The sequence below is a fragment of the Amycolatopsis sp. NPDC051372 genome, from assembly GCF_040682095.1.
In the GTDB taxonomy this organism is placed as follows: domain Bacteria; phylum Actinomycetota; class Actinomycetes; order Mycobacteriales; family Pseudonocardiaceae; genus Amycolatopsis.
On sequence record NZ_JBFBAF010000026.1, the window covers coordinates 1 to 56218 of the forward strand.

At 66.4% G+C, this 56218-nt stretch carries 53 protein-coding genes, 1 tRNA gene and 2 pseudogenes (1 of these 56 cut by a window edge); 36 read left to right on the top strand and 20 right to left on the bottom strand.

Annotation, left to right across the window (positions count from 1 at the left end):
- Nucleotides 1-208: 208 nt before the first annotated feature.
- From AB0M56_RS33490 to AB0M56_RS33545, 12 genes and pseudogenes are all read left to right on the top strand, one after another.
- A pseudogene (locus AB0M56_RS33490) lies at nt 209-698 on the top strand (transposase family protein); the annotation flags it as partial.
- A 278-nt stretch (nt 699-976) separates the two neighbouring features.
- Nucleotides 977-1213 carry a hypothetical protein gene (locus AB0M56_RS33495; RefSeq protein WP_364183555.1) on the top strand — a complete coding sequence of 79 codons (237 nt, stop codon included), beginning with the start codon at nt 977-979 and terminating at the stop codon, nt 1211-1213.
- A gap of 115 nt (nt 1214-1328) precedes the next feature.
- Nucleotides 1329-1619 carry a hypothetical protein gene (locus tag AB0M56_RS33500; RefSeq protein WP_364183558.1) on the top strand — a complete coding sequence of 97 codons (291 nt, stop codon included), beginning with the start codon at nt 1329-1331 and terminating at the stop codon, nt 1617-1619.
- A 989-nt stretch (nt 1620-2608) separates the two neighbouring features.
- Nucleotides 2609-4243 (top strand): restriction endonuclease, encoded by a 1635-nt coding sequence (locus tag AB0M56_RS33505; protein WP_364183560.1) that lies wholly within the window; start codon nt 2609-2611, stop codon nt 4241-4243.
- A gap of 56 nt (nt 4244-4299) precedes the next feature.
- Nucleotides 4300-5079: a transposase family protein gene (locus AB0M56_RS33510; RefSeq protein ID WP_364183563.1), complete on the top strand. Its 780-nt coding sequence runs from the start codon at nt 4300-4302 to the stop codon at nt 5077-5079.
- A 202-nt stretch (nt 5080-5281) separates the two neighbouring features.
- Nucleotides 5282-5482, top strand: a complete 201-nt coding sequence (locus AB0M56_RS33515; protein WP_364183934.1) for a hypothetical protein — start codon at nt 5282-5284, stop codon at nt 5480-5482.
- A 159-nt stretch (nt 5483-5641) separates the two neighbouring features.
- A complete protein-coding gene (locus AB0M56_RS33520; protein ID WP_364183566.1) occupies nt 5642-6367 on the top strand; it encodes an NUDIX hydrolase in 726 nt (241 codons plus the stop codon).
- 17 nt (nt 6368-6384) lie between these two features.
- Nucleotides 6385-6657 (top strand): annotated as a pseudogene (locus tag AB0M56_RS33525) (purine phosphorylase); the annotation flags it as partial.
- A gap of 199 nt (nt 6658-6856) precedes the next feature.
- Nucleotides 6857-7498: a hypothetical protein gene (locus tag AB0M56_RS33530; protein ID WP_364183937.1), complete on the top strand. Its 642-nt coding sequence runs from the start codon at nt 6857-6859 to the stop codon at nt 7496-7498.
- Complete coding sequence (locus AB0M56_RS33535; protein WP_220239936.1) at nt 7495-9486, top strand: hypothetical protein; 1992 nt, start codon at nt 7495-7497, stop codon at nt 9484-9486. The genes AB0M56_RS33530 and AB0M56_RS33535 overlap by 4 nt, the downstream gene beginning before the upstream one ends.
- A gap of 382 nt (nt 9487-9868) precedes the next feature.
- Nucleotides 9869-11689: a recombinase family protein gene (locus AB0M56_RS33540; RefSeq protein ID WP_364183569.1), complete on the top strand. Its 1821-nt coding sequence runs from the start codon at nt 9869-9871 to the stop codon at nt 11687-11689.
- A gap of 312 nt (nt 11690-12001) precedes the next feature.
- Nucleotides 12002-13372 (top strand): Shedu anti-phage system protein SduA domain-containing protein, encoded by a 1371-nt coding sequence (locus tag AB0M56_RS33545; protein WP_364183572.1) that lies wholly within the window; start codon nt 12002-12004, stop codon nt 13370-13372.
- Here the strand turns inward: AB0M56_RS33545 and AB0M56_RS33550 are convergent.
- Nucleotides 13347-14581, bottom strand: a protein-coding gene (locus AB0M56_RS33550) for an IS3 family transposase (protein WP_364183575.1) whose coding sequence is annotated in 2 segments (ribosomal slippage) — nt 13347-14302 and nt 14302-14581 — 1236 coding nt in all. Because the reading frame shifts where the segments join, the coding sequence is not laid out codon by codon here. The two genes, AB0M56_RS33545 and AB0M56_RS33550, sit on opposite strands and share 26 nt — an antisense overlap.
- A 191-nt stretch (nt 14582-14772) precedes the next feature.
- Here AB0M56_RS33550 and AB0M56_RS33555 point away from each other — a divergent pair.
- Entirely contained in the window at nt 14773-15786 is a 1014-nt protein-coding gene (locus AB0M56_RS33555; protein ID WP_364183578.1) for a DUF3800 domain-containing protein, read from the top strand.
- Between the two features lie 237 nt (nt 15787-16023).
- Here AB0M56_RS33555 and AB0M56_RS33560 read toward each other — a convergent pair whose 3' ends face one another.
- Genes AB0M56_RS33560 through AB0M56_RS33570 form a run of 3 tightly spaced genes read right to left on the bottom strand, consistent with a single transcriptional unit; the run spans nt 16024 to nt 22144 of the window.
- Nucleotides 16024-19449: a DEAD/DEAH box helicase family protein gene (locus AB0M56_RS33560; RefSeq protein ID WP_364183581.1), complete on the bottom strand. Its 3426-nt coding sequence runs from the start codon at nt 19447-19449 to the stop codon at nt 16024-16026.
- A gap of 56 nt (nt 19450-19505) precedes the next feature.
- Nucleotides 19506-20627, bottom strand: a complete 1122-nt coding sequence (locus tag AB0M56_RS33565) for a restriction endonuclease subunit S (protein ID WP_364183583.1) — start codon at nt 20625-20627, stop codon at nt 19506-19508.
- Complete coding sequence (locus AB0M56_RS33570) at nt 20624-22144, bottom strand: class I SAM-dependent DNA methyltransferase (protein WP_364183586.1); 1521 nt, start codon at nt 22142-22144, stop codon at nt 20624-20626. The genes AB0M56_RS33565 and AB0M56_RS33570 overlap by 4 nt, the downstream gene beginning before the upstream one ends.
- A 284-nt stretch (nt 22145-22428) precedes the next feature.
- On the opposite strand from AB0M56_RS33570, the gene AB0M56_RS33575 reads away from it, so the two are divergent.
- Genes AB0M56_RS33575 through AB0M56_RS33590 form a run of 4 tightly spaced genes read left to right on the top strand, consistent with a single transcriptional unit; the run spans nt 22429 to nt 25678 of the window.
- On the top strand, nt 22429-22914 hold the full coding sequence (locus AB0M56_RS33575) for a hypothetical protein (protein WP_364183588.1): 486 nt from the start codon (nt 22429-22431) through the stop codon (nt 22912-22914).
- A complete protein-coding gene (locus AB0M56_RS33580; protein WP_364183590.1) occupies nt 22911-23543 on the top strand; it encodes a DUF3558 domain-containing protein in 633 nt (210 codons plus the stop codon). The genes AB0M56_RS33575 and AB0M56_RS33580 overlap by 4 nt, the downstream gene beginning before the upstream one ends.
- Nucleotides 23543-24904, top strand: coding sequence for a hypothetical protein (locus AB0M56_RS33585; RefSeq protein ID WP_364183592.1), 1362 nt, complete (start codon nt 23543-23545; stop codon nt 24902-24904). Before AB0M56_RS33580 ends, AB0M56_RS33585 begins: the two co-directional genes overlap by 1 nt.
- A gap of 9 nt (nt 24905-24913) precedes the next feature.
- Nucleotides 24914-25678, top strand: coding sequence for an ESX secretion-associated protein EspG (locus tag AB0M56_RS33590; RefSeq protein ID WP_364183595.1), 765 nt, complete (start codon nt 24914-24916; stop codon nt 25676-25678).
- A gap of 277 nt (nt 25679-25955) precedes the next feature.
- Here the strand turns inward: AB0M56_RS33590 and AB0M56_RS33595 are convergent, their stop codons facing one another.
- Nucleotides 25956-26354: a helix-turn-helix transcriptional regulator gene (locus AB0M56_RS33595; RefSeq protein ID WP_364183597.1), complete on the bottom strand. Its 399-nt coding sequence runs from the start codon at nt 26352-26354 to the stop codon at nt 25956-25958.
- 232 nt (nt 26355-26586) lie between these two features.
- Entirely contained in the window at nt 26587-27033 is a 447-nt protein-coding gene (locus AB0M56_RS33600; RefSeq protein WP_360595219.1) for a hypothetical protein, read from the bottom strand.
- A gap of 161 nt (nt 27034-27194) precedes the next feature.
- On the opposite strand from AB0M56_RS33600, the gene AB0M56_RS33605 reads away from it, so the two are divergent.
- Nucleotides 27195-28664 carry a helix-turn-helix transcriptional regulator gene (locus tag AB0M56_RS33605; RefSeq protein WP_364183600.1) on the top strand — a complete coding sequence of 490 codons (1470 nt, stop codon included), beginning with the start codon at nt 27195-27197 and terminating at the stop codon, nt 28662-28664.
- Here AB0M56_RS33605 and AB0M56_RS33610 read toward each other — a convergent pair.
- The 3 genes from AB0M56_RS33610 to AB0M56_RS33620 form a co-directional block, all read right to left on the bottom strand.
- Nucleotides 28653-29003, bottom strand: coding sequence for a cupin domain-containing protein (locus AB0M56_RS33610; RefSeq protein ID WP_364183603.1), 351 nt, complete (start codon nt 29001-29003; stop codon nt 28653-28655). The two genes, AB0M56_RS33605 and AB0M56_RS33610, sit on opposite strands and share 12 nt — an antisense overlap.
- The gene (locus tag AB0M56_RS33615) at nt 29000-30559 is read right to left on the bottom strand and encodes a transcriptional regulator (RefSeq protein WP_364183606.1); all 1560 of its coding nucleotides are present in this window, start codon (nt 30557-30559) and stop codon (nt 29000-29002) included. Before AB0M56_RS33615 ends, AB0M56_RS33610 begins: the two co-directional genes overlap by 4 nt.
- 111 nt (nt 30560-30670) lie before the next feature.
- Nucleotides 30671-31051 (bottom strand): helix-turn-helix transcriptional regulator, encoded by a 381-nt coding sequence (locus AB0M56_RS33620; RefSeq protein ID WP_364183608.1) that lies wholly within the window; start codon nt 31049-31051, stop codon nt 30671-30673.
- A gap of 155 nt (nt 31052-31206) precedes the next feature.
- Here AB0M56_RS33620 and AB0M56_RS33625 point away from each other — a divergent pair, with 155 nt between their 5' ends.
- The 6 genes from AB0M56_RS33625 (at nt 31207) to AB0M56_RS33650 (ending at nt 36748) form a co-directional block, all read left to right on the top strand.
- A complete protein-coding gene (locus AB0M56_RS33625; RefSeq protein WP_204089415.1) occupies nt 31207-31401 on the top strand; it encodes a helix-turn-helix domain-containing protein in 195 nt (64 codons plus the stop codon).
- Nucleotides 31383-31709, top strand: a complete 327-nt coding sequence (locus AB0M56_RS33630) for a WhiB family transcriptional regulator (protein ID WP_364183611.1) — start codon at nt 31383-31385, stop codon at nt 31707-31709. The genes AB0M56_RS33625 and AB0M56_RS33630 overlap by 19 nt, the downstream gene beginning before the upstream one ends.
- On the top strand, nt 31706-32035 hold the full coding sequence (locus tag AB0M56_RS33635; protein WP_364183613.1) for a hypothetical protein: 330 nt from the start codon (nt 31706-31708) through the stop codon (nt 32033-32035). The genes AB0M56_RS33630 and AB0M56_RS33635 overlap by 4 nt, the downstream gene beginning before the upstream one ends.
- A complete protein-coding gene (locus tag AB0M56_RS33640) occupies nt 32032-32730 on the top strand; it encodes a hypothetical protein (protein ID WP_364183615.1) in 699 nt (232 codons plus the stop codon). Before AB0M56_RS33635 ends, AB0M56_RS33640 begins: the two co-directional genes overlap by 4 nt.
- Nucleotides 32723-34846 carry a cell division protein FtsK gene (locus AB0M56_RS33645; protein ID WP_364183618.1) on the top strand — a complete coding sequence of 708 codons (2124 nt, stop codon included), beginning with the start codon at nt 32723-32725 and terminating at the stop codon, nt 34844-34846. Before AB0M56_RS33640 ends, AB0M56_RS33645 begins: the two co-directional genes overlap by 8 nt.
- Nucleotides 34847-34996: 150 nt before the next feature.
- Entirely contained in the window at nt 34997-36748 is a 1752-nt protein-coding gene (locus tag AB0M56_RS33650; protein WP_364183620.1) for a recombinase family protein, read from the top strand.
- Here the strand turns inward: AB0M56_RS33650 and AB0M56_RS33655 are convergent.
- A tRNA-Leu gene (locus AB0M56_RS33655) sits at nt 36730-36813 on the bottom strand. The genes AB0M56_RS33650 and AB0M56_RS33655 overlap by 19 nt on opposite strands.
- Before the next feature lie 1558 nt (nt 36814-38371).
- On the opposite strand from AB0M56_RS33655, the gene AB0M56_RS33660 reads away from it, so the two are divergent.
- On the top strand, nt 38372-38746 hold the full coding sequence (locus tag AB0M56_RS33660) for a hypothetical protein (protein WP_364183623.1): 375 nt from the start codon (nt 38372-38374) through the stop codon (nt 38744-38746).
- A 71-nt stretch (nt 38747-38817) separates the two neighbouring features.
- On the opposite strand, the gene AB0M56_RS33665 is transcribed toward AB0M56_RS33660, so the two are convergent.
- Complete coding sequence (locus AB0M56_RS33665; RefSeq protein WP_364183626.1) at nt 38818-40065, bottom strand: hypothetical protein; 1248 nt, start codon at nt 40063-40065, stop codon at nt 38818-38820.
- A gap of 163 nt (nt 40066-40228) precedes the next feature.
- On the opposite strand from AB0M56_RS33665, the gene AB0M56_RS33670 reads away from it, so the two are divergent.
- Both AB0M56_RS33670 and AB0M56_RS33675 read left to right on the top strand, forming a co-directional pair.
- Nucleotides 40229-40531, top strand: coding sequence for a hypothetical protein (locus AB0M56_RS33670; RefSeq protein ID WP_364183628.1), 303 nt, complete (start codon nt 40229-40231; stop codon nt 40529-40531).
- A complete protein-coding gene (locus AB0M56_RS33675; RefSeq protein WP_364183631.1) occupies nt 40506-40958 on the top strand; it encodes a MarR family transcriptional regulator in 453 nt (150 codons plus the stop codon). Before AB0M56_RS33670 ends, AB0M56_RS33675 begins: the two co-directional genes overlap by 26 nt.
- A gap of 61 nt (nt 40959-41019) precedes the next feature.
- On the opposite strand, the gene AB0M56_RS33680 is transcribed toward AB0M56_RS33675, so the two are convergent.
- Nucleotides 41020-41865, bottom strand: coding sequence for an LLM class F420-dependent oxidoreductase (locus AB0M56_RS33680; protein WP_364183940.1), 846 nt, complete (start codon nt 41863-41865; stop codon nt 41020-41022).
- 34 nt (nt 41866-41899) lie between these two features.
- Nucleotides 41900-42319 (bottom strand): RidA family protein, encoded by a 420-nt coding sequence (locus tag AB0M56_RS33685; RefSeq protein ID WP_364183634.1) that lies wholly within the window; start codon nt 42317-42319, stop codon nt 41900-41902.
- Between the two features lie 409 nt (nt 42320-42728).
- Here AB0M56_RS33685 and AB0M56_RS33690 point away from each other — a divergent pair, with 409 nt between their 5' ends.
- The 3 genes from AB0M56_RS33690 (at nt 42729) to AB0M56_RS33700 (ending at nt 45827) form a co-directional block, all read left to right on the top strand.
- A complete protein-coding gene (locus AB0M56_RS33690) occupies nt 42729-43376 on the top strand; it encodes a hypothetical protein (protein ID WP_364183637.1) in 648 nt (215 codons plus the stop codon).
- Between the two features lie 213 nt (nt 43377-43589).
- On the top strand, nt 43590-45545 hold the full coding sequence (locus tag AB0M56_RS33695) for a potassium transporter Kup (RefSeq protein ID WP_364183640.1): 1956 nt from the start codon (nt 43590-43592) through the stop codon (nt 45543-45545).
- Between the two features lie 21 nt (nt 45546-45566).
- Nucleotides 45567-45827, top strand: a complete 261-nt coding sequence (locus tag AB0M56_RS33700) for a hypothetical protein (protein ID WP_364183642.1) — start codon at nt 45567-45569, stop codon at nt 45825-45827.
- 10 nt (nt 45828-45837) lie between these two features.
- On the opposite strand, the gene AB0M56_RS33705 is transcribed toward AB0M56_RS33700, so the two are convergent.
- From AB0M56_RS33705 to AB0M56_RS33715, 3 genes are all read right to left on the bottom strand, one after another.
- Nucleotides 45838-45972, bottom strand: coding sequence for a hypothetical protein (locus AB0M56_RS33705; RefSeq protein WP_255637990.1), 135 nt, complete (start codon nt 45970-45972; stop codon nt 45838-45840).
- 302 nt (nt 45973-46274) lie between these two features.
- Nucleotides 46275-46835, bottom strand: coding sequence for a carboxymuconolactone decarboxylase family protein (locus AB0M56_RS33710; protein ID WP_364183645.1), 561 nt, complete (start codon nt 46833-46835; stop codon nt 46275-46277).
- 50 nt (nt 46836-46885) lie between these two features.
- Nucleotides 46886-47428: a GFA family protein gene (locus AB0M56_RS33715; protein WP_364183647.1), complete on the bottom strand. Its 543-nt coding sequence runs from the start codon at nt 47426-47428 to the stop codon at nt 46886-46888.
- 87 nt (nt 47429-47515) lie between these two features.
- On the opposite strand from AB0M56_RS33715, the gene AB0M56_RS33720 reads away from it, so the two are divergent.
- Together AB0M56_RS33720 and AB0M56_RS33725 are read left to right on the top strand one after the other, a co-directional pair.
- Nucleotides 47516-48397: a patatin-like phospholipase family protein gene (locus AB0M56_RS33720; RefSeq protein ID WP_364183649.1), complete on the top strand. Its 882-nt coding sequence runs from the start codon at nt 47516-47518 to the stop codon at nt 48395-48397.
- A gap of 61 nt (nt 48398-48458) precedes the next feature.
- On the top strand, nt 48459-49019 hold the full coding sequence (locus tag AB0M56_RS33725; RefSeq protein ID WP_364183652.1) for a TetR family transcriptional regulator: 561 nt from the start codon (nt 48459-48461) through the stop codon (nt 49017-49019).
- A 35-nt stretch (nt 49020-49054) separates the two neighbouring features.
- On the opposite strand, the gene AB0M56_RS33730 is transcribed toward AB0M56_RS33725, so the two are convergent.
- The gene (locus AB0M56_RS33730; protein ID WP_364183654.1) at nt 49055-49432 is read right to left on the bottom strand and encodes a hypothetical protein; all 378 of its coding nucleotides are present in this window, start codon (nt 49430-49432) and stop codon (nt 49055-49057) included.
- 90 nt (nt 49433-49522) lie between these two features.
- Here AB0M56_RS33730 and nadE point away from each other — a divergent pair, with 90 nt between their 5' ends.
- Entirely contained in the window at nt 49523-50365 is an 843-nt protein-coding gene (gene nadE, locus AB0M56_RS33735; RefSeq protein ID WP_364183657.1) for an ammonia-dependent NAD(+) synthetase, read from the top strand.
- Between the two features lie 45 nt (nt 50366-50410).
- On the opposite strand, the gene AB0M56_RS33740 is transcribed toward nadE, so the two are convergent.
- Together AB0M56_RS33740 and AB0M56_RS33745 are read right to left on the bottom strand one after the other, a co-directional pair.
- A complete protein-coding gene (locus AB0M56_RS33740) occupies nt 50411-51265 on the bottom strand; it encodes a transporter substrate-binding domain-containing protein (RefSeq protein WP_364183660.1) in 855 nt (284 codons plus the stop codon).
- 8 nt (nt 51266-51273) lie between these two features.
- Nucleotides 51274-52110, bottom strand: a complete 837-nt coding sequence (locus AB0M56_RS33745; protein WP_364183663.1) for a transporter substrate-binding domain-containing protein — start codon at nt 52108-52110, stop codon at nt 51274-51276.
- A 116-nt stretch (nt 52111-52226) separates the two neighbouring features.
- Between AB0M56_RS33745 and AB0M56_RS33750 the strand changes: the two genes are divergently transcribed.
- Nucleotides 52227-52964, top strand: a complete 738-nt coding sequence (locus tag AB0M56_RS33750; RefSeq protein ID WP_364183666.1) for an SDR family oxidoreductase — start codon at nt 52227-52229, stop codon at nt 52962-52964.
- Between the two features lie 51 nt (nt 52965-53015).
- Here the strand turns inward: AB0M56_RS33750 and AB0M56_RS33755 are convergent, their stop codons facing one another.
- On the bottom strand, nt 53016-54017 hold the full coding sequence (locus AB0M56_RS33755) for a LacI family DNA-binding transcriptional regulator (protein ID WP_364183943.1): 1002 nt from the start codon (nt 54015-54017) through the stop codon (nt 53016-53018).
- A gap of 222 nt (nt 54018-54239) precedes the next feature.
- Between AB0M56_RS33755 and AB0M56_RS33760 the strand changes: the two genes are divergently transcribed.
- Both AB0M56_RS33760 and AB0M56_RS33765 read left to right on the top strand, forming a co-directional pair.
- Nucleotides 54240-55757, top strand: coding sequence for a sugar ABC transporter ATP-binding protein (locus AB0M56_RS33760; RefSeq protein WP_364183669.1), 1518 nt, complete (start codon nt 54240-54242; stop codon nt 55755-55757).
- A gap of 55 nt (nt 55758-55812) precedes the next feature.
- Nucleotides 55813-56218: the start of an ABC transporter permease gene (locus AB0M56_RS33765; protein WP_364183671.1), read on the top strand. Its footprint extends 638 nt past the window's final position; only the first 406 of its 1044 coding nucleotides appear in the window; its start codon is at nt 55813-55815; its stop codon lies off the right edge, out of view.

The following is a 56218-nucleotide window of genomic DNA, read 5'->3' on the forward strand; positions in this document are numbered from 1 at the left end:
CCGTGCCGCGAACCGTCCCGTGAACGCCGCGAAACCAGCCGACCAGTCCGTCACCATCTCCAACACGCAAGATCAACTACACGACCGTCGAAACGAACCATAACCGACACGCCCAGTCGGCACATCACGATCTGTCGTTGCAGTACTAAGGGATGTCTCGTAACCCGGTGTCGGGCTGGCTGGGTCGGTAGTTGATCCTGTCGGTGTGGTGCAGGTGATCACAGCGTCGCGGCCGGAGTGGATTGCCCCGTTCACCGGGCGGGAACCGGGTCAGCTCCGCAAGCCGATACGGCTGGTTGCCAAGCGGGGGAAACAAGACCGTGGACGGACGGCCGGGCCGGCAGTGGGCATTGCCCCTGGCAGACCGGGTTCTACTGGTCGCGACCTAGTGGCGGAAGAACCTGAAATGCGCCAGATCGGCCCGCTGTTCGGGGCATCGCACTCCGCCGCGCACCGGGGGAAGCGACACGATCGGCCCGCTGCTGGCGCTGGCCCCGGTCCGCAAACGCCGGATCGATGCAGTCGCGATCGTGGACAGCACTCTGGTCCCGACCCGGGATCACCGGCTGACCACCCCGTCGAAGAACTACCGCTACTCGAGCAATGTGCAGGTCGCCATCGACGCCGAGACCAGATTGGTGATCGCCACCGGCAATCCGCAACCGGGCAGCCGCAACGACTGCACCGCCTACCACGACCGACGTCGGCTGGGAACAGATCAAGAACACCACCGTCGCCTGGGGCCAGCCGTGCGCGGGACGTGGCTGCTGATCACCCGCCCCGGCGTCACCGCCGCCGACGAGCAACCGCTGCCGCGCACCTTCCGCCGCCGGGCCGAGGGCGAGGGCTACAACCCCCACGCCGTGCGCGTCGTGCGGATCCACGATCGCGCCGACACCCCACAGCACGAGCAGCACGCCGAACGCAGCTACCAGGTCCCGGTGGACCGTTCGCGGGCATTGGCGCAAACCCGCACGTGAAGGGCCCAGCGGAGGCCCCGCTGCGCACCGGCGAGACCGTGTACCTCCTGGGCGGCGCGGGCTCCGCTGCACCCGAACATCCGCCGACGGGGGACGTGATGTTCTCGGCCTGGCCGAGAACGCGCCCAAGAACCTCGATCTCCACCCCGATTCCCGCGTTCGCCCGGATCGCCGGCCAGCTCGTGCTCATCGGCTGGGCCTTCTGGCACGCCGTTCCGCTGCTGTGGCCCTGACCTCGACGATCTGCGTGCAACTGCCCCTTGCGGGGTGATTGCTGGAGAAAGTTCGGCGGGGCGAGTAGAGGTCCCAACAAACCGAGGTTGGCGCGTCGGTCGGGGCGGCGAGCCCATGCTCGCCGTCGTTCCCGGCCCCGCATCCGATGACAACGACTGCCCAGCTACGAGCAATGCGTCGTTGATCGACCAGATGGTCCGCGAGGGGCGCACGCCGACTGTTGGCCGAGAAGCACTCCAGGCAGAGGTTGGCGCCGCCATCGCCGCGTTCGCCGACAAACGCGACGAGCACGGCCATCGCTTGTTCGTGCGTAACGGCTGCCACCGGCCCCGCGAGGTACTGACCCGCGCCGGCTCGGTGGCGGTGACCGCCCCCGCGAGTCACCGACAGGCGCGACGGCCCTGAAACGAGCAGACGCCAGCGGTTCGCCTCGGCGACCTGCCGTGCCGAGGCCGACAGTCGGCGAAGGCAAGATGGCGTTCTACGATAATTCGGCCGAGCCCTGGATCCATCTCCCCACCGCCATCCCGATCGAGCTGGCCTTCACCACGGTGCGGCCCGCACGACGTCACCAAGGGCCCGGCTTCATGGGCTGCAGGATTGGCTGATCGCGTTCAACCTCATCGAGTCTGCCCAGGTCCGCTGGCAGGCGGTCGCGCATTTCTCACCCGAGGTTGACGGCTCCGGCTATGTGACTAATGCGCGCGTCCGCAAGGGTCTTGAACCCCCGCACCGCTGAGCAGCGCATCTTCTCACCATAAGCTACGGCTTGCAGATAAAACTCCTGGTCAGGGAACTACCTAAGTGTCCGAGGACGATCTTGCACGCTAACCACACGCCTCCAGCTCTCTGATTGAGCCATCGCAACTCTCGGGCGGTGTCGGTGGTGCCCGGCCTAACGGTGAGGGGTCGACGGAGTGGCCGACGGAGTAGCTGCGCCCGGATCGACTGGCAGGGCGATCACCCACTGACGCCGCTCGACTCGCCGGCAGCGGCCTGGCCGGCCTGCGCGTTCCGCATGAGCATCAACGGGTTTTCGCAGGTCAACAGCTTCCCGAAGACGGACCGGACCAGGACCTAAGATCGCCCGATGAAGTACGGCAGAATTTCCGAGACACTGTCGCTCCATTGCCGAATATGCCCTCTCCCGGATCGCGTGACGGCGGCCCTCGGCGAGATGACCCGCTTCCACAACGAGTCGGGCTTGCTCTTCGATCATCGCGCGACCCGCCCGCCTTCGGTGCCAAGCGTCATGACCAGCCCACAGCACCAGGATCGCTACCTTCGAAGCCCGACGAGCCCGCATGCACCTGCTGGAGGGTCACGATGGATCTCGCTTTAGGATGACTCAGCGATGGACCGAGTAGCAGCATGCTGGTAGCCGAGGAGGACCCGTGTCAGAGTTCGAAGTCGAGGTCAGCGTCGAACATGCTCATCTCAGCGAACTCTGCTCTATGTACTGGGCCACCAACGAGGACGGTTCCTTCACCCACACCGTGAAGACAGTAGGAGAACGATTCGGCCAACCCGCACACAAAGTAAGCAAGATTGTTTCCGAAGCTTGCTTTGCTCGCTCGAATAATCAACGCTGCGGGACGTGCGACGAAGGATTCATCTATCGGTCACGATCAGACTGGGCTTCCAGAGGGCGTTTCATCTCTAATCGATGTGGAACATGCATCGACGCAGAGAGGCGTCGAAAAGAAGAAGAACGCGAGCAGGCGAACTTCGCCATGAGAGAAGCTGTCCTCGCCAACTATAAGGTGGAAGACGCAGGCTCCCTGCCTCGCGCCGAGGATCTTGACTTACCCGTAGCTTTAGCCTTGGCGGCTCTACTTGAAGACGCCGAGGAGGTCTCCGATGGAACCACCACCCCCGCCATAGATCGCACTGATCGACTAACTCCGACACCGGACTATGACTTCAAATTGCTAGAAATGTTAGTCAATCAACGCCTTCTGCGGGTGCACCCATCTTCGCCACTAGACTCTTTTGCCTGGAACGACGATGGTACTTTAAAAAATGCACACTATCCGACGTTGGTATCTTACTACCTGCCGGGCATTGGCACTCTCAAAGAGCGCGCGGAAGCATACCTGAGAAACTTTTCTTCAGTAGTTTCTCGCGAAAACTGGCCCGACCTGTGGGTTGATCAATTTTCTGAGTTTTGGTTCGATGTCGCCGTGTCAGAATGTAAATCCTACTTGGTGCACATGCTTCAGCTACATGGACTCGACTTCACGCCAGGCCAAAAAACAGATGACGTGTTCCGCCGTGCCCTGAAATGGTATTCAATCGGCCAAGTTTACTACTTCATCTGGCGAGCGGCAAGAGACAGCGTCGCCTATCGAGCAAGGGATAAGGTCCCAGCTAAACAAGCTGCCAATAGCGCGATAACCAGGATTTCAGGAGATGTTGACCGCGCATATGCTCAGGGTTGGCAAGTAAGCGTCTATCGACGAGACTCCCGTCTTCCAATGTCTATGTTGTCTCATATTCTTTTTTCCCGCGCACTCAAGCTCGACGACCCCATGACATACTCGCCCGTAGACCTACCCGTTAGAAGGGCTGGCTTTGAACTCTCTTGGCAGAATATCGCATCGGATACGTTTGAACGCCTCATCTTCCAACTGGTAGTCGAGACTGAGGGTTACGAAAATGTCGACTGGCTTATGCACACAAATGCGCCTGATCACGGTCGAGATATAAGTGCAACGCGACTACGCCGTGACCCACTGAGTGGCCACAGCTCACAAAGAGTGGCAATCCAGTGCAAACATTGGCTCAGTCGAGCAGTTCGTGATTTTGACGTAAATCAAGCCATAGTCAGTATTAGCCACTGGGAAGACCCTCCTTTCGATGTTGTTGTTATTGCGACAAGCGGGCGCTTCACATCCGACGCCGTCGCCTGGATTGAACGTCACAACTCTCGCGGCGAAAGACCGAGCATCGAGGTGTGGAACGACGCACGATTAGAATTCCTACTAAACGAACGCCCGCATCTCATTCGGAGTTACGAGTTGCGCTAAGGGATGTCTCGTAACCCGGTGTGGGTCGGTTGGGGGTGTTGGTTGATCATGGTGTGGTGCAGGTGATCTCGGCGTCGCGGTCGGAGTGGATTGCCCCGTTCACGGGGTTGGAGCCGGGGCAGTTCCGGAAGCTGGTGCGGGTCGTGGCGAACCGTGGCGGTGCCGAGATCGCGGATGGTCGACCTGGTCGTCAGTGGCGTCTGGACCTGGCCGATCGTGTGCTGCTGGTCGCGACGTACTGGCGGACGAACCTGACGATGCGCCAGATCGGGCCGCTGTTCGGGGTGTCGCATTCGGCGGCGCATCGAGTGATCGACACGATCGGGCCACTGCTGGCGCTGGCCCCGGTGCGCAGGCGGCGGATCGACGCGGTCGCGATCGTGGACGGCACCCTGGTGCCGACACGGGATCATCGGCTGGCGGCCCCGTCGAAAAACTACCGGTATTCGGCGAATGTGCAGGTCGCCATCGACGCGGACACCCGGTTGGTGATCGCCACCGGCGACGCGCATCCAGGCAACCGCAACGACTGCACCGTCTACCGCGACTCCGGAATCGAGCAGGAACTGGCGGGACGTCCGGTGATGGCCGACGGCGGCTACCAAGGCAACTCCGAGGTGATCATGCCCTACCGCAAACCTCGCAACGGCAGCGATCTGCCGGACTGGAAGGAAGACCTCAACGCCGGCCACCGCAAGATCCGTGCCCGCGTCGAGCACGCCCTGGCACGGATGAAGTGCTGGAAAATCCTGCGCGACTACCGCCGCGCCGCCAGCACGCTCAACGACACCGTCTCCGGCATCGCCCACCTCCACAACATCCTCCTCACCGACTGATCCACAACACCAGCCCCACCAACCACAACGCCAGTTACGAGACATCCCTTAGCGTCGGCGAGGACGTTGCCAAATTACAATTCGACTCGGCGGACCGAGCCGCAGGGGGCACACATGTAGGTCTCCTGCGGTAGCCCTTCATCGGCGAGATCAGAATCGGCATCGGCTTGCCGACGGCTGGCAAGGCAGCTCGGTACGAGCGATCTTGGACAACCCGCGATACACCGGCTATGCCATCTTCGGGCGCTGGACGAAACACGAGACGTTGCTTGACCCGGAGGACGTTGCCGCGGGCCACGTGGTGGGTTCAAGCGCGCTGCGGCAGACCGGATTGAAATGGCTTCTGAGCTGTGGGCTTCACTGTGGTGGGGATCGTCAGCTGTCGCCGGGTACGTCGGGGTGAGTCGACGTGACGGCGGAGTTGGCGCGGGAGCGCACTGGCTTCCGCTCGAACGGCGGAACGCTTGGGCAGCGCGTGGTACTCGGCGTACTCGCTCACGGTATAGGAGTACCTCGAGTGACGCCTTTACTGTCATATAGACAGTAATCTACTATGGTTGCCATGGCTGATGATCACTGGACTCCGCCGCCGGTCTTGCTCGCAGTCGACTTGGTGATCTTCACCCTGCGCGAGTCGGCGCTGCAGGTGCTACTTGTGGAACGCGGCATCGAGCCGTTCAAGGGCGCGTTCGCACTGCCTGGCGGGTTTCTCGCCGACGAGAACGAGGACGTCGTCGCCGCGGCGGGCCGGGAGTTGTACGAGGAAGCCGCTCTCGATGCGGCCGAGTTACATCTGGAACAGCTGGGCGCATACGGCACGCCGGGCCGGGACCCGCGAGGACGAGTCATTTCGGTGGCCTACCTCGCGATCGCGCCGCGCCTCCCGGAGCCGCAGGCAGGTACCGACGCCGCGCGCGCGGTCTGGGTGCCGATGCCGGAAATCCTCGACCGGAGGATCCGGCTCGCGTTCGACCACGAGCAGATCCTGAAAGAAGGCCTGGAACGAGCACGGGCGAAACTCGAGAGCACGTCACTGGCCACCGCGTTCTGCACGAGTCCGTTCACTATCAGTGACCTGCAGCAGGTGTACGAGGCTGTGTGGGGTGCCGAGCTGGATCCGCGGAACTTCTACCGCAAAGTGCAGGCCATCGACGGCTTTCTCGTGCCGGTCGGCGAGGAGCGGCGAGCCGGCCGCGGACGCCCAGCGAGGCTGTTCCACGTCGGCGAACGAGTGACTCTGTGGCCGCCGCTCGTGCGGCCCGCAATAGCCGCGGAAAGGGAGCAATGAGCGACGATCTGATCGTGATGCTGACCGCCTTCAACACGGAATATGAAGCGGTCCTGTCCAGGCTGAACGGCGTCGAGCAGCATTGGCACGACAAAGGCACGCTTTTCGAGATTGGCGCGGTCAAAGGTACTTCCTGTCGGATCGCGCTGGGCCTGGCGGGCAAAGGAAATCAGGCCGCTGCGACGCTGGCTGAACGTGCCATCGAGCACTTTTCCCCGGCAGCATTGCTCTTCGTCGGCGTGGCCGGCGCGTTGTGGGACACGCCGCTCGGGGACGTCGTGGTAGCCACACACCGTACAGGCGTATCACGGCGGTACAATCGAAGACGACGGGCTGAAGGCCCGCCCACGGGTATGGGAGATCGCGCACGACGTCAGCCAGGTCTCCCAGTACGTCGCCCGGACTCGCGAGTGGGAGCGCGATGTCGCGCCCGGGACGCAAGTGCATTTCGGTGTCATCGCTGCCGGCGAGGTCGTCCACAACTCTCGGTTGTCCGAGGAAGCGCGCTGGATCCGCCAGCACTACAACGACGCCATGGCGATCGAAATGGAGGCGGCCGGCGTCGCGCAGGCCGGCCACCTCAGTGGCTGCCCCATCGCGATCGTCCGGGGAATCAGCGACCTGGCCGACGGGGCCAAGAATTCGACTGCGGACTGGAATTGGCAGCCGGTGGCTGCCTCACACGCGGCGGCCTTTGCCGTGTGTCTTGCCGAGCAACTGATCCGAAAAGGGGAGTACCGGACCATGAACGAACGTACGACCGGGCATCGCGGCTCAGTGCACAACTACGCGGCCGGGCAGGTTGGTATCCAAGCGGTAAACGCCATCGGCAACACGGTGCATCAGAATTCCTCCGGGCCGATCGGCGGCACCCGGGATCTGGCGGCCGAACTGGTGGTCGTGCGAGCCGACCTCGACAGGGAGCGGGCTCGCGGACAGGTCGACGACGCGACTTACGGCGCGGCGTGCGCAGAACTCGACCAGGCCGACGTGGCGCTCGGGACGGACGGCCCGGAGCGCAAGGACAAAGTGGTGCTGGCGCTCAAACGCCTGGGCGGGCTGGTGTCCGATCTCGCCGAGCTGACTGCGAAGGTCACCGCCCTGATCGCCGCGGCCAAGGGGCTGGCATGACCGGAACTCCACCGGAGGGCACTCCCGAACCCGGCCACAACACCGGGATCAGAGGGCACAACGTCGTCAATTCAGTCGTCTACCAAGATTCCATCCACTACGACGTGTCGCCGGATTCGCCTCCATCGAAGAAGTACGAGGTCGGAGTCTCCTATCTCCGGGAGGGGTGCCCGTCGCTCGCCAGGAAGCTCATCGCCGATGCCAGGGCGAACGGCTACGACGGCGGGCAGGTCCGGTTTCACATGATGCTCGCCTTGCTCAGCAAACGGTCATACCGCGACCTCGACGACGAAGAACGGCAACAGCTGGCCGCCTTGCCGCAGGCCACCCATAAACTGCCCGCCGACGAATGGACCCGTGCACTGGTCGCGGTGTCCGCAGTGCTGGCGTGCTATGAAGACCCCAGTCTCGACCCGGTCTCAGCGCGGCGGAAGCTGCACGGGGTCGCCGCGGAACAGCGCCAGGAGATCACCAAGCATCTCGACCTCGTGCTCACCGCGAGCCTCCGCGAAAGCCTGTGGGCCGAGACTCGGCAGAACGCCGAGGTCAGCCGGCTCGCCGGCGGACGGCTGGACCGGGTCTGGGCATACTTCCATCCCATCCCGGCCAAACCGAGAGCGCGGCTGGTGTCGCCGTCGACAGTCAGCGCACGCGACCGCGTCCGAGCAGCGCTCGGCACCCTCGTCGCGGTCGGCATGCTGGGTTATCTGGGGCGGACCATCCTGTCGAGCGGGCAAGCGCTGCCGATTCTCGCCTACGTGCTGCTCGTTGCGCTCGGGGTCGTCGCCGCGCGCACCGGGCTGGAGTGGCGGCATCTCGCGGGACGGCTGGCTGCGAAGCAACGGGCCTTTTCTCGCTTTGGTGCCCGCGCGTATTACGACGAGCCGGGGTTTGCTCGGAGCGTCGACCACGAGGTCAGGTATTACTTCGGGAAGTTCGTGCCGCACGGCATCGAGCGGGAAGCATGGCTGCGGGAGAGCGCGGGATTCCAAGCGGCGCTGCGCAATGAACTTGTCGACATCTACCGGGAAACCAGGACAGAGGCCAGCCGGGTGCACTGGCTGATCCGCTTCCACGCGCGGGACGCACGAAAGCGCTGGAAGCACGGCACCTTGTTCGACTACCGCGAGCAGTACCGCGTTCGGCCGGTTACGCAGATGTCCTGTGTGTTGTCATGCGTTGCCGTGCTTGCTGGTAGCTTGTACGTCGGGTCGGTCGCTGTCCGAATCGAGATCTTACCCAACGCCGCAGCGGCGGTGCTGGCTTTCGCCGGGGCCTGGGCGGCCGTTTCGGGCTGGGGACACATCTTGTGCGAGCGCCGCCGGATCAGCGACCAGGAAAGGGAACGGGAGCGGATATTTGCGGCCAGGAAGGATGAATACCGTCGGTGGTCTCAAAAGCTGGATAATACCCGGCCCAGTGAAGAGGAGATGGAGGACTGGCTCAGTTATGATCGCATCATGGTCCTCGACAAGGCCCTGTCGCACTACAAGCTGGCCTGGCGAGACGTGCTCGCATATGCGTTCCTGCAGACCCCCGGAGACCACTCCAAACGAGCACGGGTGCGCAACGGGCCCTGGCGGTATTCGAAATACGACCTCCGGCTTTTTCTGATCACTGTCGACGGAGTGCGGGAATGCATGGCCGAACTCGACTTCGAACGGGTCCGATTCGGCGACGAAGCGCGCACCAACTATCGCTTCGACGCGGTGTCGTCGGTGCACGTCGAAATCACCGACGAGCTGCGGCACGCCCTGGAACTTACCTTGATGAACGGACAGCCGCGCCAGATCCGAGTGATCGATGACCAAGTGGGCGTCGGAGAGGGCGAGGATCCCAAGAAGATGGCCGACCTGAACCTCGATAACGCGGGCTTCAAGCACACGCTGCACATCCTGGAAGGAATTGCCGCGGAAGGAAAAGGCTGGATCGACCGGGATCCGGACATCAGGGCGCAGCGCCGCGCCGGCGTGCCCGGCGGAGCCTGAGCTGGCCCGGCATGGTCCGGTTGAAAGGGCAACCGCGAAGCACCAGTAACCGCAATCAGCACTCGTTCTGGAGACGCGCGTAGACGGCGCAGGCAAGGTGGTGGGGAGCGGATCACGCTGGCGGGTTCCTCGCGTGGCCGAGCACGCTGCGCTCGGCCACGCCTCGACCGTCCAGAGCGACCGGGGCCTCGCCGCATACACGAGGCACTTCGGCGCCGGGCAGCCATCGTCGACCAGGTACCACTTCAGTGCCTGCGCGGTGATGACGATTTCGTCGCGCGGCAGGCGCAGGGCTCCGTGAACTCCCGACCGGGCGTGGGTGGTAGCGGCAGCCGCCGTCGCGCGGGACCGCACCTGCCTAGATGTAGCCCCTCACCAGCGGATGGTGTCGGGGCGATGCGATAGTCGCATATCAGCACCATGTCCACCTGGCTCCGACAGCGGGCCACGGACAGCGGCGGTCAACGGCTCGCTGAGATCCCCACCCACGCAGAACGCCGTCCCGGTGGCGCGCACCACCGCCTTTGGACAGCGCGTCGGTCGTCGAAGGATCGCGCGATCGTTGCTCTGTTCGGGCGGTGGTCGCTCGTCTGTCGTCATCGGTCAGTCCCTGCGCGGTTTCGGTTTCGGACCGACGGAGGGAGCTGCGGTGGGCGGATTGACTGGTGCGGGGTTTGCCGGGGCTGTGGCTGCTCGGCGTGGTGTGGCGCGTGCGTCTGACCGGGCGCCAGAAGGTGCGCGGTTTGCGTTTTACGGGCGGATGTCGACCAGTGAGTTCCAAGACCCGCGGACGTCTCGTGCCTGGCAGCGCGCGGTCGCGGATGAGCTGGTCGAGGGTGTCGGCGAGGTCGTAGTCGAGTTCTTCGATGAGGGCCGGTCGCGGCGGTGGTCGTGGCCGGAGCGTCCGGCGGCGTCTGAGTTGTTGGCCGCTGCGGAGAGCCCGGATCGTGCGTTTGATGCCGTGGTGGTGGGTGAGTACGAGCGGGCTTTCCACGGTAACGAGTTCCGAGAGGTGGTCGCTCGGCTAAATGCGGTGGGTGTGCGGGTGTGGTTGCCTGAGGCTGGCGGCCCGGTGGAGTTGGACAGTCCTGTTCATCGGGCGTTGATGACGCTGCTGGGCGCGCAGGCACAGCGTGAGGTTGTGCGGACTCGGCACCGGGTCATGGCAGCGATGCGTGCGCAGACACGGTTGCAGGGGCGTTTTCTTGGCGGTCGTCCTCCTTACGGGTATCGGTTGGCAGACGGTGGGCCTCATCCGAACGTGACCCACGCACGATGGGGTCGGCGTTTGCACAGGCTCGAGCCGGACCCGGCGACCTCGCGATGGGTGCGATGGATGTTCGCCGAGCGTGCCAGCGGCCGGTCGATCGCGTCGTTGGCGCGGGAGTTGAATGAGCGTGGTATTCCGTGCCCGTCGAGCGCGGATCCGGCGAGGAACTCGCATCGGTCGGGGGCGCGGTGGATTGCCCGCACCGTCGGGATGATCTTGGAGAACCCGAGGTACACCGGCCGGCAGGTCTGGAACCGTCAGACCACCCAAGGCCACGGCGCCGGTGGACGTCCGAGTGGTCGTGGCTCGGGCGCTGTGCGCTGGAATCTTGCGGGGGCGTGGGAGGTGTCCGAGCGTCTGGCTCATGCCCCGTTGGTCGACGAGGACACGTTCATCGCTGTCCAGCGGGTTCGCTCCGGGCGGCACACCAAGGATGGCGACACGCGCGAGTACGAGTTGTCCGGGTTGGTCGTTTGCGGGGTGTGCGGTCGTCGGCTGGAGGCGCACTGGGTTCATGGCCGCCCGGGGTATCGCTGCCGTCACGGCTACAGCACGGCCGCACCTCGGCCGGCTCATGGGCCACGCAATGTCTATGTGCGGGAGGATCACCTTCTGTTGACGTTGGCGGGCCTGCTTCACGAAAACGGACAGGCCGACGACCGCAGCCCGCGCGAGATGCGTGAGGACCTTCGTACCCGCGGGCTGGAGATCCTGTGCGGTCACGAGACTCGCGAACTTCGGCCGGCCGTCGCGCGGCAGGTCACCTACCCGCCACGACAACCGGATCAGCTGCCCCTCGAATTGGACTGCAGTCACCACACGGGCACGGCACCGGAGCACCGGACGGTGGCCGCTGACGGGCATCGCCGCGCATTCCCTGCAATCGGCGAGCGACCGATACCATCAGGCGGTGTTAGCCATGGACCGATATAGAGATTACCCCACGGATCTGAAGATTCGTGGGATAAAAGAGTGTCCGAGACGATCTTGCACGCTAACCACAACGCTCGAGGTCGGTTGATGGATCGCGTACACGCAGGTCAGCGCTAGTTGCGCGGCGACGGAGCGTGGTCCATCAGCAAGTGATCGAGCTGGGTGCCAGTCCGGTTCGGTTTCAGCGCCCGCTGCTGCTGGATAGGTGCGCCGAGGGCGCTGAGCTCGAACTCGGCTCTCGAACGTCCGGAAACCACTCGCAAAAGGGCCACCTGTTACCCGTCTTGGGCGGGTTGCGGAAAGATGAAGCCCGTGACTGCCCATGCCGCGGAAGAAGCCATCCGGGACCACTGGTCCGCCACCAACGACCTACGTCGCCGACGCGCATACCAACATCTGGAAGATGCGGTGGTCGACGAACTCGCGAGGTGTGGCGTCGACCGATCGACGATTCACACCAACCAATCGATGGCTCTCCCTGGTGGCTACCACCGCGCCGGGCGATCCTGGGACGTTCTCGTGATCGAGGACCAGATGCCCGTCGCCGGGATCGAGATCATCTCCATGCGTGGCTCGGCGTTCCGCAAGAACATCGGAAACAGGATGGACGACATCGTCGCTCGGGGTGCTGATGTCTCCCGCCCCTACGACCAGCCATCGGTTCGCGAACTGAAACCCGCCCTTGGCCTCCTGTATGTACTTGAAGATCAGGTAGCCACGACGTCGACCCCTCTTCCAGGACCGAGCGCGCCGGGCACCTCGCCAGAACCGCCGAAGCCGCCCGAAGACCAGCTCAGCGACTTCTTCCGGCGTGTCTTGCGTGACGGGATGTATGACTCAGCGTGTTTACTGGTGGCGACGCCTCCGCCCAACGTGACGGTGCGCGAGCCCGATCCCGAGATGGGATTCACCGACTTCGCTGAAAAGATCGCGGCGCGGATCAAGCAAGTGCGGACAGCCCGGCAGCAGACCAATGTCGGGGCCGCAGAGTTGGGCCGCCGCCTCGCACGACGCGACGACCTCGGAGAGGTTGTCGCGGGGTTAAGCTCGACTTCAGCCGGCCGGCTGGCGGTCGACCTCGACGTCATCCACCGCAGGCGCCGAGTGGTGGCAGCGCTGCGCGAGCTCGTCCTTGACCCGACCACCAAAGAGGAGACCGTCCAAAGCCTGATCGGTCGGAAATTCTGGATCTTCGGCGGGCAGTACGTCGGAGTACGCGAGCGACGCGATGGCGTCCTCCTTGACCAGTACGACATCCCGCTCATTTGCGCTGACCGCAGCATCCACGTGATCGAGCTCAAGCGGCCGGGCCACAGTCTCGTCAAGAAGCAGCGCAATCACCTGATCGTGTCGACCGACGTGCACGAAGCGATCGGACAGTGCATGAACTACCTCCGTGGTCTGGACGACCTGGGAACCTCGCTGCAGACCTATGAGCACAACGAGCTCGGCGTGAACTACGACTACCGACGGGCCAGGGGCACGGTGGTGATCGGGAATGCGGAGTTGGAGGCCACGGACGGGATCACGAGCGAACAGATCCACCAAACCATCAGGTCGTACAACGCGCACCTGACCCGAGTCCAGGTGCTAACGTACGACGATCTGGTCGACAGCGCTGCACGAGTGTCAAGTACCGGGTTTGGTGGAGACTGGATTAGTTGGTTTCCAGGGTTGCGGTGACTGGGTGGGTCATCGCGTGTAGTGCTTCGTATTCGGCGGGCGGCACGTGTCCGAGCTCGCCGTGCAGGCGTCGGTTGTTGTACCAGTCGATGTACTCGATGGTGGCGATCTCGAGGTCGTCGATGCCTCGCCACGGGCCCTTGTTGCGGACGAGTTCGGCCTTGTAGAGCGAGTTGAAACCCTCTGCCATCGCGTTGTCGTAGGAATCTCCTTTGCTGCCAACAGATGTGACAGCTTCGGCCTCGTCGAGTCGCTGGGTGTAGCGAAGCGCCCGGTACTGCACGCCGCGGTCGCTGTGGTGGACGAGCCCGGTCAGGTCCGCGTCGGCGGCCTGGCGGCGCCAGATGGCCATCTGCAGCGCGTCCAGCGCCAGATCCGTGTAGAGGCTGGTGGCGACCTGCCAGCCCACGATCAGGCGGGAGAAGACATCGAGCACGAACGCGGCGTAGACCCAGCCGGCGGTGGTGCGCACGTAGGTGATGTCCGCGACCCACAGTTCGTTGGCACGCGTGGCCGTGAAGTCCCGGTTCACCAGGTCAGCGGGCCTGCTGGTCTCCGTCGCTGGTCGTGTCGTGCGCGGAGACTTGTCGCGCAGCAGGCCGCGCAGTCCGTTCTCGCGCATGAGGCGCTCGACCGTGCACCGGGCCACGTCGACGCCCTCGCGGTGCAGCTCGGCCCAGACCTTCCTCGCCCCGTAGACGCCGTAGTTGTCCTGGTGCACCCGCTTGATCGTCCCGGTCAGCTCCCGGTCTCGTGCTGCACGCGCCGATTCCGGGCGGGAACGGGCCGCGTAGTACGTCGACGGTGCGATCTCGGCGGGCGTCTGCGCGAGCGCCTGCAGGACCGGCTGGACACCGTGTTCCTCCCGCTGGGAGTCGACGAACGCGACCTTCATCGCGACGGACGGTCCAGCTCCGCCGCAAAGAAACTGGCCGCTGACCTCAAGATCTGGTTCGCTCGCCGCAGCTCACGGTTCTCCCGTTCCAGCTGCGCGAGCCGCTCCGCATCGCTGGTCGTGGTGCCCGGCCGGTCCCCGGCATCGATCTCCGCGCGCTTGACCCAGGTCCGCAGTGCCTCGGGGTGGATCCCGAGCTGCTCGGCGATCCGCTTGATCGCACCAGTCGCCGCAGCCGGGTCCCGGCGCGCCTCCACGGCCATCCGGGTTGCCCGCTCACGCAGCTCGTCTGGGTACTTCTTCGGTGGGGCCATCAGTCCTCATCATCCAGGCTTGCTGGTCTCCATCAAACCCGGTACGGAACACGCCGCGCCGCCCCGCTCGGCGAGATGTGTCCGGTCGGGCACCCCGGACGGAGCGGGCTTGTCGATTCCGCCCAGCTACGCTGACGTTGCCGGCGCGAAATAGCCTTGCACCTAGTCAGTCGGCGGCCGATTCTTACCCCATGGACGACAGCGCTCTACCTACGGTCTACTTCGACGAGTCCGGCAACGCCGGCGAAAACCTGCTCGACGAGCACCAGCCCGCCTTCACCTTGGCCAGCGTGTTCCTCGACGCAGAGGCCACCGAAAAGGTCATCGCGGCGGCGCAGGCGGAACTCCGCCCCGACGTCGGCCGCCACGAGCTGAAGTTCAGCACTCTAAGGCGGACGGCGCGAGGTCGACGTGCTATCGCCGCAGGGCTCTTCGCCATACCAGCTGAGGCGGCCAAGGTCTACGTGATTCACAAACGGTGGATGGTTGTGACAAAGTTCGTCGACCTCATCATCAAGGAGCGCACGGATCAGTACGGCGTCGATATTCACGCCACGCGGGAAGCTCCGAAAATCGCCAACCTCCTCTACCTCGGCGGGCCGAAGTTCGGTAATCCACGCGAGTTCAACCTCATGCTCGACGCCTTTGTCCGCTACGCGCGCAATCCGGGTACCGCGGAGTTGACCACGATGTTCGCAGCCGTGAACTCCTATCGGCGGACGTTGAACTCGGACAGTCGGCGAGCGATCGACTGGCTTCTGACCGACCTCGCCGAGGCGGCCAATTCTTATCGGGAGGCACGGTCAAGCGGCTGGCACGAAGACACTCTCGATCCGGCGATCCCCTGCGTCGAGTATATTTGCCGGGCCTGGTTCGCTGAGCTGGGCCGCTTCGACGTCGTCCATGACCAGTCGGGCGTTACGGACCGAAGTCTTGACCTTTTCCGGTCTGCCGACCAGTTGGACAATCCCCTGGTACCAGGAACGAAGTTGCCCACCTTTCCTGTCGACAAATTCATTTTCGCCGACAGCAAAGAAGTTCCACAGCTACAGGTTGCGGACTGGGTGGCCGGTGCGATCTGCGAGCTCGCAAAGTACGTAGTCCTCCGTCGCCCGGTCACGATCGATCCCGCCCTTCAGGACCACTTGATGGAGTGGGTAGTGGACAGCTTGTTCTCGATACACGAGGACAACTCTCCGTTCTGAGCCGACGCCGGGTCAGGCCACGTCCTTCCAAACGTAGTCCAGCCCGGTTGCGTCCCCACTACGCCGGGCAGCCCGTGGATGAGCCAGGGCACCCGGTCGATGTCACTGCGTCGCTCGACCCGGCCCGCCAGCGTCAGCCCCGACGAAACTCGCCGCGCAACGTGGTCCGGCCCGAGGGGCAAATGCTCCCGCAACAGTCGTCCGCTGGTCTTCCGCTCGCCGTTGCGCAGCCGTGCGCTACGCCGGCACGGCCGTCGCGTTCACAGCTTCGACAGTCTTGACCATGGCGTCGACTTCGTCTTCGTGGAAGAGCTCCTCGGGGCCGCCAGGGGCAATGTGGACGAACGGCGGAGCATACAGGACGTCAACGGCGATGGTGCCATTATGGGCGAGGTAGTCGATGAGTTGGTTTATGAACCGTAACTGAGCTGAGCTGAAGGTTTTTCCCCGTTGGAACTGCCCGAACGCTCCGACTGCCGCCTCACGGTCGAGACCGGTCAGGGAGCGCAGGAACAGGCCGAGGCCACCGGCTTTGGCCTCGGCGCGCCGGATTTCATCGTCGGTGCCTATGCCATAGTCGATGAAGATCCGTTCGAGTTCGGCAAGGTCGGTGGCGGTGATTTGCCGGTTACGACGGAGCTTCTGGATCGCGATGTGACTCTCGTGCGTTCGCAGGTACATTTTGAGCTTGTGCTCGAAGCGGGTCAGGTTCGTGCCGATGGCTGTGCCCTGTAGCTGCGCGACACTCAATTCGCCGAGTTCGTCGGCGAAGTCGGTGTAGACGATGTTGCGACGGGCCTTGGGGATGAGCTTGACCAGGCTGCGCAGCCGACGTCGCATCGACTCCAGCATTGGCAGCGTCACATCGACCCACCACTCGTCGCCGACTACTTCTTCGATCAGCGCTTGCTGGGCATGGACGGCCGGGATTGTGTACTGATCTTGCAGGGCCGAAGCGATCTCCTGGGCCTGCCCGCGGAGACGGTCATAACCGGCGTCGGCCCTCAACACAGCCAGCTGGAGCCGCAAGGCCAGTAGGTCGAAACGTTTGGCTTCCTCGCTGCTGTCGGAGTCACGGAACGCAGTCGGCAGGCCCGCGAGGTGGTCGACGACCTGAGCATGACTGTCCTGGGTGAGGGAAAGCCAGGCGTCCAGCCCGGAGAATTTGTCGATGTACTCCCGCTTGGGTCGGACGAGGAAGTTGTCCACGTTCATGGCCGTGACTTCCTGGTGCAGCCGCTCGGCGAGGTCCCGGCGCAGACCGGCCGTACTGGCGGTGCCATCTTCGTCGGGCGCCGCGTTCGCCTGACCGGCCTCGGAGTCGAGGCTGAGCAGGAGGTCGGCACGGCCGGCGAAGATCCGTTCAGCAAGCGATGGGCCGATTTTTCCTTCGGCTTTCATCATGCTCTGGTTGAAGAACTCGATGTTCTGGCACAGGTCGAACACCAGGAAGCCATCCTTGTCCTGGTTCGGTCCGAACAGGTCCGGGCATAGTCGGGTGCCGCGGCCGATCATCTGCCAGAACTTGGTCTTGGAACGCACCAGTTTGAAAAAGACTAGATTCACCACTTCTTTGATGTCGACTCCCGTGTCGAGCATATCGACGGAAATCGAAATGTGTGGATCCTTGTCCGGCTGGGAGAAGTCGTCGATGAGGCTTTGGGCGTTTTCTTTTCGGTAGGTGATGACCTGCGCGAAGTGGCCGGCGTATTCGGGATAGTTCACATTGAACCGCTTCGCGATGTGCTCGGCGTGATCATTGTTCGCCGCGAAGATGATGGTCTTGCCGAGCCGGTCACCGCCGGCGACCTTGACTCCGTGGGTCATCAACGTTCGCAACGCAAGATCAGCGGTGTCGTCGTTGTAGAGGTACTTGTTCAACTCCGCTGAGCTGATCTCGTCCGGGACTGCGCCGTCCTCGGCCCAGTCCAGCTCCTCCCAACGTTCCTTTTCCTCCTCGGAGAGGTCCGCGTACTTGATGCCGCCGCGCTGGAACTTCAGCGGCACCTCGACTGCCCGAGCGGGCACAAGGTACCCGTCTGCGACGGCTTCTTCGAGACTATAGACATCGGTGGGGACGCCGTCCTCCAGGTGGAAACGGCGGTAGGTGTTGCGGTCGATCTCGTCCTTCGGTGTTGCGGTCAGACCGACCAACAGGGCATCGAAGTAATCGAAGATCGCGCCATACTTTTGGTAGATCGAACGGTGTGCCTCGTCAACCACGACGAGGTCGAAGTAGCCCGGACCGAATCGGCGAGTGTCCTCGCTGCCGGTGTCGTTGATGAGGTTCATGATCGTGGGATACGTTGAAACGTAAACCCGCCCCTGGGAGTTCTTGTCCTCCAAAAGGTTCACCGGCGTCGCGCCCGGCAGGTGCTGCTTGAACGCGTTCGTGGCCTGCTTGACCAGCACCTGACGATCCGCGAGGAACAGCACCCGTTTGGCCCATTGCGCGCGCATCATCAGGTCGACCAGCGCGATGACAGTGCGAGTCTTGCCCGAACCCGTCGCCATCACCAGCAGAGCGTGCCGCCCGGCCTCCGATTCGAACCTCTCGGCGACCCGTCGGATGGCGTGCGTCTGGTAGGTGCGACCCGCGATCTCCGCGTTGATGGGTAGCTTCGCCAAGCTTTGTCGACCGGCCCGGCGCTGCACCAGCAGCTGTAGTTCGTCCTGGGTGTAGAAGCCTTGGACCTCACGGGGCGGATAGTTCAGGTCGTCCCAGAGATAGGTGTGGTAGCCGTTGGTGTAGAAGATGACCGGTCGTTGCCCAAACTCGGTTTCTAGTGCATCCGCGTACAGCTTCGCCTGATGCTGACCGACCTGCGCGTCCCGTGTCGTGCGCTTGGCCTCGACCACCGCAAGCGGCCGGCCATCGGCGCCCCACAGGACATAATCGGCCTTCCCCTTGCCGGTCTTGGACGCAGACTCCGGCAGGCCCGTGACCGGGAACTCTCGGTCCCGCGGCTGGTCCAACGGCCAGCCCGCTTCCGCCAGCAGCACATCGATGATGTGCGCGCGGGTGTCCGCCTCCTGATAGTCGTGGGTATCGACCCGCGCCTCGTTCTCCGACTTCGCGGCCTTGATCTGGGCGCGAAGCACTTGCAATTCGGCGTCCAGATCTTGATTCTTGCGCCGCTCCGCCGCGAGCGCCGCCTGTTGTTCGGCAAACTGTTCGGCTTGCTTCTGCAGCTCAGTCTGCCTAGCCACCCGAACACTCGCCGGCTCCGGCCGCGGCACCCGTTGCGGGTCGAAGGCGAGGCCGGGCTTGGGGCGATTTTCGTCATGCACGGTGTACGTCCGAACCAGCCAGTACATGACATGGAACAACTCGGACAGCACGCGCATCGCGTCGTTGACCGGCACCGGCACTCTCCGGTGGACGGCGATGTTGCCCTGGCGGCGAATGAGATCCATCTTCGTGCGGATCGCCGGACCCACAACCCGTACGAGCGTCGGCTCGTTCAACATCGCCGCCAGGTCGTCCCGGTACGGTCGCTGCAGCGAACTGTCGGCTTCGAACATCCAGGTCACCGCGAGCTCCACCGACCGCCGCGCGTAGAACACCGCCGCCCGCGGATCCACGACAGCCAACCGTTCGGCCCGCGCTACTTCACCGCACAGGTCAGGCCACTCGGCCTGGAGGAACCCGAAGTTGCTCATGCGGCGTCCTTTCTGGTTCTCTGCCGGTGCGACGGGATCGGGGTGGTCCTAGGCGGTCAGGCTGCTTCGTCAGCCCACAGCTCGCCCCGGAAAGCCCGTTGCTGAGCGGATGCGAAGAGCTGATCTAGTACCTTGAGTTGATCTCGTTGGATAGCCTTCATTCTTTCGATCGAAATCACCCGTTTGGCGAATTCATCCTGAAGGTCAGCTGGAGTGCAAGCAATTCGAATCGAACGCAATTCCTTCGCGTTTATGTTCGCCATACCAACGATCGATTTGCACATTCCAAGCAAAACTCGCTTAGCGTACTTGGTGTTCAGGAATGCGGATAGGTACTCAGGGTTTGTGGATTCGTTCACGCGAGCACGGATAAGGTACCCGGCGTATGCAAGAGGCTCGGATCTCCGGTAGATCGCAGTCTTTCCCACGAGCTCCGGGCTATTGGTACGATTAAACAAGACATCACCCTGATGAACCCGATAGCGATCGCCAACCTCGTCGGCATTCATATACTTCAGTTTGGTCATGTCAATATCACCGGTCTTAGTTATATTGTTCATGCGCAGTACAGGAATCGTTCCTGTAAGTGACGCTTTCGCACTGGTTCCATAGGACGCAGACTCCAGGAGGTCTCCAACCTGAACCAAAGGCCACTCTCTGGGATTGCTTGCGGGGTCTCCGAACATGTCCAGGAAGATGGACTGAGCGAGGTCATCGAGGAGAGCGATAGCCTCGCGACGCTTAGCGCGCAGCGCGTCCACCTGATCCAACATCTGCGCGATCCGGCGCTGCTCCTCGACGGGAGGAACAAGTAGCTTCCTCCGGTATGCATCGTCCCGACTCAGTCCAGGTATCGCCGCGGCCCGGTTCAAATCTTTAAGGCCAAGACCCGCTAGACGCCAAGAAAGCCACTTTAGGTCGCATTTGGTGGAATTTTCGTCGACATAGTATGTTGTATCAATGGGCCAGCACGGGTCAACTGAGTAATGTACTTCTCCAAAAGATCCCTTGCGGCCAATGATTACGGCAGCCCCGCTCGTTAGGGCTGATTCATGATTGCCCACTTGCCCATTTGACCCGTAAACCTTATAAGGTCCAGGATTGCGCGAAACGGCAGGAAGACTCTTTCCGTATTTGAATTCGCAAATATCTCCCAGTGGGACAACTTGATCATTCATCCCAGCATGCCCTTCAGGTCGCTCATACCTTGCTGGATCTCGGCTTCGATGCGGGCGAGGTCCTCCAAGATCTCGAGGGGCGGGCGGTGTTCGACTTCCTCGTGGACGATTTCCTTGTAGCGGTTGAGGCTGAGGTCGTAGCCCTGCGCGGCGATGTCGTCTTTGGGCACGCAGAAGCTTTGCTCGGTTCGCGTTCGCTGCTGCTCGCTGCCGTTGCGGAGGTTCCAGCGGCACAGGACATCGGGCAGGTTGTTCTTCTCATGCTCATCGTCGTTAAGCGCGCCGAAAGCGGGTACGGCACCAAGCTTGTCCTCGTCCAGCAGAGGGTTGCGCTTGTCGTCGAGGCTGAAGCCGTCGGCAGTGACTTCGTAGAACCACACCTGGTCGGTGCCACCGACGCCGGTCTTAGTGAAGAATAGGATCGCCGTCGAGACTCCTGCATACGGCTTGAAGACTCCGCTCGGCAGCTTGACCACGGCGTCGAGTTTGTGGTCCTCGACCAGAGTCTTCCGCAGCTTCTTGTGTGCCGTGGTGGAGCCGAACAGGACGCCATCCGGCACGATCACTGCGGCGCGGCCACCGGGCTTGAGCAGGCGCAGAAACAGAGCGAGGAACAGTAGTTCGGTCTTCTTCGTCTTGACGACCTGCTGCAGGTCTTTTGCGGTGGACTCGTAGTCCAGGCTGCCGGCGAACGGCGGATTGGCCAGGATCAGCGAGTAGCGTTCCGCCTCGTCGGCGGCGCTTTCGGCGAGGGAGTCGCGGTAGCGGATGTCGGGGTTTCCGACATCGTGCTGAAGCATGTTCATCGAGCCGATTCGCAGCATCGTGCTGTCGAAGTCGAATCCGTGGAACATGCTGTTGTTGAAGTGTTCGCGCTGCTTGGGTGTGAGCAAGGCGTCCTTGTGGGTGTGGCTGACGTACTCGGCGGCGGACACGAGAAAGCCAGCCGTGCCGCATGCCGGGTCGCAGATCTCATCCTTCGGCCCGGGCGCGGTCATCTCCACCATCAGCCGGATGATGTGCCGGGGTGTCCGGAACTGCCCGTTTTGACCGGACGTGGCGATCTTGCCGAGCATGTACTCGTACAGGTCGCCCTTGACGTCCAGCTCACCGAATCGGATCTCATCGAGCAGGTCTACGACCTTGACCAGCAGGTTCGATGTGGTGATCGTGAACCGCGCGTCCTTCATGTGATGGGCATAGGTCGAGTCGTCACCGCCAAGGGTGCGCAGCCACGGGAACACGCGGTCACGCACGAGGGTAAGCATGTCGTCTGCCGCCTGGTCGCGGAACCGGGACCAGCGCAGCATCTCGGTGTCTGCGGTGTAGATCGGGTTCTCGATCGGCTGCTTCAGTCGGTTGGACTTGTGCTCCTTAGCCGTCTGTAGGTCATCGAGACGGCGGATGAACATCAGGTACGTGATCTGCTCGATCACTTCCAACGGGTTCGAGATGCCACCTGACCAGAAGGCGTCCCAGACGCGATCGATCTTGCTTCTGAGCTCACCCGTGATCAACGCTCACACCCCTGTCCGCAGAACTCACGCCTATGTCGCCTAGCGTATGCCGTCCGTTACACCCCGGCTGCAGGAGTGTGGCACGGTCAGGCGAACGGTAACCTAGGCCACCGACTTGTTGCGGGGGCACGCTGCGAAACAGGTCGCGGTATGACGGGCCAGCCAGCACATGTTGCACGGTTTGACCACCCCGCCGTGAGTGATCGGTTACTGTGACGTGCGGAGTTGCCATCGGATGGGCGGCTCCGACGCGTGGCTGACGTGTGTCAAACGAGGGGTGCACCATGGCGCAACAGGCGCCTGCGGCAGGCAGCTGGCTAGCAGGGCTGGACTTCAATATCACTGACGCTTTCGGCGCGGCGACAGCCGCAGGGTCCGCGGTAGGCGGTGGAGCTGGTGCCGGCGGGGCTGCGGTGTCGAGCGGTCAGGGGTTCACTCTCAGTCGCGATGAGGCGACTGCCATGCTCAAGGACGCGCAGGGCATTCGCGACGATCTCGCGAAGATGATCCCGGTCGCGGAGCGGTTGACACACCTGAGTCCACCTGCAGCCGACCCAGCAAGCAACGGCTACAACACCCTCCTGACCGGATCAGGCGGACAGGTCGGCGCGTTCGGATACGGTCTCGGACACGTTCAGCGTGAGCACGACTACGTCGGAGAGCTGATCAGCCGGTTGGAAAAGGCTCTGGGCATCACGCAGGACTCTGATAGCAATGCCACCACAGACGTGAACAAGGCCGCAAACAGCGGCGGAGGGATGATCGGATGAATTCGCGGAACTTCGTCGTGGCCTGCGGTTCCGTCGTTGCCGCGGTGGTGGTGGCGGGTTGCAGTTCGGGAACTCCTAATCCGAACACAAGTCCCTCGCCGAGTGCACCCGCTGATTCTGCGCAGAATGTGTCGCTGCCGTATGCCGGTGCACCGAAGGTCTCGAACCCGTTGCAGTCGTCGCTTCTGGGTGCCCAGCCATGCCAGGAAGGTCTGACGTCGAGTCAGCTGACCGACGTTCTCGGCAAGGTCGTGGCGGGCTCGCCCACCACGACGGCCGGCCTCGGGGTGAGCTGCACCTGGACGAACAGTGAAAAAGGTTCATCCGTCGATGTCGCGTACGACACCGCCACGAATGATGGCTTGAGCAGCTGGTACCAGAACACCAAGCCGAAGGCTGTGGTTTGGCAGCCGACTCACGTGCAGGGCTTTCCGGCGGTCGCGCACGTAACGAACGGTGGTGCACCCGACGAGTTCTGCCAGGTCACGATCGGCATCAACGACCAGCGAACGATTGATGTGTCGGTCGGCCTCGGCCCCGCGAAAAAGGGCAAGCTCAACCCGTGTCAGGCGGCCGAGCAGGTCGCCGACATGGTGATGACGAACCTTAGGCAGAAGGCCGGTTCGTAATGGGGTTCTTCGGTTGGGTAGGTGACACCGCCAAGGCGGTCGGGGACGGCCTTGAAGACGCGGCTGACTGGGCTGGTGACCGGCTCAGCGATGTGGGCAACTGGTTCGGCGACCTCTACCACGGGAATCTCGGCGAACAGACCGTTCCGGCTTCCGACCTGGTGCAGATGGTCATGGCGAGTAAAGGCGCGCCAGTGTGGCACGATGGCAGCGCGCAGGCGTCGCAATTGGCGCAGCAGCACGCGGAAATGAGCGGTCGCGTGCAGCAGCTGAGTTCGAATCTGGAATCGGTGTGGACCGGAAGCGGCGCCGACGCAGCGCAGGCTCGAATCAGACCGCTTGCGGACGTATCCCAATCGGCGTCCGAGACATTCACGTCCAACTCGCAGAACGTCAGCGACCTGGCGCATGGGTTCGACGAGATGAAGTCCTCGTTGCAGCCAATGCCGGCGAATCCTCCGCAAAAGAACTTCTTCGACGAGGCAGCCTGGTGGCAGACCGACACGGAGAAGCAGATCCAGGACTACAACAACATCAGTCAACAGAACCTCCAGAAATACCAGGGGTACGCGGCCCACGCGCAGACCGCCGGTCAGGGACTGAAGAGCGATTACGGACAGCTGGCGGACTTCGGCGGCGGGAACGTCACGATCGGCTCGGGGCACCCTGTCCCCGGCCAGCGATCTGGGCCGAACTCCCACGACACGACCGCCAGCGGCCCGGGCAGCTCTGCTGGCTACCAGCCCTCGACCGGTGGCTCGTCGCCGACGTTCACGCAGGGGCAGGGTCCGACGGTCCCAGTAACCAACAGGCCTGGCGCGACCACGCCCGTTGGTTTCCAGCCCGGCAGCGGGCCGGGTGACGGGACGACGACCTCGGGGTGGACTCCGCCATCCACGAATCCGACTGGCGGGCCGAGCTGGACGCCGCCGTCGTCGGTGCCGCCCGGCGGCGGCAACTCGTGGTCGCCGGGTGGCATCGGCGGGTTCGGCCCGACCGGCGGGTTTGGTGGTGGCGGTTTCGGCGGTGGTGAATCGGGCGGCGTGAGCGGTGTTGGCCGCGCGGGCGGCTCTGCCGGCCGGCTGGGCGCCGGTTCCGGCGCCGGTGCTGGTGCGGAGGAATCGGTGGGGCGTGGAGGGGCGGGTGCGGGGGCGCGCGGTGCCGCCGGCGGTCGGGGTTCGTCCGGGATGGGCGGCATGGGTGGTGCCGGTAAGGGCGGCAAGGGCGAGGAGGACAAGGAGCACCAGCGCAAATACGTGCTGGAGGACGACTCCGCGTTCGACATCGTCGACGACGAGGACGGCCGGCTGCGCGACCCGCTGACCGGGCTCCCGCCGACCCCACCGACAATCGGCGGCTGAGGCACGACGATGACGATCATCGACAAGCCGGTCCGGATGCCGCGATCGGCGTTCTTCGTCGCGTGGAAGCTGGCCGAGCTGGGCGAACTCCCGACTGTGGTCGACCCGGACGACAGCTATTCGACAGCTGAGTTCGCCCAGGAACTCAGCAGGCGCTCGCTGTCCCGGTTCACCGCGCTGCGGCTGGCCACATCTGACGGTCGACTCGCCCCGGAATTCCGAGCAACGCTCGTGCTGCTGGCTGCGCCGGAGCGGGAGTTCTACTCGTGGACCGCGTTCGGAACCCACCCGGATGACAATGGCGCGGTCCTCGTGGCCGCGGCCGGCCCGGACGCGGTGCGGCTGATCACCGACAACCGGTCGATCCAGCTCGACCGGATCCGGCCGCGTGGCATGGCGGCCAGCCTGGTGGACACCTTGCCGGGGTGCGCGCCCGCCCGCATCCAGCAGCTGAGGGTGCCGACTGCCTACCTCGAAGGCACGGATGCTGATCCGATGTCGGAGCTGTCCGGAGTGGCCGACGAGATGCGGTACCTGATGCGCGCCAAGCGCGTAGCGGTGCACAAGCTCTACTCCGCGATCCGCGACGGGGACGGCGACCGAGTCCGCAGCACCCCGTTGACCGTGTACGACCTGGCCACCACGGGCCGGGTCCTGGCTTTCACCAGCGACACGGACGACGGTGAGCTGGAAGCCAACATGTGCACGGGCAGCCGTACCAACCTGATCGACGCGCTCAACCTCACCCACGACGGCCTCGCCGTAGCCCGGTAAAGCCGGTATCCGGCCGGCGCAGTCAACCTGCGCCGGCCGGGCCGACTCGGCCGTTCCGCTCGGATGGTCGCGAGGGGTGCGACGCCGGAACAGCCAAGACTCAGCGCCCGTCACCGGGCCGTAGTGGCGGTCTCCCGTCCCGTGCGATCTTGGCTATCGCAGTCCGAGATAGCCGTCACGGCCGTCACACGGCTTGTGACGGCAACGAATGCCGGTTGACCTGCGAGAACGCTCGCGTGACGGCTGTGACAGCTCGGCTGGGGTCCCGTCACAGTCGTCACGAACAGCCGCCTTCAGGCGGTTTAGCGCATCGGGCCACACCCGTCACAGCACACCGGATGGGCGGAGCGCGCCGCGCAGTGACGAGTTCGGCGGCTGTGTTCGCGACAGAGCGCAGCGCGGTCACGTCCTCGGTCATCCCGTCGAGTCCGCGCGGTGTCAAACGGAGCACCAGGCTTGCTCTCTCGAACCGGGTCTCCACGTATCCGGCGGCGCGCAAGGTCATCAGGTGGGGCGCGAGACTCCGCCCATCCACGCCCAGAGCGGTCCCGGCCACGACAGCCCTGCGCCAGCGCATGTCCACCAGTTGGCACAGTACGAACAGCCGCGCCGGCAGGAGCAGCAGCGGGTCCAGCTCACGTTGAAACGCCGGTGCGATCGGCGGGCTCGGCGTCATCGCTCGATCGCCTCCCGGTCGGCGTCGCTGGAGGTGGGTGCGAGGCGGAGGCAGGTCACGCACGGCATCCCGACCGGGCGTTCCAACAACTCAAGCTCGCTCCGGCCGAACGTCACGCCGCAATACGCCGTCAGCCGTTCAGGCGCCGAACCCCCTGCTGGGAGCGGGAAGACGTGGACGACGCGGCGGGATTCGCCGACCGTGCCGGACAGCGGGCGCGCTATGAAGACCGTCATCGGGTCGGCCGCCGGTGATGGTGGTCGGCGGGAACGGGCGCGCTCGGGGTGCTGCCCGTCCCCGCCGACGTGGTGGTCCGGCTGTCCTGCTCGGGAATGAGCCGCACGCGTTGAGGCGGGCGCGGCAGCAGGACAGCCGGAGTCTGGAGACGGCCGAAGACGCGACGCCAGCACGACGGCTTGCGATGGGACGCGGGTTCGGCCGACGGCGGGGCCGTGCGGAGCCAGACCAGCGACTTGCAGGTAGCGCACGGCCGGCCAGGAGGCGTCAGGCAGGAGTGAAACAGCACATTGCGGCCGCAGAGCGTGTGGTAGCGGCCTTCCTGACGCGCGATGCCATCGGCCAGAGCCTCGTCGGTGACGGCGTGGTCCAGGTTGTCTGCCACGCAACGGTGCCAGGTCACGTACAAGCGCGAGCCGTGTTCGCCGCTGGTCACATCCACCCCCTGGTCTTTGGATCTGTTGAAATCATCCAATCCGGAGAGTTGGGCGTGGCCCAGAGCGGAAACGTTGATGTTTCGCGGCGGGAATGCGGCACTTGGAGCCTTTACCTGCAATGACAGCTGATACGCTCTGATCGCGTCAACCGGGATGAGGTGGTCGAGTGGTCAGCGTTCGTCGACGCAAGGAGCTTGTTTCAGCGCGTAAGGCGGCCGGGCTGACTCAGGAGAACCTTGCCGAGGTGATGGGCGTCGACCGCACGACGGTCATCCGGTGGGAAGCTGGCGACTACGCGCCCCTGCCGTACCAGTGGCCGAAGCTGGCCAAGGTTCTCGGCCGCACCGCGGACGAGCTGCGCGAGCTGATCCACCTGCGGACGCTGGATGGGACGGCGGAGCTTGGCTCGGCGCTTGAGCCTGCGTTCGGCTGGCTGGATCGGCACGCTGGGTGGTCTCCCGGAACTGCACGCGGACGCGTGGTAACCGCCGCGCCGGTGAAGCCGCATTCCGACGCGCCGGCCGGTCGGAGTCGTGTTGCAGCCGCCTTGGCGAACTATTACCGCGACTCGGTTCCCGGGCATGTGCTGTATGCCGCGCGCTGCGGACAGGTTGACGTCGCGACCAGCGTCCTGACCCGGCCGGACTGGCTGGACCTTGCTTGCCCGTTGACGGCCGTGAACGACCGGATTGTGTTTTCTGCCAACGAGAATGCGGCACGTGAGCCGGTCGACGAAGTCGGGGCGGTTCGGCGGCTGGCCGAAGCCGCGGCCGACGACGTGCGCATCGCGGACGTGCCGCTGTATCGGCTCACGGACGTGCAGATCCGACCGGAAATGGTCGGCGGCGACGTCCAGGTGGTGCCGTTCGTCGAGTACGCCCTGAGTGTGGATCTTCTCGAACGGGAGCTACACGATAGCCGCGCGGTACAACCGGGTCGGACGCCGCTCCGGGACCGGTACCTGCCGGATCTTCAGGCCGTGCTCGACCTTCCGGGACGGCTTTGCGCTGGTGGCGTGCTCGCGTTGACGGCGATCGCACGGCCCGCCGATCCGTTCCGCGGTGAAGCGGACTACCTCTTGCTGGTGCAGGAGCGCTCGCGGCACGTGGTGAACGCGGCTCGCAGGCTGGCCGTCATCCCGAAGAGCTTCCACGGGCCGCTCTCCGATCAACGCGCCGACGCGCGGATCGGCGCCACGCTGCGCCGCGAGCTGGAAGAAGAGCTGTTCGGCAGGGGCGACGTCGACCGGACAACCGGCGTCCAGCGGGCCGCCGATCCCATGCACCCGGCCCGGCTCTCGGCGCCGATGCGGTGGTTGACCGAACGGCCCGGCCGGTTGCGGATGGAGTGCACTGGGTTCGGGTTCAACCTGGTCAGCGGGAACTACGAGTTCGCCAGCCTGGTCGTGATCGAAGATGAGGAGTTCTGGCCGCGGTTCGGCGGTGACGTCGAAGCGAACTGGGAGGCCGCCGGGCTGCGGCAGTACTCGACTCTCGACGGAGACCTGATCACCGAACTGATCGGTGACGAAACCTGGAGTAATGAGGGATTGTTCGCATTTCTCCAGGGCCTGCGTCGACTCTCCGAGATCGGCGGTGGGCGGGCGAGGATTCCCGCAGTCGAATTAGGTCGCTGACGGCCAGCGGACCGTCAAGACAAGCGAATCCGCCAACGCTTCCCAGGAATGGTCGATTCCCGGGCCCCACATGAGGTAGTCGCCCGGCCGGTTCATGACCTTGCTCCCGCCGGTGACTTCCACTCGGAACTCACCTGAGACGAGCATCACCAGCGTGGTTCGCTGGTCGTCTGAGGTCCACTCGGGACGCTTGTCGCCCGCAGGATGGTTGGCCCACTTGACTTCCACGTCTTTCGACGAGCGAACGCCCTGTGACGGATCAATGAAGTGGCCGACCAGCCAGCCGCGTGTGTCCGCCGCATCTTCGTTGGCGTTGCCGGCGGTCCAACCGTCAGTCACTGGCTGATCTCCCATTCAATCGCGGGTAGTTTCACGCGCTCTCCGCCGATTTCCGCAAGGCGCCTGAGCCCTTGCGACATGGCGAACAATCCTTCGTTGCTCCACGCTACATCACCCAGCAACTCGGTGACGAGCTCGTCATCGGTAGTCGAATACTGACGAAGAGTCGCGGATTCCCAGTTTGCTTCGACCACTCCTCCGTAGCGTGCCCAAAACTCTTCGTCGTCGATGACAATCAGGCTGGCGAACTCGTAGTTTCCGCTGACGAGGTTCAGGCCGAACCCCGTGCACTCCATCCGCAGCCGGCCGGGCTGCGCCATGAGCCAGCTCATCGGCTCGGTGAGCTTGGTTGGGTGCAGCGGATCGGCCGCCAGCGTGTCACCCAGGGTGTTGTCGATGTCTGGCCGGCCGAACAGCTCTTCTTCCATCTCACGGCGGAGTGTCATGCCCACCTGCGCGTCGCGGCGGACGTCGGTCAGCGGCTGGTGGAAGCCCTTCGGTATCACCGCGAGCCGGCGCGCCGCGTTCAGCACGTTGCCGGACCGCTCTTGGACCAGCAGCAAGTAGTCCGCTTCTCCGCGGTACGGGTCGGCGGGCCGGGCGATCGCCGTCAGCGCGAGGACGCCGCCCGCGCAAAGCCGCTCGCCGACATCGAGCACCGAGCGCAGGTCCGGCAGGTAACGGTCCCTGAGCGGCATGGCTGCCGAGCCCGCGGCCACCGCGTCGACCAGTTCACCTTCGAGAAGGTCGGCCGTCAGCGCGTAGTGCACGAACTGGGACACGCCGAACGTGCCGCGAAGCTGGTGTTCACGGATGTCCGTGCTCGTGAGCCGGTAGATCGGGCTGTCCGTGAGCCGGGTGTTCATGGACAGCGTCTCGGCGAGTCGCTGAACAGCGCGGTCGGCGGCGCGGTCGTCCAGGTCTAGGTCGGCTTCCGGCTGTGCGCTCGGCACCTGGAGCCGGTCATACGGCGGACGAAGCTCGCAATCCAGGTCGAGCCAGTCTGCGCAGGTCAGAACGCTGGTGTTCATGGCGAGATCACCGCATTGCGCCGTGTACAGGCCGTGATCGTCGAGCCGGCTGCCGTAGTAAGTGGTCAGCGCGGCCGCGACGTCGCGTTGGCTGACCCAACCACGCCGCGTCCCACGGTCTTGAAGCTCTTGGGCGTCGATGCGGGCGAGACGATCGGCAACAGCGCGACGCGCGGTACCCGGCGTCCAGTGCGCGTGACGGTCGAGCCACTCCAGTGCGGCGCCGATGTGAGGGTCGGCGTCCAGGCGTTCATCGGCCTCGCTCGACGCGGCCGGCGAGGCGCTGGCCGGTGCGTCGCCGGTCAAGGCGCCGAACCGGTCGCGCTCGGCGTCCGACGCCTGCGCCAACGCCGTGTCCAAGACCTGTTGCATGTCTGACTGCGGTCGAAGATTCGGTTTCTTGTGCCACGACCCGACCGTGCGCGCGCTGATTCCCAGGCGTTCTGCGAAGCGTTCTTGACTCAGCCGTAATGCCGATTGCAATGCCGTCGCCGTGCGTCCCGTCCATCCCCCGGCCGGATTCATTGCGCTCCCGAATGTCGGTGATCTGCGGTGGTTGTGCGGTGATGCTGCGGTGGTTGTGCATGGGTTGCGAGGCCGTTCCAGCCTTGAATTGAAGGCATGGAAAAGACCTCGCTAACGCTTCGGCCGGATGTGCTCGACCACGGTCGCCAGGCTCGTTTGAACGTCTTCGAGCCGGTCTGTGATCTCGGCCAGCCGCTGCTCGAGCGCGTCCAATCGGTATGCGAGCTCGTGACCATCGTCGGCCGGCTCGTCCGGGTGCGGCGGCGTGCGGTTCTGCAGCACGGCCAGCAGATGCCGCGGGTGCCAGCCCAACGTCGTCGACAGCGCTTCGAGCGTTCGGGCGCTGCGGCGCCGCTCGATGACGTGGTGCTGAAGCTCGCGCACCGTCGCTTGCGACACGTGCGACCGCTCGGCCAGCTCGCGTTGCCGCCAGCCCAGTTCCCGCACGCGCATGTCGATCGCCTTCGCGACCGCCGCCCAGTCCTCCGTCACGTATTCCTCCGCGCTCCGCCTCAGCGCCGAGATTAGCGGCTTTTCAACCGTTCATTAGCGCCGCGGGTGCGTGTTGCCGCGGCGCGCGGACAAACACGTCCACATGACAGCTGAAATAAACAACATAGTCTTGAAATCAACAGAATGGTTCTCTCATGAACACCAAAACGACCTTTCACACCATTCCCGAGTCCGCGTGGATTCTCGGCGTCTCCCGCAACACGGTCAGCCGGGCGATCCGGACCGGCGCCCTGCGCGCCACCCGATGCCGGACCGGCCTGCGGGTCTCCTCCGCCGAGCTGGCCAAGGCGCTTCAGGACGGAGGTGCGGCATGGACGACCTCCAGCTGATCGGCATCGCGTGGCGGCTGGATCGCTTGCGATGGGTGCCCACCGATGTCCTGACCACCATCGTGACCAGCGATGGAGCCTGCATGACCCCGAAGGCGGGCGGGCCGCCAGACGCTCGTGACGATCGGGAGTTCGCCAAGCGCTTGTGCGGTGGCTGCCCGGTCCAGGACGAGTGTCTTGAACTGGAGCTTCGGACAGCCGGCGCCGAGACGGTCGGCGTCTGGGGCGCGATGACCGACGACGACCGGCGCGCGCTGCACCCGCACTGGCTGCGGCGCGGCGAGCGGATCGATCGGGGTGAGCGATGAACGGACTGACCGTGACACCCACGCATATCCTCGCCGGAGTCGGCGTGCTGCTCGTGCTGTTCTGGGTCTGGCGGGCCGGTTCCCGCCGGGCGAAGGCTGCCGCAGAAGCCGCACGGAGCGGGGCACGGCTCGTGTCGCTGGTCGGGCGGGTGCTATTCAACGCCGGCTTGATCGTCGCCGTCCAGTGGGTGGTGATCGCGCACCCGGGCAGCCCGTGGCTGCTCGTCGCCGTGCTCGCCCTGCCAGCGCTGTTCGCGTCGTACGCACTGACTCGCGCCATGACCGTGACCACCGTCGACACCCGGAAGCGAGGTGGTCGGCGATGAACCGTGCGCAACGGCTCGCGCAGGACGCGGCCGACGCCGCGGAGGTGCGCGCCTATCAAACCGATCCGGACGTCGTCGCGCTGCGGATCGAGCGGGTCAGGCGGCAGGTCGATTGGATGTGCTGGACCGGGATCGTGCTCGGACTGGCGTTCACGATGACCAACGTCCAAGGCTTCGCGTCCGCCGGGACACGGACGGGCTCGCTGCCGTGGCTGGCGGCATGGGTGCTGGACCCGACCGTCTCGCTGGTCCTGCTCGCGATCCTGCGCGCGGAGCAAGTGACCGCGCGATACCAGGTCCGGACGGGTCCGTGGGTGCGGCGGGCAAAATGGTTCACGCTCGCGGCTACGTACGTCATGAACAGCTGGACATCGTTCGCGGCCGGCGATCCTGCATCGATCGTCCTGCACTCAGTGCCGCCGCTGGTCGTGTTCGCCGCGGTCGAAGCGATCACCGACCTGCGGGACAAGCTCACCGACGCCGTGCTCGTGGCTGCTGAACGGCGTCCTGTTCACGAGGAGCCCGTGAACGCCGGTAGGCGCGTCCTGTTCGGCGACTACCTCGCGATCGCCCGGGAGAGCTGGACGCCGGACGTCGAGATCACGCCGGCGTGGGTGCGGCGGGCGACCGGCTGTTCGCGCGGGCTGTCACCGCGACTGGCGCGGGCGCTGCGCGCAGAGGTGGCCAATGGCTGACTCATTGCCGGTCAAGGCCGATCCCGTGCTCGACGGCGAGCTGGTCGACGACACGTTGCCGCAGCCACGTCGGCGTGAGCGACGTCGGAACCGTCTCGTGCGGTGGTGGTTGCACTCGCCACGGGTGCCGTTGTGGCTCAAGAGCAAGCCGCAGGCGGTCCAGGCGTTCAAGGATGCGGTGGTGTGGCTGGTGCTGTCGCCGTTGCGGTTCCTCGGTGCGGTTGTGCGCGGCGTCGTCGTCGGTGCGCGGTGGTGGCGTAGGTGGGTAACCGTCCGGGATTACCGGACGGCCGCCGAGGAGTCGGAAAAGCTGGCGGACAAGTTCATCGAAATCCGGGCGCTGACGTTGTTCCGGTGGAGGGTCAGCTGTGCCGTTACGGTCGTTGTCGCCATTGCAGTGGCCGTCGTCGACCTCGTGTATGGGGACGATCCACTGTGGATCGCCGGGGCCGCTGCGTCGGTAGCGCTCGCGGTTCTCGGACGCAGGAAGGACGGCAGTCCCGGGCGTAAGCCGGCGCTCGCCGGGCCACGGACGCTCACGTGGACGATGGACCCGCAGGTCCTGGTGGACGCCTTCCGGGACGCGAAGCTGATCGGCAAGGACGAGACGTTGCGGCTCGTCGAGCGCGCGACGCGCGTCGGTGACGGCTGGGCGGTCACCATCGACCTTCCCGCCACGCGCAAGGCAGCCGACGTCGTGAAGAACCGGGACGCACTCGCGTCGGCGCTCGCGGTCGACGAAGTCCAGCTGATCGTCGAGCGAGTGCGCGGCAACGGCGGGCACGCCGGCCGGGTGGCGATGTGGGTGGCTGATGAAGACCCGTACGCATCACCGCCGTTGCGGACGCCGCTGCTCGGCGTGACGCAGTGGGACGCGTGGCGGCCGATCCCGTTCGGACGGGACGCGCGGGATCGGCGGATCGACCTTCCGCTGGTGTGGACGTCGCTGCTCGTCGGCGCGATTCCGCGGCAGGGCAAGACGTTTTCCGCCCGGCTCGCCGCAGCCGGGCTCATCCTGGACGCGTGGGTCCGGCTGTACGTGGCAGACTTCAAAGCGGGGAAGGACTGGGACGCGGCCGGTTTGGTGGCGCACCGGTTCATGTCCGGCGACGAACCCGAACACGTGCTGGCCCTGGTGGACTGGCTGATCGAACTGGTCGGCGAAGTTCAGACGCGGTTCCGACGGATGCGCGACCTGGACGACCTCACCTGCCCGGAGTCGAAGGTCACGCCGGAGATGTCCCGGGACAAGTCGTTGAACATGCCGATCACAGCGATCTTCATCGATGAGGTTCAGGTTCCCTTGGAGGACCGCACACCCGTTGACGTGCAGGGAAAGAAGCTACCCGCGGGTGAGTATGTCGGTGAGCTGCTGACATGGCTGGCGAAGAAGGGGCCGGCCGCGGGGATCGTGCTCGTGCTCGCGACGCAGCGGCCGGATTCGAAGACGATCCCGTCCGGGCTGCGCGCGGTGCTCGGCTCCCGGTTCGCCTTGCGGGTGATGGACTGGCGCGACTCGAACATCGTGCTCGGCGAGCAGATGAACACGCGAGGGTTCGACTCCTCGCGGCTGCTGCCCTCGCACAAGGGCGTCGGCATCCTGCGGCCGGACGGCGACACCGCGGCCGGCGCCGACGTGCTGGCCATGACGGTCCGGACCTATTACATGCCGAACGAGGACTGGCGGACCATCTGCGAGCAAGGCCGTGCGCTGCGCGAAGCGGCCGGGACCCTGACCGGGCACGCAGCAGGGCAGGACACCATGCCAGTGCTCGACCACGCCGCGGCAGTGAAGGCAATCAGTGCAGGTCAGCCCGTTGACGCAGTTGAGCTGCCTGCGCTGCTCACGTCGATCGTCGACTACCTGGGCGACGATCTCGGCGAGGACGGCCGGGACTTCGTACCGACGGCCGAACTGCTCGACGCGCTGGAGATGGACCGGCGGACGTTCGCCCAGGAGATGACTGATCTGGGATGCCGGCCGACCCGGGACCGGGTGACCGGCGACGACGGCGAGGTTAGGCAAGTGCGCGGATACCTGACCGCTGAAATCAGGAGTTTCATCAGCCGCGCGGCCACTGGCGGCGAGCCGGACGTGGAGGAAGATCAGCCATGAGTGCCGATCACTCCGAGGATCGACCGATTCGAGTTATCCTACCTGCGGGATTGCCAAGGCTAACGCCTGCTGTCGCGCGCGGTTTGCTGGCCATCCTGATCGAGCTTGCCGAGGTGCCGGTACTGGACGGACCGGCGGAGGAGGTAGACCGTGACGGATGAAATCAGCAGTGACCCATGGGCGACGCTCGACGACATCCTTGGCCTGGAAGTCGTCGACCCCGTAGACGACGGGATCGGCGAGCTGGCGGTCTACGGCCGGTGCTCTACCGAGGACAACCAGGACCCCGAGACTTCTCGCGGCTGGCAGTTCGGGAACGCTCGGAAGTTCGTCGAGCCGCTGGGCGGACGGGTCGTGGCCGAGTTCTTCGACATCGGGCAGTCACGTTCGGTGCCGTGGGAGCGGCGTCCCGAAGCCGCTCGGCTGCTTGCCGAGCTGAAGAACCCGCGGCGGACGTGGAATGCCGTTGTGGTCGGCGAGGGCACGCGGTGTTGGTTCGGCAATCAATTCTCGCTGATCGCGCCACGATTCGCGGCCTACGGCGTAGACCTGTGGGTGCCTGAGGTGGGCGGGAAGTTCGACGCGCGGAACCCGTCGCACAAGATGCTGATGAGCGTGCTGGGCGGGATGAGCGAGTCGGAGCGGCAGCACGTCCAGGCTCGCGTCCGCGCGGCGATGGACGCGCAGGTGGTCAACGAAGGGCGACACCAGGGCGGCCGCGCACCGTACGGCTATGCCGTGGTCGACGGCGGGCCACACCCGAACCCGCGGAAGGCCGCAGAGGGGTTCCGGTTGCGCGTGCTGGCGATCGATGACGAGGCGGCAGACGTCGTCCGACGGATCTTCACCGAGTACATGGAAGGCGTCGGTGACCGCGCGATCGCGAAGGGCTTGAATGAGGATGGAGTGCCCTGCCCTTCGGAACGTCGGCGTGACCAGAACCGGCACCGGCTCGCCGATGGCTGGCAGGGCAGCACCGTCCGATCCATTTTGGAGAATCCGCGCTATACCGGGTACGCGATCTTCGGCCGCTGGACCAAGCACGAAACCTTGCTGAACCCCGATGACGTGAGCGCGGGGCATGTCGTGCGATTCCGCCGCGCGGAGCCGGAGCGCGTCGTTCGATCGCGGCGACCCGCACACCCGGAGATTGTCACGGTGGAGACGTTCACGCAGGCACAGCTGGTGCGCCGTTCTCGTGCGGCCGGCGGAATGCGCGGAATCGCAAAGCTCGATCGAGACCGGAGCGCAGCCAAACACACATACCTACTGAAAGGGTTGGTGCGCTGCGAGATCTGCACAAGGAAGATGCAGGGTGCGGCGATACGAAAGGGTGTCTACTACCGGTGCATCGCGCGAACCTTGGCTCCAGGCTCCGCGACACTGGCCGATCACCCCAAGACGGTGAACCTTCGCGAGGACGTCGTGACTCCGCCGATCAACGCTTGGCTGTGCCAGGTGTTCGATCCAGTCAACCGGGACGAGACCGTGGCCGCCCTGGTCGGCACGCAGGGCAGCCAGCCGAGTACAGGCCGGGAGGCCGTGGAGAAGCGGCTAAAGGACGCGGAAGCGCGGTTGCGCAGGCACCAGGCGGCGATCGAAGCAGGGGTTGACCCGGCGGCGCTGGTCGACGCGATGAACATCGCTCAGGCCGAGCGGCAAGCCGCGAAGGAAGAGCTTCAGCACCTGCCAGAAGCGCAGACGATCGACGTGGCTGAGGTGTACGCCATGCTCGACTCGCTCGGCGACGTCGCACGGCACCTGAACTCGCGGAACCCGGACCGGATCATGCAGGTCTACCGGGACCTCGGCCTGCAAGTGGTCTACGACAACAAAAAAGAGGCGGTCGTGGTGACCGCCTCTCCCCGTGTGGTTAACGTGTGTGTCCGAGGGGGGACTTGAACCCCCACGCCCATTAAGGGCACTAGCACCTCAAGCTAGCGCGTCTGCCATTCCGCCACTCGGACTTGCTGATGAAGAGAGTATACGACGCGCGGAGGCCTGTTTTCAGGGGGGTATCGCCTGCGGCTCAAGGGGCGGATGGGATGATCATGTGTTTTGCCCATGATATTGGACACCTAGAGTATTACCAGGTCAGGACCCCTTTCGGTGGACGGCGCTGCTGGCTTGAAGGTTCGTCGCTGCTGACGTTGGGCGTCGGTATCGAGGACGGGTGAGGTGGTTATCGCGGGCTGCCCGGAGCGCGTTCGGTTCGAGGCCTCCCGGTGCTTGCCCGCGGGTAAGGCCACCTTGCGAGGCGGAGCCGCTTGACCGCGGTGTGGGCGTCAGGCGATTCAGTGACCGGTAGTAGCCGCTGTTGCTGGGGAAGGAGTGCGGGCAGCCAAGGACACGGCAACCCGGGTGGCGCCTGTTCATGAGCGATCCCTCCGGTGCCTCCGAGTAGGTGTTTCAGCAGGTAAATCAGAGGATTAGTGGTTGCCGGGGGCTGCTCGGCAGTTGCGTACCTGCCGGAAGATTCCCCGCCGCTCCGATCACTCAGTCTCGTAGATCGCCGGGGCCTGAGCGACGTCCTCGTCGCGGTTGACCATCAAGCCGTGCGACCTGGCTGAGCGGACGCCGTGCTCGGCGGGGGGTGCCGGCCAGCCGGCTGGGTGTCCACTCTTCGTATTCGGCGGCGTGCGGTCGGCGAGTCGCGCGAGCATGTCCTGCGTTCCGCACTCGCTGTTCGCTGCGCAGGACTTCGGCGACGTCGGCGAGGTGGTCGGTCACGCCCCTGCGGCCGCGATCGCCCTTCCGTCTTCGACATGAAGGCGGCACCTGTTCGATCCCGTCTTCGCACGGTATGTAGAACGTGCGGATCAGCTCGAACGCGGCGTCCGTGACACGGACGGTGGGCGGACTGCATGACCGGCGGCGCGAGCAGCACATCCAGCCGACCTGCCGGCGCACGCGCTCGATTCACAACGCCACGACGTCGCGCCCGTATCTCGGCCGCTTCCCCTGCGTCCTGAGCAAGTCGTTGAGCTGGCGTCACCGCCGAGCGTCCAGTTTCGACGTGTCCACGGTGGCTATGAAGATCGTCGCCGCGATGGGAGGGAGCGGGCTCCGCAAGGCGTAGGACATGCGAGAGGCCCGGCTGCGTTGGGGTCGTAGCCGGTGCGCTTATCGGGTCCGTCCGCTGGTTCGGCGGTGCGGGACGCGGACCCGCGTTCCAAGGTCGTCGACGTCAACGGGAAACACGCAGGTGACCGGCAGTTGCGCAACGAAAGGCAAGCCGCAAGCTCAGTAGAGTTGCGAGAGGTGGGCAGACCGGCTGCCGGCGGGTGCGGCAGCTGATCGCGTTTGGGTAGATCTGGAGCAAAGACGGTCAGCGATGAGCTTGGTGCAGCGGCAACGACGACGTCGGGAGGCCGCTGGCAGGAGATCCTGCGAAAGGGACTTCGTTGTTCGGATGCGGTGAATGACCCACATTGATGAACAGGTCCGGATGTTGGCGGGCATGCGCCTGGTCGAGATCAGGCGGATCGTGAACATGGTGGTTGTCGTGTTCCGGCCCGATGGCGGGTGGAGCACGCGATCCACGCGCAGTGTCCGTTTCGGGTCGTGCACGGCGATGTGATCTTGCTCGGTTCGCGGGACATGGACTGGCCCGAGGTGCGTGGTGCTGACCGCGGCGAGGCGTTCGACAGTTTCACCACGATGTACGACGTGCGGGCAGCTTCCCTGACCTCAAGCTTCGCGAAAGCCGATTTCCGAGTGGCCGGTGCGGAGATCGGTACTGGGGGCCAGTTGATCGTCGAGGCCGTCACCGGCTCGGACTCGATACGGATTGAAGTCATTCCCGTGAGTTCGGGGCCGAAGGTCGAGAGCTGGCGGCTGTTCGCTGTCGGTGACAATGATGATCACTTCGTGTACCCCGAAGCCGCAGACCGCGACTGACAAACGCGGACGCAGGACGGGTATCTCGTGCCAGAGGGTACCGGGCGTAGCGGCGCCCGGCCGGGAACCCGTCAGACCGGGAGCGAGGACAGCGGTACGGCGAACACCGAGCGGCCACACGTCTGGCCCTGTGCGGAGCAATCCGTCGTCGACCATTCGGACTGGGACCAGACCAGGCCGGTGGACCAGTCGTAGGTCAGGGCTTCCGGATGCACTGCCCAGCAGGCCGTCGTGGCGGGGGAGCTGCAGGTCGAAGAGTCGCTCGCAGTGGTCGTCTGGGTCCAGAGCTGGCCGTTGAGCGTGGCGGAGCTGTGGGAGACGTACCACTTGCCGTTGTGGGAGAGGACGCCCTGCATGTTGCCGACGGAGCTGCGGAAGGCCTCGGTGGCCGGGGTGGTGCCCGTGCTCGCCAGGAGGTAGTCGGCGCCGGTGGGGTAGCGGTAGAGGCGGCCGTGGAGGGATTGGTCGGCGAAGTATTCCGTGGTGACGATGGTGGCGGGCGAGGTGGTGCGGTCCAGGGACATCGAGGAGAAGCAGGGGACGCCGGCGTCGGACTGCATGCTGCAGGTGCCGCCGGTGTAGGTGTAGTAGCCGATTTGCATCAGGGCGTACTTGTAGGTGTAGGCGGCGTATCCGGCGGATGTCTTACCGATCGAATTGGACGTCGTGTCGGTCATCTGCAGGATGTGTTTGGTGCTGAAGACGCGGATGGCGGTGGAGGTGTTGCCGACGGCCGTGACGTAGATCTTGTCGCCGTACCAGGCCATGCCGCCCATGTGGGCTTTGGCGGCGGTGAACCTCGAGCCGGTGCTGTTGGGGACGGCGAGGTACACCATGCGGTTGGTGGGCGCGGCCGGCTGGTCGTAGTTGACCGCCATGATGCGGGCGTCGTCGTAGCGGCCGAGGGCGTCGCCGCTGTGCCAGCCGGACAGGATGATCTTGTCGGCGCCCCACATGCCGTCGTCGTCGGCGTCGCCGGAGGTGGTGATGCCCTGAGGGACCCAGGTGGCGCTGTTCGCGCGGTCGGTGTCCCAGCAGAAGGACGTGGTGGCCACCGGCGCCTTGGGGAGCGCGGCTTTTTCGGCGGTGGTGCAGCCGGTGGTGGGGTAGCTGGGGTCGTTGACGACGGTGTTGAGGCTGACGTTGGGCAACGCGTTGTCGAGCGCCGTCAACGCGGCGGTCGGGGTGGCGTGCCAGACCAGGCTCTGTTTGGTCGTGGTGGTCAGCGGATCGCTGTAGGCGGCGCCGGCGGTGCCGGGGATCGCGAGCGCGCCGGCGGCGACGGCGAGCACGAGGAGGAGCACTCGGGGAATTCGCATGAGAACCATTTCTGCACGCGATTCGGGAAAGTGTCAAACCGTCGCGTGAACCGAGTTTGTACGATTCTTGTACAATTCTTCGGTAGGAATAGGCTGGGGTCGTATTGGTGCTTTCAGGCGAAACCCGTGTCCGGCGGCGCGCAGATGGGATCGGATGAACGCCATGCCCGTCGAAACCGCGCTGCTGTCGGGGCAGCTCACGAAGGAGCGGGGCCGGCGTCGGCTCAAGCGGGTGCTGGACATCTTCGCCGAGGCCGTGGTCGACCGGATCGAGCCGATCGTCGACGTGGAGTTCCGGTCGTTGCCGGAGCACGAGAAGCTGGCGCTCGGGTGGGGCGGGCAGGGCGGCGGTGAGCTCCGCCTGGCGGAGTGTGACTCAGAGGCTGAACACGCGCCGTCTGTATCGGATGAAACCGTATCAGGCGAGGTAGAGTGCGGGCATGAGTGGGAAGTCGCGGGCGACTGATCGGCCGGGGGATGACTCGCCGTTCGCGCTGGGGTTGTTGCTGCGCCGGGCGCACGCGCGGGTGGCGAGCACCATGACGGCCGCCATGCGGTCGCACGGGCTGGACCTGCGGCATTTCGCCGTGCTGATCATCCTGGTGGATCGTGGGCCGACCACGCAGCGGGACCTGGTCGAGGCGACGGGCTCGGACAAGGCCGGGATCATGCGGGTCGTCGACGATCTGGAGGAGAAGGGGTACGCGGTCCGCAAGTCCGTGCCGGGGGACCGGCGCGTGCGTGAGGTCGAGATCACCGAAGCCGGGTTGACGGCGTTTGACGCGGCGCACGATGACGCGGTGGGGCCGGCGCGGGAGTTGGTGGCGCACCTGCGGCCTGGTGAGCCGGCGAAGTTGATGGATTTGCTGACACGGTTCACGTATCCGGACTGATTGGACAGTCCGTTGTGGATGCTGCCGGCGCAGGAACCGCATTCGGTGGGGTGGCGCGGGTTCAGAGCCAGCGGTCGGCCAGAGCTGAGACCCATTCCGTCGCCGACCCTGGATCGTCGGGTGGACTGTCGACGATCACCAGTTCGTCGACGCCCAGTGAAGCCAGGTCCGCGATGTCGCGACGGGCGGGGTTGCGCAGAGCGACGGCGATCCGCAGCTCGGCGAGATCGCGGCCTTGTGCCGCGAGGAAGTCCAGGCGATCGGCGACCTCGGGAACGCCGTCGAGGTTGAAGCCGTACCAGCCGTCGCCCAGAGTGGCGGCGCGGCAAAGCGCCGAGTCGCTGTTGCCGCCGAAGATGATCGGGATGGTGGCGCCGCATGGTTTGGGATTGACGCGGATGGATGAGAACTGGACGAAGTCGCCCGTGAACGACGCGACGTCCGAGCGCCACAACGCGCGCATCGCGGCCACGTACTCCTCGGTCCGCGCCGTCCGCCGGGCGAAGGGCACGCCGAGCGCGTCGAACTCCTCGCGCGACCAGCCGACGCCCACGCCGAGGGTGAGGCGGCCGCCGGACAGGACGTCGAGGCTCGCGGCCTGCTTGGCGACGACGATCGGGTTGTGTTCGGGCAGGAGCAGGACACCTGTGGCGACGCGGATGGTCGACGTGGCCGCGGCGGCGAAACTGAGGCCGATCAAGGGGTCGAGCCAGTCCGCTGCTGCGGGCACGGCGATGCGGCCGTCGGGCGAGTACGGGTAGCGCGAGGACGCGCGGTCGACCATCACGACGTGCTCGCCCGACCACAGCGTCGCGAAGCCGCACGCCTCGGCCACCACGGCGACCGCGTCGATCACGGCGCGGCGAGCGCCGGAGCCGATGCCCAGTGCGTGCAGGCCGAGTTGCATGGCCACGGTGCCTCCGCTTCTGGGTGACCGCGGTTCAGGCCGGTGGGGTGGTGACGGCCAGCGCGTCGACCTCGATGAGCCACTCCGGGAGGCCGAGGGACGACACGCCCAGCCACGTGCTCGCGACCTTCGGGAACTCGTCGCCGAACACGCGCTGGGCGGCGGCGAAAATGGGCTCGATGAGCGCCGGCGAGGAGTCGACGACGTGGATCGTGTACTTGACCAGGTCGGCCGGCGTGCAACCGGCGGCCGCGAGTGCCGCGCGCAGGTTGAGGAACACCTGCTCGGCCTGCGCGGAATGGTCGCCGGGGCCGACCAGCACCTCGTCGCGGTCCAAGGCCACCTGCCCGGCGATCGCCACCAGCCGCGCGCCGGGCGGGCCGACGGTCACTTGCGAGTAGAGATCCATCACGGGTGGGGACAGAGTCTCGGGGTTGAGATGGTCGACGGTCATCGAGGCCTCCCGGTGCCTCGGAGGTGGGTGGATTCCGAGTGTGCGGCGGCTCGTGAACGGGTGTCAACCGTGGCGCAGACAACCTTGTCACGGAGACGATCACCTCGACCCGGTTGGTGATTTCCCGGAACACTCCGAAACATCGGACAGGCAGTCGCGAGGGGCATCTGAAGTGGACTGTCCGAAGTCGACACGGACGTGGGGGTGCGCGTGCTCGCCGGTGGCCGCGGTCTGGCCCACGCCGGCTCTGGTCCCGCCCGCTGTCCGCGGCGATGCGGACGAAGCTGCGGACTTGCGGGCTCGCGCCGGTTTTCGGCCACGCCGCGACGAGGTCGCTCGGCGCGTGGCTGGGGGTGCCGAGGCCTATCGGCAGATAAACGGTCGGCGAGCCGGCCGGATGTTCTCCGCGGTGCGGCGTCGGCCGGTGCGGGCGACTGGGTTCGTCGTCCCCGTCGAAGGCAGCCCGTCGGCCGACACCGCTGCCCACCTCGCGGACTGGCTCCGGCGATCGCGCACCGGCACGGTGGCGCTGGCCGCCGACCCGGGTTGGGGCGACCCGCGGCTGCAGGCGCTGCTGTCCAGCGCCGCGGTGACCACCGCGCGAGCCCGGGTGCTGGCCGCCGCCGCGGTGCGGGCCGACGTCGTCGAGCGCGAGGTCCGGCCGGCGCTCGAGTCCGGCGCCATCGTGGTGATCGAGCGTCTGATCGACTCGGAGCTGGAACAGGGCGGAACGGGACTCGACCCCGAGGAGCTGGTGGGCCTCGCAGAGTGGCTTGCCGGCCTTCTCCGTCTGGACTTCACCATCCTGCTCGACCACAGCCCCGACGAGCCATCGCCGACAGCGGACACCTGGGACCGGCGGATCCGCCGGCTGCTGAGGGACCTCTCGACGACCGCCCGCTGCGTGGTCGTCGAGACCGCCGATCGCGATGGCGGCCGGGCACAGGTCCGTGCGGCGATGACCACGGCACTCGCCCGGATCGCCACAGCCCAGGCGGCCGAGGAGCCGGGGCCGGTTGACCGTGATCGCCGCACCGGCACGCATCCGGGCTTCTGACAGGGACAAAGCCCTCCGGACGACCATTACCCCCGGTCACGAGTCGAGGAGACGCTTTTCAACGGCCGGCAGCCCGGATCGCCTCCGTGGACAGACGACCCGAAGAGAGCCACGATCCGACGCGACCGTTGATCTTCCGATGCCGTCCACCTCGGACCGGTAGGGTTCCCCCCGATGCCGGGGCTGTGCCCGCTCGCGCCGAGGAGGAAGACCGTGACCGAGGGCCGTGAGACGACCGCAACGGAGGACGGGCCCGCCGGCCGGGCGCGGCTCGCGTGGGACTCCGTGAAGCTGGCGGTGGTGGTCGGGGCGCTGGGGGTCGTGTTCGGCGACATCGGGACGAGCCCGATCTACACGCTGCAGACTGTGTTCAGCCCGAGCGACCCGCACCCGGTGCCGGTGAGCGCGCAGAACGTGTTCGGCGTCGTGTCGCTGATCTTCTGGTCCGTGACGATCATCGTGACCGTCACGTACGTGCTGCTGGCGATGCGCGCGGACAACGATGGCGAGGGCGGCATCATGGCCCTGATCACCCTGTTGCGCCGCCGCGGCGGGCAGGGGCGGCGGCGGGTGGCGGTAGTGCTGGCGGGGCTGGGCATCTTCGGCGCGTCGCTGTTCTTCGGCGACAGCATGATCACCCCGGCGATCTCGGTGCTGTCGGCGGTGGAGGGGCTCAAGGTCGTCGACGACTCGTTCGAGAGCTGGGTCGTGCCGATCACCGCGGTGATCATCGTGGTGCTGTTCCTGGTGCAACGCCGGGGCACGGCCGCGGTGGGGCGGGTGTTCGGGCCGGTGATGATCACGTGGTTCACCGTGATCGGCCTGACCGGCGTGACGGGCATCGTCAAGCACCCGGCGATCCTCGAAGCGCTCTCGCCCACCTACGCGCTCGACTTCATGGTCGGCCACTTCGACATCGCCTTCTTCGCGCTGGCCGCGGTCGTGCTGTCGGTCACCGGCGCCGAAGCGCTGTACGCGGACATGGGCCACTTCGGCCGCCGCGCCATCACGCGCGGGTGGCTGTTCCTGGTGTTCCCGGCGTGCGTGCTCAACTACTTCGGCCAGGGCGCGCTGATCCTCGAAGACCAGGCCAACCTGAGCAGTCCGTTCTTCCTCCTGGTCCCCGGCTGGGCCCGGCTGCCGCTGGTCCTGCTGGCCACGGCGGCGACCGTGATCGCGTCGCAGGCCGTGATCACCGGCGCGTACTCGGTCGCCTCGCAGGCCGCGCAGCTCGGATACCTGCCGCGGCTGCGGATCGCGCACACGTCGGAGACCGAGCGCGGCCAGATCTACGTGCCGTGGATCAACTGGCTGCTGATGGTTTCCGTCCTGACGCTCGTGTTCGCCTTCCGCAGCTCGTCGGCGCTGGCCTACGCGTTCGGCATGGCGGTGACCGCGACGATCACCATCACCACCCTCCTGTTCTTCTACATCGCCCGGTCGAAGTGGAGCACGCCGCCGTGGCTGCTCTGGGTCGGCGGGGGAGTGCTGCTGGTGGTGGACCTGCTGTTCGTCGCGGCCAACCTCACCAAGCTCGTCCACGGCGCGTGGCTGCCGCTGCTCATCGGCCTCACCGCGTTCACGGTCATGACCACTTGGCAACGCGGCCGCCAGATCCTGACGGCCGAACGCAATCGGCACGAGGGGTCGCTGCGCGAGTTCGTCGACAAGCTGCGCAACGGCGAGTCGCCGACGCAGACGGTGCCCGGCACGGCTGTGTTCCTCAACCGCGGCAACGACAGCGCGCCGCTGGCCATGCGCGCCAACGTGGAACACAACCACGTGCGTCACGAGCACGTGGTGATCATGTCGCTCGAAACCGAGCCCGTGCCGCGGATCCCGGACACCGAACGGATCTCCGTCGACGACCTCGGCTACGCCGACGACGGCATCACCCACGTCACGGCCCGCTTCGGCTACATGGAAACCCCCGACGTGCCGCGCACGCTCGCGCTCGTCGACCCGGCCGACGCCGAAGGCCGGCTGCAGGTCGACGACGCGTCCTACTTCCTGTCGAAGATCGAGCTGCGCCGCGGCGACGAACCCACCATGGCGGCGTGGCGCAAGCGCCTGTTCATCGCCACCTCTTACATCACCGCAGACGCGGCCGAGTACTTCGCGCTGCCCCGCGAACGGACCGTGATCATGGGTTCGCACATCGACGTGTAACGCGTCAGGAAGGTGCCGACGATGACCGACCCCGATCTGGAAGCCTTGCGCACAGCGGCCGCGCGAGGAGACTCCGACGCCGTCGACCAGCTGATCGAGCTGGCCGCCGAACGCGGCGACGCGGCCGAGCTGTGCCAGTGGGCGGCCGAGGGCAGTTCCGATGCCGCGGACCTGCTCGTCGAGCTGGCAACGGAACGCGAGGACCACGACGAGCTGCGGCGCCTGGCTCTGGGCGGCAACACCACGGCCGCGGAAGTGCTGGCGGAGCTGGAAAGCGACTAGCCCGGCAGGTTCACTGCGGGGGCGGGATGTGGCGCGCGAAGGGGTCGTCGTCGTGGGAGTCGAGCCACGCGCCGGCGAGGCGGAGCAGCAGCGCCACCAGCACGAACCCGCCGATCGCGACCAGGGTGAACGTCAGGTCGGTCATGGCTCCAGCGTGCGGCTGCCGGCCGGTCGTGTCCTCGGGGCCGACGGAACCTTGACGCCCGTGAAGCGCTCGTTGACGGCGTTTTGCCGCCGTCAGTCCGATTCGCGCGACGGCAGATCGAGGCGGGCGAGCTGGGCGCGGGTCGTGACTCCGAGCTTCGGAAACGACCTCGAGCTGTGCGCGTGGCTGCCCTCGTGGTACGAGCTCGGCAACGACGTGGCCCCGATGTCGCGGAAGGTTCCCGTGGCCTAGCGCACTGTGTTTCGCTACGAGCGGCGGCCCCGGCCGGGGTCGCCCGCTTTTCACTGTGGCCGGTCGACGCCGAAGACGTGCAGCTGCATCGCGATGAGCTGGTAGTAGCCGACCACAGTGGACAGCTCGAACAGCTTGGCCGCGCCGAGCTTCGAGACGGCGTCGGCGTAGTCCTCGTCGGTGAGCTTGCCGTTGTCGACCAGCCGACGGGTGGTCGCGACGATCGCCTGCTCCTCGGGATCGGCGAGTTCCGGCTCCCGGCCCTCGCGCAGGGCGGTGATCTCGTCGTCGGTCAACCCGAGCTGCCGGCCGACGTGCTCGTGGGCGAACTGCTCGTAGCCGCTCTCGCGCGAAGCGGCGACCATCAGAATGGCCAGTTCCCGGGCCCGGTCGGACAGTTCTCCGCCGTGGCGCAGCGCCGCGCCGAGCCGCTGCAGCGCGTCGCCGACCGGCGGGGTGAGCAGCATGGCGTTGAACGGCCCCGCGAGCGTCCCGTCGGGGTGCACGATGCCGAACGGATTCCGTGCCCGCGGCCCGGCCGTGATGGACTCGTAGAGGCCCCGCTGTTCGTCGGTCAGCGCGGCCGGGGAGATGCGGGGAATCCGGCTCATGCGGGGAATCCTAGTGAAATCACGTCCGTCGTGGGCCTTCTCGGCGCGAACTACCGCGCGTCGCCGTCGAAGCGCGCGCGGGTGGGGTGCGGCGCGAGCCAGTCCTGCGCCCGGCGCCACCACACGTCGGCGGAGGGCGCGAGGCCCGTGCGGTCGTCGAGGGTGCCGCCCTTGACGATGAGGGTTTCGGGGCGTTCGTGGAGGATCGTGAAGATCGGGGTGCCGCAGTCGCCGCAGAACAGACGGTCGCGCAGGTGGCCGTTCTCGGTCCCGGTGGTGTGGTGGACCTTGGGCGTGCCCTCGATCTGTACCGCGTCTCGCGCCACCAGGACGTTCTCCGAGAACGCCGAGCCCGTGTGGCCTTCTTCCGGTTGGGCAGCCGAGGCAGGAGTCGCATGTGGACAGTCCCGGGTGGCTGTGTCTCGAGTATTGCAACGGAAGAACGTCCGAACCTGCCCCGGCTGAACAGCGGATGGTGTGCGTACCACCGCCGGAGACAGGCTCGCGCGGCGACCTGGAGCGATGGTCGAAGCTCGTACTCCCAGGCCCGCATGAAGCCGTGAGCGCCGTAAGTCATCGGATGTAGACATCATGTGTAGACTGGCGAGCGACGGTACACGGAAACCCGCGAGTCGAGTGTTTCGTGCGCCGGTTTCGGCAACAGCGAAGGAGAACGTGCCATGCCCGGACCTCGGGAGATCCTCCCGCTGACGGCGCTCGTCCTCGGCGGCGGTGGTCCCGTCGGCGCCGCCTGGACGTCGGCCCTGGTGCACCGGCTGGAGGCCGCGGGCCTGCCGCTGTCCGAGTCCGGGGTGGTGGTGGGCACGTCGGCCGGGTCGATCGTCGGTGCGTGGCTCACGATGGAGCCGGCCGGGCTGACGAGGGTGCCGGCGAAGATGCGGGAGCGCGCGGCCTGGCACGCCGGGAACGCTGCCGCCGGGCGCGGCGACCGGACGCTTTTCCAGAGCCTGGCCCAGGACACCTCGGACGGATCCGAGCGGGCGCGGCGGATCGGTCAGGCCGCGATCGCCGCGGTGCCACCGATTTCGGAGGCTCAGGCCGACGAGTTGTGGTCTTGGGCGTTGCCGGCCGGGGAGTGGCCGCGCCGGCTCCGGATCACCGCGGTGAGCACGGACACCGGCCTCGCCCGCGGGTGGTCGCCGGCGGACGGGATCTCCGTCGGGGTCGCGGTGGCCTGTTCGTCGGCGGCGCCGGGCGTCGCGCCGCCGGTGAGCGTGGCCGGCTCGACCTGGATCGACGGGGGAGTGCGCTCGGGCACCAACGCCGACCTGGCCGTCGATACACAGTGGCACGACGGCGGTGCCGTGGATCCGGGCCGGGTGCTTGTAGTGGCGCCGATGCGGTCCGCGAATCTCGCGCGGGAAGAGGCTTTCCTCATCGAGCGCGGATACCGCGTGCGGGTGATCACGGCGGACCCGTTCTACGAGAAGCCCCACGACCTGCTCGACCCGCGGTTCGTCGACGTCGGGGCCGAGGCCGGCGCCCGGCAGGCGGACGGTCTGGCCGAGGACCTGCTGAAGTGGTGGAAAGAGGCGATCTGACCAGCTCCCGGTTCCAGTAAGGTCCACCGGAACGATCACCTCACGGCACAAGGATCTCGGAATGCCCGACTCTTCGTCTCCACGTCGGCGCGACGCCGCGGCCAGCCGCGACCGGCTGCTGGCCGCGGCCGGCGAGCTGTTCGCCGACCGCGGCTACGACCAGACGACGGCCCGGGACATCGGCGAACGCGCCGGTGTCGACCCGACGATGATCGCGCGCTACTTCGGCGGCAAGGCACAGCTGTTCATCGCCGTGCTGCGCGCCGAGAGCGAACCGGGCGAGCGGCTTCCCGACGTCCTGGAGCCGGTCCGGCTGAGGGGGCTGATCGAGCGCACCGGCACGCGCGGGCCCGGCCCGATCCTGCAGGCCGCGATCCGCCCGTACGACAACCCCGAGGCCCAGGAAGCCGCGCTGGCCGAGCTGGACCACCGCGTCCTGACCCCGCTGCGCGAGCGGTTCGTGCGCGAGGGCGTGGCGAACCCGGAGCTGCGCGCCGAAGTCCTGTCGGCCGCGTTGATCGGCGTGATCCTCGGCCGGCACGCGGGAACGTTGGAGCACCTGGCGGCCGCCGGCACCGACGAGGTGCTGACCCTGTTGCAGGAGATCCTCGGCACCGAGTGAGACCTGAGACGCGCCGGGTCCTGAAAGGACAGCGCTCAGGAACTCGGGCTCGTCACCCGGCGCAGTGCGTCGAGGGTGGATTCCGGGGAGGTGCTGAAGCAGAACCTGATGCCCGGGACCAGCTCGACCACGACGTTGACGAGACGTTCGAACAGCAGGGTGTGCTCGGCGGCCATGCGGACGCCCGCGCCGATCATCGCCGCGGTGACCGGGTTCGCGGCCAGGCAGTCGCGGACCTGCTGCTCCGCCGCGTCGGGGTCGGCGGGGACGTGGCAGGGCACGAGGTCGAAGCCCGCGTCGCGCACGGCGGTCTCGCCGGCGGTGATGCGGGCGGTGAGGGTGGCCTCGTCGAGGCCGGGGTGGCGGCTGTAGTCGAGGGCACCGGGGTGCAGGCCGAGCGAGAGGATGGCCACGGGGCGGGTCCCCTTTCGGGTGGAGGAGGCCATCTCGAGGCTAGCGGCGCGGTGCTCGGACGGGCAGCTGGCGCCAGTAAGGTACGGCGAATGGAGAACCTACGGCAGCAGATTCTCGCCGAGCTGGGCGTCAAGCCGGTCATCACGCCGAAAGCCGAGATCCGCCAGCGGGTCGACTTCCTCAAGGACTACCTGCGCTCGACGCCGGCCAAGGGCTTCGTGCTCGGCATCAGCGGCGGCCAGGACAGCTCGCTGACCGGCCGGCTGTGCCAGCTCGCCGGCGAGGAGCTGCGCGCGGAGGGGCACGACGCCACGTTCGTCGCGGTGCGGCTGCCCTACGGCGTGCAGGCCGACGAGAAAGACGCGCAGATCGCGCTGGAGTTCATCAAGCCGGACCATTCGGTCACGGTGAACGTGAAGCCCAGCGCGGACGCCGTCGCGGCGGAGTCCGCGCTCGGGATGAGCGAGCTGCTGGGCGAGGCGTCCGGCCTGCGCGACTTCGTGCGCGGCAACATCAAGGCCCGCGAGCGCATGGTGATCCAGTACTCGATCGCCGGGCAGTTGAACCTGCTGGTCGTGGGCACCGACCACGCGGCAGAGGCCGTCACCGGGTTCTTCACCAAGTACGGCGACGGCGGTGTCGACATCACACCCCTGACCGGGCTGACCAAGCGCCAGGGCGCCGCACTGCTGCAGGAGCTGGGCGCGCCGCCGAGCGTTTGGCAGAAGGTGCCGACCGCCGACCTCGAGGACGACCGGCCGGCCCTGCCCGACGAGGTGGCCCTGGGCCTCAAGTACTCCGAGCTCGACGACTACCTCGAAGGCCTCGACGTGACCCCGCAGGTCGCGGAGAAGGTGGAGTCGATCTTCCTCAAGACGCGCCACAAGCGGACCGTGCCGATCAGCCCGCTCGAGGACTGGTGGCGGAGCTGACTCGCCTGACGACGGCGGCCGGGTCGGCGAACCCGGCCGCGGTCGTCACTTGGCCGCCGGGTCCTTCTGGACCTGCGCCTGCAGCGAGGGCCAGTACTGGAACAGCGAGCTCGGGTACTCCTGCCCGGGGAAGTACTGGTGGTACAGCTTGAGGAACGTGCCGTCGTCGACCACGGCGGCGAGCTGCTTGTTGTAGTCGGCGAGGAACTTGTCGAGTCCTTTTCGGACGGCCATCGCCTCGGGCAGCGGGTTTTGCACCGAGACGCCGACCTTCAGTCGCCCCGGGTGCTGGGCGAAGACCGTAATGGCCTGCACGGAGCTGACGACGAAGCCGTCGAGGTTGCCGTTGAGGAGCTGGTCGATGCCGGTGGCGTTCGTCTGGACGCTCACGACGCTGGCCTGGGGCAACGTCTTCGCGGCGAAGTCGGCCTGTGCGCTGCCGATGCCGACGCCCACGCGCTTGCCGTTCAGGTCCGCGACGGTCTTGACCGGCGAATCGGAGCGGACCAGCACGTCGTTGGCGTCGACGTAGAACGGCGTGGTGAAGGCGACGTTGCGCTTGCGTTCCTCGGACATCGTGAGGTCGGCGATCATCATGTCGTACTGGCCGGCGGTGACCAGCGGCAGACCCGCGCCGACGGTGGAGAGCTTGTAGGTGATCTTGAGGCCCATGCGCTTCGCGATGACGTCGTTGAGGTCGATCAGCATCCCGGCCGGCTTGCCGCTCGCGTCGGGTGACACGAACGGCGCGTCGCCTTGCGGCACACCGGCGGTGATGGTGCCGGGTACCGCGAGGCCGTAGGGGTCTGTGCTCGCGGAGTCGCTGCCGCCGCAGGCGGAAACGGTCAGCAGCCCGGCTGCCGCGAGTGCGGCGAAAGCGGTCCGGAATCGTCGGCGCATTTCTGGCTTCATCTGCCCTTCTGGATCTGGTCTCGGAGCTGGGGCCAATAGGTGAACATCTGCGACGGGTAGGGCTCGCCCGGAAAGTACTTGTCGTACAGGCGAAGGAAAGTGCCGTCGTCCATCGTGGTCTTGAGCTGGTCGCCGTAGGCCTTCTCGAAGGCGGTGAGCTTGCGGTTGACCGGCATCGCCGACGCTTGCTCGTGCGGCGCGGAATAGGCGATCTTGACCCGGCCGGGGTTCTCCTCGAGCACGGTCGGGACCTCGGTGGAGGCCAGCACCATCGCGTCGAGGTTGCCGTTGAGGAGCTGGGTCACGCCTGCGCTGTTGGTGGGCTGCGAGATGAGGGTGGCGCCGGGGATCTTCGCGGTGACGAACTCGGCCTGCGCGCTGCCCAGCCCGGCGCCGACGCGTTTGCCCACGAGGTCGCCGGCTGCCTTGGCGGCCGAGTCGGTGCGGACCACGACGTCGTCAGAGGCCAGGTAGAAGGGCTTGGTGAAGTCGACGCTCTTCTTGCGCTCCGCGGTCGGCAGCATGCCGATCGCGAGCATGTCGAGCTGCCCGGCCGTGACCAGCGGCAACCCGGCGCTGACGGTGGTCATCCGGTAGGTGATCTTGAGACCCATCCGCTGGGCGATCACGTCGTTGAGGTCGACCAGCAGGCCCACCGGCTTGCCCGTCGCGTCGGGGGAGACGAACGGCGCGTCGCCCGCCGTGACGCCCGCGGTGATAGTGCCGGGTTCGGCCAGTCCGTAGCCGTCGGGTTGGCCGCCCGACCCGCACGCGGCGAGCGAGACGAGCGCGGTGGTCGCGATCAGGATCCGCCGGATCCGCAGAGCTGTCATAGCTCCCTCCAGGCACCGGCTCGCGGGCGCGGGCTCGGTGGTCTGGTATTTCTTAGGCTCATAAGACCAGGTTGTCAACTGCCGGGCTCGCGCTCGCGTCTGGTAGACGTCGTGGCATGACAGACCTCATCGACCTGGCCGGCAAAACGGTCATCGTCACGGGCGCCTCCTCGGGAATCGGCGCGTCGACCGCCCGGCGCCTCCACGCGGCCGGCGCCCACCCCGTGCTCGCGGCCCGCCGCGCCGAGCGCCTGGCCACGCTCAGCGACGAACTCGGCGGCGCTCTCGCCGTCCCCACCGACGTGACCGCCCCCGCGCAGGTGGCCGCTCTCGTCGCGACCACCCTGGAACGCCACGGCCGCGTCGACGGCTTGGTCAACAACGCCGGTGCCGGCCTTCACGGGCCTCTCGACGAGGTCGACCCCGCGGCTTTCGGCGCGACGCTGCAGCTCAACCTGGTCGCCCTGCTCGCCGTGACGCAGGCCGTCCTGCCCGCCATGCGGCGCCAGGGTTTCGGCCGCATCGTCAACATCAGTTCCGGCACCACCCGCCGCGTCGCGGTCGGTGTGGGCGCCTACGCGGCGAGCAAATCGGCCGTGAACATGCTCAGCGCGGTGCTCACGCAGGAACTCGCGGCCGACGGGATCGCGGTGTCGCTCCTGCTGCCGTCGATCACCGCGACGGAGTTCGCGGACGGCCGGTTCACGCTCGGCGCGTCGCCGATCCCCGGGATGGTGGTGCAGAGTCCGGACTACGTGGCCGGTGTGATCTTGCGGCTGCTGCGCACGGGGGAGGAGTCGTTCGATATTCCGCACGGGGTGGAACAGCCGGAGCTCACCCGCGCGCCTGAATGATTTCGAAGCACGTCCACTGTGGATGGACAGCCAAGACCGTCCACAGCGGACCTACTTCGTCCGCAAAGTCGACGCCCGCACCACCAGCTCCGGAATGTACGTCACCTGCTGGTGCTCGTGCTCCGGGTCCGACGTCTCCTGGATGAGCAGCTCCGCGGCCGTGCGGCCGAGGCGGTGGCGGGGCTGGCGGACGGAAGTGAGGGGCACGGTGGCGGCCGCGGCGAAGTCGATGTCGTCGTAGCCGACGATGGCGAGGTCGGCCGGGACGGAGATGCCCAGGGCGGCGCAGCTGCGCAGGAGCCCCAGGGCGAGCAGGTCGTTGGCGCAGAACGCGGCGGTCGGGCGGGTGGCCGAGGGCAGGCCGGCCAGGCGCTGGCCCGCGTTGCTGCCGCCCTCGACGGTGAGCTGGGGGGTGGCGAGGTCGACCAGGTGGTCGGGGCCCAGGCCGGCCGCGAGCAGGGCCCGCAGGGCGCCCTCGCGACGGTCGCGGACCTGGCCGAGGGTGAGCGGTCCGCCGACGAAGGCGATGCGGGTGTGGCCCTGGTCGAGCAGGTGGCGGGCGGCGAGCTCGCCGCCGCGGACGTCGTCGACGGCGACGGAGCAGTGGTCGGTGCCGGGACGTTTGCGGTCGACGATGACGACCGGCGTGCCGCGGCGCGCGAGTTCGGCCAGCGCGGGGGAGTCTGGGTCGACCGGGGTGATGAGGACGCCCTGCACGCGTTGCTGTTCGAGGCGGCGGAGGTAGGCGGCCTCGCGTTCGGCGAGGTTGGCGCTGTTGCACACGAACAGTGACAGGTCGTCCGCGGCCGCCGCGTCCTCCATGCCGGCGGCGACGTCGGTGAAGAACGGGTTGCGCCCGTCGAGCATCACGTAGGCGAGCACGCTGCTGTGGCCGGCGCGCAGCTGGCGCGCCGACTCGTTGCGGACGAAGCCCAGCGCGGCCATCGCGGCCTCCACCTTGGTCCGCGTCTTCGGGCTCACGCGCTCGGGCCGGTTGAGCACGTTGGACACCGTGCCGAGCGAGACGCCCGCGGCGGCGGCCACGTCCTTGATCCCCGCCGCGCGCGGTGCGGGGGCCGCGACCCCGTTCGAATCTTCCACCGCCACCCCCTGTGTTCGAACCGCCGTGTTGAAACGTGACAATCACGGGTTGCTGCCTGAAAAACCGCGACTACCTCGAGATGTGCCTGGCAGCGTTTTTCGTTGACTTCCCGTTCGGACGCATAGTAGCGTCACCGCGCCAGGTTTGTGAAACCTTTCAATCCGGAGGTCGCGATGACGCGGCAGGAGCGCGACCGAGTGCCACTGCTCGAGGTCCGCGGGGTCACGAAGTCGTTCGGCGCTGTCGCGGCGGTCGCGGGCGTTTCCTTTCCCCTCTACGCCGGCGAGGCCCACGCGCTGGTCGGCGAGAACGGCGCGGGCAAGTCCACGATCGTCAAGATGCTGGCCGGCGTGCACCGCCCCGACCAGGGCGAGCTGCTGCTGGACGGCCGGGAAGCCGAGTTCTCCTCACCCGCTGACGCGAAGGCCGCGGGCATCGCGGTGATCTACCAGGAACCGACGTTGTTCCCCGACCTCACAGTCGCCGAGAACATCGTGATGGGCCGCCACCCGCGGGGCCGGCTGGGGATGATCGACCGCGCGGCGATCCGCGCCGAGGCCGAACGGCTCTTCGCCCGCCTCGGCGTGCGCATCGACCCGAACCGCCCGGCGCGCGGCCTGTCGATCGCCGACCAGCAGATCGTGGAGATCGCCAAGGCGCTCAGCGCCGACGCGCGCGTGCTCATCATGGACGAGCCCACCGCCGCGCTGAGCCTGGTCGAGGTCGAGCGCCTGTTCTCCGTCGCCCGGGCGCTGCGCGACGAGGGCGCGGCGATCATGTTCATCTCGCACCGCTTCGAGGAGATCGTCGACCTGTGCCAGCGGGTGACGATCATGCGCGACGGCCGCCACGTCTCCACCGATGAGGTGGCAGACGTGACCGTGGACGAGATGGTGCGCCGCATGGTCGGACGCGACCTCGACGCGCTGTTCCCCAAGCAGGACGTGGAACCCGGCGCCGTGGTGCTCGAAGTGGACGGCCTGACGCGCGAAGGCGTGTTCCGCGACGTGTCGTTCTCCGTGCGGGCGGGCGAGATCGTCGCGTTCGCCGGGCTCGTCGGAGCCGGTCGGTCCGAAGTGGTCCAGGCGGTGTTCGGAGTGGACGAACGCGACGCCGGAGTCGTGCGGCTCAACGGGAAGAAGCTCAAGCCCCACTCGCCGCGCGCCTCGATGGCGGCGGGCATGGCACTGGTGCCGGAGGACCGGCGGCAGCAAGGACTGGTGATGGACCTCTCGATCGAGCGCAACGTCACGCTGCCACGGGCGAGAGCGCTGTCGAAGCTCGGTCTGCTCCTCGGCCCGGGCGAACGCCGGGAAGCGTTGCGCTGGACCGAACGCCTGCGCACCAAATACGGCCGCCTCGGCGACGCGGTCGGCACGCTCTCGGGCGGCAACCAGCAGAAAGTGGTGCTGGCCAAGTGGCTCGCGATGGCGCCGCGCGTGCTGATCGTGGACGAGCCGACGCGCGGCATCGACGTCGGCACCAAGGCCGAGGTGCACCGGCTGATGTCCTCTCTGGCGGCCGAAGGCGTCGCGGTGGTGATGGTGTCCTCGGAGCTGCCCGAGGTGCTCGGCATGGCCGACCGCGTGCTGGTGATGCGCGAAGGCCGGATCGTCGCGGAGATCCCGCGCGCCGAGGCCGACGAGAACTCGGTGATGTTCGCGGCGATGGGACAGGGGGCGGTGGCATGAGGACTCGCAGGACCGCCTCGGCGACCACGACCCGAACGTCCGAAAAGGAGGCCGCGTGAACGCGACCAAGGTGGCGGCCCCGCCACCCCGCCAGGCGAGCCCGGGGGAGCGGCGATCGGTGTTCGGAACCGTGTTCAAGGCCCGCGAGTCGGGCATCGTGCTGGCGCTGATCGTGCTCGTGGTGTTCACCGCGACGCAGAACTCCCGGTTCCTTTCGGGCCAGAGCATCCGCGACATCCTGCTCGGCACGGCGATCCTCGCGGTGCTGGCCGTCGGGCAGGCCGTGGTGATGATCACGCGCAACATCGACCTGTCCGTGGGCTCGGTGCTCGGGCTGTCGGCCTTCGCCGTCGGCACGATGCTGCGCGACAACCCCGGCCTGCCGGTGATCGTGGCCTTGCTCGCCGGCCTGGTCGTCGGGGCCGCGTGCGGCCTGATCAACGGCGCGGTCGTCCGGTTCG

Bases quoted from the DNA above. Each gene is read 5' to 3' on its own strand.
- AB0M56_RS33500 (WP_364183558.1), top strand. From the start codon at position 1,329: ATGCTCGCCGTCGTTCCCGGCCCCGCATCCGATGACAACGACTGCCCA.
- AB0M56_RS33520 (WP_364183566.1), top strand. From the start codon at position 5,642: ATGGCTGATGATCACTGGACTCCGCCGCCGGTCTTGCTCGCAGTCGAC.
- AB0M56_RS33535 (WP_220239936.1), top strand. From the start codon at position 7,495: ATGACCGGAACTCCACCGGAGGGCACTCCCGAACCCGGCCACAACACC.
- AB0M56_RS33540 (WP_364183569.1), top strand. From the start codon at position 9,869: ATGGTGTCGGGGCGATGCGATAGTCGCATATCAGCACCATGTCCACCT.
- AB0M56_RS33555 (WP_364183578.1), top strand. From the start codon at position 14,773: ATGGACGACAGCGCTCTACCTACGGTCTACTTCGACGAGTCCGGCAAC.
- AB0M56_RS33560 (WP_364183581.1), bottom strand. From the start codon at position 19,449: ATGAGCAACTTCGGGTTCCTCCAGGCCGAGTGGCCTGACCTGTGCGGT.
- AB0M56_RS33565 (WP_364183583.1), bottom strand. From the start codon at position 20,627: ATGAATGATCAAGTTGTCCCACTGGGAGATATTTGCGAATTCAAATAC.
- AB0M56_RS33575 (WP_364183588.1), top strand. From the start codon at position 22,429: ATGGCGCAACAGGCGCCTGCGGCAGGCAGCTGGCTAGCAGGGCTGGAC.
- AB0M56_RS33580 (WP_364183590.1), top strand. From the start codon at position 22,911: ATGAATTCGCGGAACTTCGTCGTGGCCTGCGGTTCCGTCGTTGCCGCG.
- AB0M56_RS33585 (WP_364183592.1), top strand. From the start codon at position 23,543: ATGGGGTTCTTCGGTTGGGTAGGTGACACCGCCAAGGCGGTCGGGGAC.
- AB0M56_RS33590 (WP_364183595.1), top strand. From the start codon at position 24,914: ATGACGATCATCGACAAGCCGGTCCGGATGCCGCGATCGGCGTTCTTC.
- AB0M56_RS33595 (WP_364183597.1), bottom strand. From the start codon at position 26,354: ATGACGCCGAGCCCGCCGATCGCACCGGCGTTTCAACGTGAGCTGGAC.
- AB0M56_RS33615 (WP_364183606.1), bottom strand. From the start codon at position 30,559: ATGAATCCGGCCGGGGGATGGACGGGACGCACGGCGACGGCATTGCAA.
- AB0M56_RS33625 (WP_204089415.1), top strand. From the start codon at position 31,207: ATGAACACCAAAACGACCTTTCACACCATTCCCGAGTCCGCGTGGATT.
- AB0M56_RS33630 (WP_364183611.1), top strand. From the start codon at position 31,383: ATGGACGACCTCCAGCTGATCGGCATCGCGTGGCGGCTGGATCGCTTG.
- AB0M56_RS33635 (WP_364183613.1), top strand. From the start codon at position 31,706: ATGAACGGACTGACCGTGACACCCACGCATATCCTCGCCGGAGTCGGC.
- AB0M56_RS33640 (WP_364183615.1), top strand. From the start codon at position 32,032: ATGAACCGTGCGCAACGGCTCGCGCAGGACGCGGCCGACGCCGCGGAG.
- AB0M56_RS33645 (WP_364183618.1), top strand. From the start codon at position 32,723: ATGGCTGACTCATTGCCGGTCAAGGCCGATCCCGTGCTCGACGGCGAG.
- AB0M56_RS33665 (WP_364183626.1), bottom strand. From the start codon at position 40,065: ATGCGAATTCCCCGAGTGCTCCTCCTCGTGCTCGCCGTCGCCGCCGGC.
- AB0M56_RS33670 (WP_364183628.1), top strand. From the start codon at position 40,229: ATGCCCGTCGAAACCGCGCTGCTGTCGGGGCAGCTCACGAAGGAGCGG.
- AB0M56_RS33675 (WP_364183631.1), top strand. From the start codon at position 40,506: ATGAGTGGGAAGTCGCGGGCGACTGATCGGCCGGGGGATGACTCGCCG.
- AB0M56_RS33680 (WP_364183940.1), bottom strand. From the start codon at position 41,865: ATGCAACTCGGCCTGCACGCACTGGGCATCGGCTCCGGCGCTCGCCGC.
- AB0M56_RS33685 (WP_364183634.1), bottom strand. From the start codon at position 42,319: ATGACCGTCGACCATCTCAACCCCGAGACTCTGTCCCCACCCGTGATG.
- AB0M56_RS33700 (WP_364183642.1), top strand. From the start codon at position 45,567: ATGACCGACCCCGATCTGGAAGCCTTGCGCACAGCGGCCGCGCGAGGA.
- AB0M56_RS33705 (WP_255637990.1), bottom strand. From the start codon at position 45,972: ATGACCGACCTGACGTTCACCCTGGTCGCGATCGGCGGGTTCGTGCTG.
- AB0M56_RS33710 (WP_364183645.1), bottom strand. From the start codon at position 46,835: ATGAGCCGGATTCCCCGCATCTCCCCGGCCGCGCTGACCGACGAACAG.
- AB0M56_RS33715 (WP_364183647.1), bottom strand. From the start codon at position 47,428: ATGATGTCTACATCCGATGACTTACGGCGCTCACGGCTTCATGCGGGC.
- AB0M56_RS33720 (WP_364183649.1), top strand. From the start codon at position 47,516: ATGCCCGGACCTCGGGAGATCCTCCCGCTGACGGCGCTCGTCCTCGGC.
- AB0M56_RS33725 (WP_364183652.1), top strand. From the start codon at position 48,459: ATGCCCGACTCTTCGTCTCCACGTCGGCGCGACGCCGCGGCCAGCCGC.
- nadE (WP_364183657.1), top strand. From the start codon at position 49,523: ATGGAGAACCTACGGCAGCAGATTCTCGCCGAGCTGGGCGTCAAGCCG.
- AB0M56_RS33740 (WP_364183660.1), bottom strand. From the start codon at position 51,265: ATGCGCCGACGATTCCGGACCGCTTTCGCCGCACTCGCGGCAGCCGGG.
- AB0M56_RS33745 (WP_364183663.1), bottom strand. From the start codon at position 52,110: ATGACAGCTCTGCGGATCCGGCGGATCCTGATCGCGACCACCGCGCTC.
- AB0M56_RS33750 (WP_364183666.1), top strand. From the start codon at position 52,227: ATGACAGACCTCATCGACCTGGCCGGCAAAACGGTCATCGTCACGGGC.
- AB0M56_RS33760 (WP_364183669.1), top strand. From the start codon at position 54,240: ATGACGCGGCAGGAGCGCGACCGAGTGCCACTGCTCGAGGTCCGCGGG.